Source organism: Paenibacillus wenxiniae, assembly GCF_039822605.1.
GTDB classification, from domain to species: domain Bacteria; phylum Bacillota; class Bacilli; order Paenibacillales; family Paenibacillaceae; genus Saccharibacillus; species Saccharibacillus wenxiniae.
Map to the genome: position 1 here is coordinate 28,670 of NZ_JBCGUH010000019.1, position 43,285 is coordinate 71,954.

Annotated in this window: 34 protein-coding genes, 1 rRNA gene, 1 pseudogene, 1 CRISPR repeat array and 2 other annotated features; of the genes and pseudogenes, 1 reads left to right on the forward strand and 35 read right to left on the reverse strand. The window is 47.1% G+C overall.

Annotation, left to right across the window (positions count from 1 at the left end; translation table 11 throughout):
- The 29 genes and pseudogenes from AAHF22_RS21450 to AAHF22_RS21590 form a co-directional block, all read right to left on the reverse strand.
- Positions 1-123: pseudogene (locus AAHF22_RS21450) on the reverse strand (30S ribosomal protein S12); the annotation flags it as partial.
- 137 nt (positions 124-260) lie between these two features.
- On the reverse strand, positions 261-509 hold the full coding sequence (locus AAHF22_RS21455; RefSeq protein ID WP_347327045.1) for a ribosomal L7Ae/L30e/S12e/Gadd45 family protein: 249 nt from the start codon (positions 507-509) through the stop codon (positions 261-263).
- Positions 510-779: 270 nt separating this feature from the next.
- Entirely contained in the window at positions 780-4,394 is a 3,615-nt protein-coding gene (rpoC, locus tag AAHF22_RS21460; protein ID WP_347327046.1) for a DNA-directed RNA polymerase subunit beta', read from the reverse strand.
- Between the two features lie 147 nt (positions 4,395-4,541).
- Entirely contained in the window at positions 4,542-8,090 is a 3,549-nt protein-coding gene (rpoB, locus tag AAHF22_RS21465) for a DNA-directed RNA polymerase subunit beta (protein WP_347327047.1), read from the reverse strand.
- A 429-nt stretch (positions 8,091-8,519) separates the two neighbouring features.
- Complete coding sequence (locus tag AAHF22_RS21470) at positions 8,520-9,116, reverse strand: class I SAM-dependent methyltransferase (protein WP_347327048.1); 597 nt, start codon at positions 9,114-9,116, stop codon at positions 8,520-8,522.
- A 91-nt stretch (positions 9,117-9,207) separates the two neighbouring features.
- On the reverse strand, positions 9,208-9,567 hold the full coding sequence (gene rplL / locus AAHF22_RS21475) for a 50S ribosomal protein L7/L12 (protein WP_347327049.1): 360 nt from the start codon (positions 9,565-9,567) through the stop codon (positions 9,208-9,210).
- 90 nt (positions 9,568-9,657) lie between these two features.
- Positions 9,658-10,161, reverse strand: a complete 504-nt coding sequence (gene rplJ, locus AAHF22_RS21480; protein ID WP_347327050.1) for a 50S ribosomal protein L10 — start codon at positions 10,159-10,161, stop codon at positions 9,658-9,660.
- Between the two features lie 66 nt (positions 10,162-10,227).
- Positions 10,228-10,394 (reverse strand) — a sequence feature (ribosomal protein L10 leader region).
- Positions 10,395-10,469: 75 nt separating this feature from the next.
- Positions 10,470-11,162 carry a 50S ribosomal protein L1 gene (rplA, locus tag AAHF22_RS21485; RefSeq protein WP_347327051.1) on the reverse strand — a complete coding sequence of 231 codons (693 nt, stop codon included), beginning with the start codon at positions 11,160-11,162 and terminating at the stop codon, positions 10,470-10,472.
- A gap of 103 nt (positions 11,163-11,265) precedes the next feature.
- Positions 11,266-11,691: a 50S ribosomal protein L11 gene (rplK, locus tag AAHF22_RS21490; protein WP_188777932.1), complete on the reverse strand. Its 426-nt coding sequence runs from the start codon at positions 11,689-11,691 to the stop codon at positions 11,266-11,268.
- Positions 11,692-11,858: 167 nt separating this feature from the next.
- Positions 11,859-12,392 (reverse strand): transcription termination/antitermination protein NusG, encoded by a 534-nt coding sequence (nusG, locus tag AAHF22_RS21495; RefSeq protein ID WP_347327052.1) that lies wholly within the window; start codon positions 12,390-12,392, stop codon positions 11,859-11,861.
- A gap of 22 nt (positions 12,393-12,414) precedes the next feature.
- Complete coding sequence (gene secE, locus AAHF22_RS21500; RefSeq protein WP_188777936.1) at positions 12,415-12,606, reverse strand: preprotein translocase subunit SecE; 192 nt, start codon at positions 12,604-12,606, stop codon at positions 12,415-12,417.
- 345 nt (positions 12,607-12,951) lie between these two features.
- Entirely contained in the window at positions 12,952-13,599 is a 648-nt protein-coding gene (gene sigH / locus AAHF22_RS21505; RefSeq protein WP_347327053.1) for an RNA polymerase sporulation sigma factor SigH, read from the reverse strand.
- A gap of 186 nt (positions 13,600-13,785) precedes the next feature.
- Positions 13,786-14,310: an NYN domain-containing protein gene (locus AAHF22_RS21510; protein WP_347327054.1), complete on the reverse strand. Its 525-nt coding sequence runs from the start codon at positions 14,308-14,310 to the stop codon at positions 13,786-13,788.
- A gap of 5 nt (positions 14,311-14,315) precedes the next feature.
- Complete coding sequence (gene rlmB, locus AAHF22_RS21515) at positions 14,316-15,062, reverse strand: 23S rRNA (guanosine(2251)-2'-O)-methyltransferase RlmB (protein ID WP_347327055.1); 747 nt, start codon at positions 15,060-15,062, stop codon at positions 14,316-14,318.
- 142 nt (positions 15,063-15,204) lie between these two features.
- On the reverse strand, positions 15,205-15,648 hold the full coding sequence (locus AAHF22_RS21520) for a Mini-ribonuclease 3 (RefSeq protein ID WP_347327056.1): 444 nt from the start codon (positions 15,646-15,648) through the stop codon (positions 15,205-15,207).
- Between the two features lie 16 nt (positions 15,649-15,664).
- Positions 15,665-17,062 (reverse strand): cysteine--tRNA ligase, encoded by a 1,398-nt coding sequence (cysS, locus tag AAHF22_RS21525; RefSeq protein WP_347327057.1) that lies wholly within the window; start codon positions 17,060-17,062, stop codon positions 15,665-15,667.
- Positions 17,063-17,202: 140 nt separating this feature from the next.
- Positions 17,203-17,883, reverse strand: a complete 681-nt coding sequence (gene cysE / locus AAHF22_RS21530; protein ID WP_347327058.1) for a serine O-acetyltransferase — start codon at positions 17,881-17,883, stop codon at positions 17,203-17,205.
- 486 nt (positions 17,884-18,369) lie between these two features.
- Complete coding sequence (gene gltX, locus AAHF22_RS21535) at positions 18,370-19,833, reverse strand: glutamate--tRNA ligase (RefSeq protein WP_347327059.1); 1,464 nt, start codon at positions 19,831-19,833, stop codon at positions 18,370-18,372.
- Between the two features lie 87 nt (positions 19,834-19,920).
- Positions 19,921-20,403, reverse strand: a complete 483-nt coding sequence (ispF, locus tag AAHF22_RS21540; RefSeq protein WP_347327075.1) for a 2-C-methyl-D-erythritol 2,4-cyclodiphosphate synthase — start codon at positions 20,401-20,403, stop codon at positions 19,921-19,923.
- Positions 20,403-21,098, reverse strand: a complete 696-nt coding sequence (ispD, locus tag AAHF22_RS21545) for a 2-C-methyl-D-erythritol 4-phosphate cytidylyltransferase (RefSeq protein WP_347327060.1) — start codon at positions 21,096-21,098, stop codon at positions 20,403-20,405. Before ispD ends, ispF begins: the two co-directional genes overlap by 1 nt.
- Before the next feature lie 176 nt (positions 21,099-21,274).
- The gene (locus tag AAHF22_RS21550) at positions 21,275-22,327 is read right to left on the reverse strand and encodes a PIN/TRAM domain-containing protein (protein ID WP_347327061.1); all 1,053 of its coding nucleotides are present in this window, start codon (positions 22,325-22,327) and stop codon (positions 21,275-21,277) included.
- Between the two features lie 108 nt (positions 22,328-22,435).
- Positions 22,436-23,167, reverse strand: coding sequence for a CDP-diacylglycerol--serine O-phosphatidyltransferase (gene pssA, locus AAHF22_RS21555; RefSeq protein ID WP_347327062.1), 732 nt, complete (start codon positions 23,165-23,167; stop codon positions 22,436-22,438).
- Positions 23,168-23,222: 55 nt separating this feature from the next.
- Positions 23,223-24,299 carry a DNA integrity scanning diadenylate cyclase DisA gene (gene disA, locus AAHF22_RS21560; protein ID WP_347327063.1) on the reverse strand — a complete coding sequence of 359 codons (1,077 nt, stop codon included), beginning with the start codon at positions 24,297-24,299 and terminating at the stop codon, positions 23,223-23,225.
- A 13-nt stretch (positions 24,300-24,312) separates the two neighbouring features.
- The gene (gene radA / locus AAHF22_RS21565; protein WP_347327064.1) at positions 24,313-25,689 is read right to left on the reverse strand and encodes a DNA repair protein RadA; all 1,377 of its coding nucleotides are present in this window, start codon (positions 25,687-25,689) and stop codon (positions 24,313-24,315) included.
- 212 nt (positions 25,690-25,901) lie between these two features.
- Complete coding sequence (clpC, locus tag AAHF22_RS21570; protein ID WP_347327065.1) at positions 25,902-28,373, reverse strand: ATP-dependent protease ATP-binding subunit ClpC; 2,472 nt, start codon at positions 28,371-28,373, stop codon at positions 25,902-25,904.
- A gap of 19 nt (positions 28,374-28,392) precedes the next feature.
- Complete coding sequence (mcsB, locus tag AAHF22_RS21575; protein ID WP_347327066.1) at positions 28,393-29,466, reverse strand: protein arginine kinase; 1,074 nt, start codon at positions 29,464-29,466, stop codon at positions 28,393-28,395.
- A gap of 13 nt (positions 29,467-29,479) precedes the next feature.
- Entirely contained in the window at positions 29,480-30,007 is a 528-nt protein-coding gene (gene mcsA / locus AAHF22_RS21580; protein WP_347327067.1) for a protein-arginine kinase activator protein McsA, read from the reverse strand.
- A gap of 26 nt (positions 30,008-30,033) precedes the next feature.
- A complete protein-coding gene (locus AAHF22_RS21585) occupies positions 30,034-30,492 on the reverse strand; it encodes a CtsR family transcriptional regulator (RefSeq protein WP_250345602.1) in 459 nt (152 codons plus the stop codon).
- A 340-nt stretch (positions 30,493-30,832) separates the two neighbouring features.
- Positions 30,833-31,210: a hypothetical protein gene (locus AAHF22_RS21590; protein WP_347327068.1), complete on the reverse strand. Its 378-nt coding sequence runs from the start codon at positions 31,208-31,210 to the stop codon at positions 30,833-30,835.
- Between the two features lie 660 nt (positions 31,211-31,870).
- On the opposite strand from AAHF22_RS21590, the gene serS reads away from it, so the two are divergent.
- Complete coding sequence (gene serS / locus AAHF22_RS21595; RefSeq protein ID WP_347327069.1) at positions 31,871-33,286, forward strand: serine--tRNA ligase; 1,416 nt, start codon at positions 31,871-31,873, stop codon at positions 33,284-33,286.
- 122 nt (positions 33,287-33,408) lie between these two features.
- A CRISPR array of direct repeats spans positions 33,409-34,514; the repeat unit is 32 nt; unit sequence CTTTCAATCCACACTCTCGCACGGAGAGTGAC.
- 432 nt (positions 34,515-34,946) lie between these two features.
- Here serS and AAHF22_RS21600 read toward each other — a convergent pair.
- The 6 genes from AAHF22_RS21600 to rrf all read right to left on the reverse strand — a co-directional run bounded on the left by AAHF22_RS21600 (position 34,947) and on the right by rrf (position 43,269).
- Positions 34,947-35,837 carry a carbohydrate ABC transporter permease gene (locus tag AAHF22_RS21600; RefSeq protein WP_347327070.1) on the reverse strand — a complete coding sequence of 297 codons (891 nt, stop codon included), beginning with the start codon at positions 35,835-35,837 and terminating at the stop codon, positions 34,947-34,949.
- 15 nt (positions 35,838-35,852) lie between these two features.
- Positions 35,853-36,731, reverse strand: a complete 879-nt coding sequence (locus tag AAHF22_RS21605) for a carbohydrate ABC transporter permease (RefSeq protein ID WP_347327071.1) — start codon at positions 36,729-36,731, stop codon at positions 35,853-35,855.
- Between the two features lie 43 nt (positions 36,732-36,774).
- Positions 36,775-38,106 (reverse strand): extracellular solute-binding protein, encoded by a 1,332-nt coding sequence (locus AAHF22_RS21610; protein ID WP_347327072.1) that lies wholly within the window; start codon positions 38,104-38,106, stop codon positions 36,775-36,777.
- Positions 38,107-39,064: 958 nt separating this feature from the next.
- Entirely contained in the window at positions 39,065-39,838 is a 774-nt protein-coding gene (locus tag AAHF22_RS21615; RefSeq protein WP_347327073.1) for a response regulator transcription factor, read from the reverse strand.
- 193 nt (positions 39,839-40,031) lie between these two features.
- Positions 40,032-40,275, forward strand: a sequence feature (23S ribosomal RNA rRNA prediction is too short).
- Between the two features lie 591 nt (positions 40,276-40,866).
- Positions 40,867-42,675: a sensor histidine kinase gene (locus AAHF22_RS21620; protein ID WP_347327074.1), complete on the reverse strand. Its 1,809-nt coding sequence runs from the start codon at positions 42,673-42,675 to the stop codon at positions 40,867-40,869.
- Positions 42,676-43,152: 477 nt separating this feature from the next.
- Positions 43,153-43,269, reverse strand: a 5S ribosomal RNA gene (gene rrf, locus AAHF22_RS21625).
- Positions 43,270-43,285 lie beyond the last annotated feature (16 nt).

Consider the following 43,285-nt stretch of genomic DNA (forward strand, 5'->3'; position numbering starts at 1 on the left):
TGGAGCACTCAGGTTTGTCTCTTGACGTTTCAGAGCGTTAAACCCTTTTTGCAGTGCAGGAGACTTCGATTTCTCGATTTTCGCTTGACGTCCTTTACGGACCAATTGATTAATAGTTGGCATTGTATTGCCACCTCCTTCCAATATGTTTGAGCCTTTTGTAAACCGTCTGTTAAGCCCACAGACCCAGGCGGTTCATAAAAGGACAAATGAAAAGTTTTTGCCTGTCCCTCGACCTGCAAAAACGTTCCTGACTTCCTTTATTTAAGGACGACAGCCATCGCACTTCCAACCTCAATCCCGCAAGCTCTGCCTAGCTCCTTCATCGTCTCCACATAGGTGACTTTGACGGTATGCTTCTCACATAGCTGTACGATCTTGGTAATTAGATGCTGTTCTGCATCCTGCGCAATATAGACTTCTTCAGCCTGGCCTTGCTCGACAATCCGCATCGTCTGCTTCGTGCCGATCTTGATCCGGGCATCCTGTAATCCTTTATCATTAGTCATCTTACGATTCCCTCCAAAAGATCAGGGATAACGTTCTATTCACGCACCTTTGCTATAGTAGCATTACCATAGGCCAGGTGTCAATACATAAATCAATATGATTTTAAAAGTAATGACAATATTAAAGGTCATCTTGTAAAAACCACAAAACGGAAACCGGTCCGGAAAAAGGAAATTCCTCTTCCCGGCCGGCTGAGTTTTGCAGCCACGATGCCCAGCATGCCAGGCATCGCCTATTTATTCAACCTGTTGAATCGTTAACGTTGCCGACTACTCGACCGTTACAGTTTCCAGGTTTTCTTCGTTGCCTTCCAGTTGCTCAGGCTCTTCAAATTTAACGCTGCGATAGCGGTTCATACCGGTTCCGGCAGGAATCAGCTTACCGATAATAACGTTCTCTTTGAGACCGAGCAGTTTGTCGACTTTACCTTTGATCGCAGCGTCAGTCAGGACACGAGTTGTCTCCTGGAACGATGCAGCGGACAGGAAGGAGTCTGTTTCCAGGGAAGCCTTCGTAATACCGAGCAATACCGGTTTCGCAACAGCAGGCTCACGGTCTGCAACGATCGCCACTTTGTTAGCATCTTCATACTCATAGATGTCTACAAAGGAGCCTGGCAGCAGTGTCGTTTCGCCATTGTCAACGATACGGATTTTGCGCAGCATTTGACGGATCATAACCTCAACGTGTTTATCGTTGATTTCTACGCCCTGGTTACGGTATACGCGCTGTACTTCTTGCAGAATGTAGTTCTGCACGCCGCGAATACCTTTGATACGAAGCATTTCTTTCGGGTCGATCGAACCTTCTGTCAGCTCGTCCCCTGCTTCGATCTCTGCGCCTTCGCGTACACGTAGACGGGAACCGTAAGGTACAGAGTATACTTTGGTTTCTGCTTCGCCTTCGATTTCGATCTCACGACGGTCTTTCGCTTCGCGAATTTCCTTAACGGAACCGTCGATCTCACTGATTGTCGCCTGACCTTTAGGGTTACGGGCTTCAAACAGCTCCTGAATACGCGGCAAACCTTGTGTGATATCGTCTCCGGCTACACCACCGGTGTGGAATGTACGCATCGTCAACTGTGTTCCTGGCTCACCGATGGATTGGGCAGCGATAATACCAACCGCTTCACCGATCTCCACATGTTTACCTGTTGCCAGGTTGCGACCGTAACATTTTTTACATACGCCATGACGTGTACGGCAACTCAGTACGGAACGAATCTGTACTTTGTTAATACCCGCAGCAACGATCGCTTCCGCTTTGTCGGAGTCGATCAGTTCGTTACGGCCAACGATCAGTTCGCCCGTTTGTGGATGACGAACAGTTTCGAAGCAGTAGCGTCCTTCCAGACGATCGTACAGATCTTCGATCACTTCTTTACCATCTTGAATGCGACCAACGATAAAGCCTTTGTCTGTACCGCAATCGTCTTCGCGCACGATTACGTCCTGTGCTACGTCAACAAGGCGGCGAGTCAGGTAACCGGAGTCAGCCGTACGAAGCGCTGTATCCGCCAGACCTTTACGCGCACCGTGAGTGGACAGGAAGTACTCAAGGACAGTCAGACCTTCACGGAAGTTCGATTTGATTGGCAACTCGATGATCCGACCGGATGGGTTGGCCATCAGACCACGCATACCGCCCAGCTGGGTGATCTGCGATTTGTTACCACGGGCTTTAGAATCAACCATGAGCATGATGGAGTTGTAGCGATCCATCGATTTCATGAGGATATCGGTCAGCTCGTCCTTTGTACGGGACCAGATCTCGATAACACGGTCATAACGCTCTTCATTGGTGATCAGACCACGGCGGTATTGGTTTGTAATAACGGCAACTTTTTTATCGGATTCAGCCAGCAATGCTGTCTTCTCCGGTGGAACGACAACGTCCGACACGGCAACCGTAATACCGGCACGTGTGGAGTATGTGAAACCAAGCTGCTTGATTTTGTCCAAAATGACCGAAGTCAATGTGGTATGGTAAATTTCGAAACAACGCGCAATGATCGTACCGAGATACTCTTTGCCGACAGCGCCGGTTTGTGGAACAGCCTTCATAAACTCCAGTACATCTGTACCTTTTTCGTAGATGAAGTAGTGATCCGGAATACCTTGATACAGGTTCGCACGAGTTGGCTCGTTGATATAAGGGAACGATTCAGGGAAAATCTCGTTAAAGATAATCCGTCCTACCGTCGTGACGAGCAGACCTGTTTGTTGCTTCTCGGTAAAGCTTGTTTTACCGAGCGCTTTAGCAGGAATTGCAACACGAGCATGCAGGGAAGCTGTTCCACGTTGATAAGCGGATACCGCTTCGTTGACAGTACGCAGAATCATACCTGCGCCCTTCGCTTCCATGTTGTCCATCGTCAGGTAGTACGAACCAAGCACCATATCCTGGGATGGCGTAACAACTGGCTTACCGTCCTTAGGGTTAAGGATGTTACCGGATGCCAGCATCAGCAGGCGTGCTTCCGCTTGTGCTTCAGCAGACAATGGTACGTGAACCGCCATCTGGTCACCGTCAAAGTCAGCATTGTATGCTGTACATACGAGTGGATGCAGACGAATCGCGCGGCCTTCAACCAGAATAGGTTCAAATGCCTGGATACCGAGTCTATGCAGCGTCGGTGCACGGTTCAGCAGAACCGGGTGCTCCTTAATTACTTCTTCCAGTACATCCCACACTTCAGGGCTTACGCGTTCAACTTTGCGCTTCGCACTCTTAATGTTGTGTGCCAGACCTTTGTTCACCAGCTCTTTCATTACGAAAGGCTTGAACAGTTCCAGTGCCATTTCTTTTGGCAGACCACACTGGTACATTTTCAGATAAGGACCTACGACGATAACCGAACGACCAGAATAGTCGACACGTTTACCGAGCAAGTTTTGACGGAAACGACCCTGTTTACCTTTCAGCATGTGGCTGAGGGATTTAAGTGGGCGGTTACCTGGACCGGTTACCGGACGTCCACGACGACCGTTATCGATCAAAGCATCGACCGCTTCTTGCAGCATACGTTTCTCGTTTTGTACGATAATGTCAGGCGCGCCCAGATCAAGCAGGCGTTTCAGACGGTTGTTCCGGTTGATGACACGACGATACAGATCATTCAGGTCAGATGTAGCAAAACGTCCGCCATCCAGCTGTACCATTGGACGAATTTCCGGTGGAATAACCGGCAGTACGTCCATGATCATCCAATCTGGAGAGTTGCCGGAGTTACGGAATGCTTCGATCACTTCAAGGCGTTTGATCGCACGGTTACGACGTTGACCTTGAGCGGTACGCAGCTCTTCACGCAGGAATTCCAGTTCTTTGTCCAGATCGAGGTCTTGCAGCAATTTTTTGATTGCTTCTGCACCCATACCTGCTTGGAAGCCGTAGCCGTATTTCTCACGGTAGCTGCGGTATTCTTTTTCGGACAGTAGTTGTTTCTTTTCCAGTGGTGTCTCGCCTGGATCGGTAACAACATAAGATGCAAAGTAGATAACTTCCTCAAGGGAACGTGGGGACATGTCCAGTGCCAGACCCATACGGCTCGGGATACCTTTAAAGTACCAGATATGCGATACAGGTGCTGCCAGTTCGATGTGTCCCATACGCTCACGGCGTACTTTGGCACGAGTTACTTCAACGCCACAACGGTCACAAACGACCCCTTTGTAACGTACACGCTTGTATTTACCGCAATGACACTCCCAGTCTTTTGTCGGTCCAAAAATGCGTTCGCAGAACAGACCATCTTTCTCTGGTTTGAGCGTACGGTAGTTGATTGTCTCCGGTTTTTTAACTTCTCCGCGGGACCAAGAACGAATTTTGTCTGGGGAAGCAAGCCCAATTTTCATAAATTCGAAATTGTTAACGTCTATCAAGAGACACCCCTCCTAAGGCCAAATCCTATTTATTGTAAAGCTCTGTATTCCGCACAAAACCCAATGCTCTGTCCCATGAAGAGGATAAGACCGGAAATGCTCCGGTCTTCCTTCATAGGACAATGCTTGGGAATATGACAAGTGTTATTAATCTACGCCAACTTCGGAGCCTTCAAGGTTGAGGCTCAGTTTATCATTAGTCGTACCTTCGTCTTCGTCATCCAGCTCTCTCATTTCGATCTCGTTTTCTTCTTCGTTCAGGATTTTCACATCCATACCTAAACTTTGAAGCTCTTTGATCAAAACTTTGAATGATTCAGGAACGCCTGGTTCCGGAACATTTTCGCCTTTAACGATCGACTCGTATGTTTTCACACGACCAACGACATCATCGGATTTGACGGTAAGGATCTCTTGCAGAGTGTAGGCGGCGCCGTAAGCTTCCAGTGCCCAAACCTCCATCTCCCCGAAACGCTGACCACCGAACTGAGCTTTACCACCCAGCGGCTGTTGCGTAACGAGCGAGTAAGGACCAGTGGAACGGGCGTGGATTTTATCGTCAACCATGTGCGCCAGTTTGATCATGTGCATGACACCAACAGTGACTTCACGCTCAAACTCATCGCCAGTTCTACCATCGTACAAAATAGTTTTACCGTTGCGCTGCATGCCGGCTTCTTCCATCGTATCGAATACATCGTACTCGTTCGCACCGTCAAATACCGGTGTGGACACGTGGATACCAAGCTTCATTGCAGCCATACCAAGGTGAACTTCCAGAATCTGACCGATGTTCATACGGGAAGGTACGCCCAGTGGATTCAGTACGACCTGTACAGGTGTACCATCCGGCATAAATGGCATATCTTCTTCCGGCAGAATACGGGCCACGACCCCTTTGTTACCGTGACGTCCCGCCATTTTGTCACCTTCGGAGATTTTACGTTTTTGCGCGATGTATACACGTACCAGGTGGTTAACGCCTGGTGGCAATTCATCGCCGTTCTCTCTGGTGAACACTTTAACGTCTACGACGATACCGTCTGTACCGTGAGGTACTCTCAGGCTCGTATCGCGGACTTCACGAGCTTTCTCACCGAAGATCGCATGCAGGAGGCGTTCTTCTGCTGTCAGCTCGGTTACACCTTTAGGCGTAACTTTACCAACGAGAATGTCGCCAGCAGCAATCTCCGCACCGATGCGGATAATACCGCGCTCGTCAAGATTTTTCAGTGCGTCTTCCCCAACGTTCGGGATATCACGCGTAATTTCTTCCGGTCCAAGCTTGGTGTCGCGGGCTTCGGATTCGTATTCCTCGATGTGGATCGAAGTGTATACATCTTCCTTCACCAGTTTCTCGCTCAGCAGGATCGCATCCTCGTAGTTATAACCTTCCCAGGTCATAAAGGCTACGACAACGTTACGTCCCAGTGCAATTTCACCCATCTCAGTGGAAGGACCGTCTGCCAGGATATCGCCTTTTTTGATGATATCGCCAGTTTTCACGATCGGACGCTGATTAATCGATGTCCCTTGGTTCGAACGCATAAATTTGTGTAATTTATATCTAACAAGGTCGCCTTTGACTTCCTTGCCATCTACGTTCTCGATACGGCGCAGTGTAATCTCACTCGCAGTGGAGCGTTCAATCACACCATCAAACTTACTTACGATACATACGCCAGAATCTTTCGCTGCTTTGTGCTCCATCCCTGTACCGACCAGTGGCGCCTTAGGAATAAGCAGTGGCACCGCCTGACGTTGCATGTTAGAACCCATAAGCGCACGGTTGGAGTCATCGTTTTCCAGGAACGGAATGAGCGCTGTCGCTACAGACACAACCTGTTTAGGCGATACGTCCATATAGTCAACACGTTCACTTGGCATAGGCAGGATGTTGTCCGCCTGCTTATTGTAACGAACGATAACCATCTCGTCCGCAAACGAGCCATCTTCCGTCAACTGTGCATTCGCCTGAGCGATAACATAGTTATCTTCCTCATCCGCTGTCATATAGTCGATATGTTCCGTTACACGGTGTGTTTTCGGATCGACGCGACGATATGGCGCTTCGATAAAGCCGTATTCGTTAATACGAGCAAAGGTAGACAGGGAGTTGATCAAACCGATGTTCGGTCCCTCTGGAGTCTCGATCGGACACATACGGCCATAGTGACTCGGATGGACGTCTCGAACTTCAAAGCCTGCGCGCTCACGAGTCAAACCACCCGGTCCGAGTGCAGACAGACGACGTTTGTGCGTCAGTTCGCCCAGTGGGTTCGTTTGATCCATAAACTGCGACAGCTGGGAGCTACCAAAGAACTCCTTGATCGATGCAATCACAGGACGGATGTTGATGAGTGCCTGCGGTGTGATCACGTTAGCGTCCTGAATGGACATTCTTTCGCGAACGACACGTTCCATACGGGATAAACCGATACGGAATTGGTTTTGCAGCAGCTCACCTACGGAACGCAGACGACGGTTACCGAGGTGGTCAATATCGTCCGTGTTACCGATACCTTGAAGCAAGTTCAAGAAGTAACTGATCGACGAAATGATATCTGCTGGTGTAATGTGTTTTGTCACTTTTTCGATGTTGCCGTTCGCAATAATGGAAACGACTTTACCATCTTCATTTGGTGAGAACACTTTAATCGTTTGCAGTGGAATATCGTTAGCATCCAGTACGCCACCTGCAACATGATAAGTTTGGAAGTTCAATTCGCCTTCCAGGTACGGCATGATCTCGTCAAGCAGACGACGATCGACCATTTCCCCTGCTTCAGCCACGATCTCTCCTGTAGTAGAATCGATCAGTGTTTCAGCCAGACGCTGGTTGAACAGACGGTTTTTAATGTGCAGCTTTTTGTTGATTTTGTAGCGACCAACGTTTGCCAGGTCATAGCGTTTTGGATCGAAGAAGCGTGCTACAAGCAAGCTTTTCGCATTATCCAGTGTTGGTGGCTCGCCCGGACGAAGGCGCTCATAGATCTCAATCAGCGCTTTTTCAGTCGAGTCGGTATTGTCCTTATCCAGGGTGTTACGAATGTATTCATCATTGCCAAGCAAGTCCAGAATTTCAGCATCACTGCCGAATCCGAGCGATCTTAACAGCACAGTTACTGGAATTTTGCGGGTGCGGTCAATACGAACATAGACAATATCTTTCGCATCCATTTCCAGTTCCAACCATGCTCCACGGTTAGGAATGACGGTAGCTGTATATGATGTTTTACCATTTTTATCGACTTTAGTGCTGAAATAGACGCTGGGAGAGCGAACCAACTGGCTGACAATAACCCGTTCTGCACCGTTGATAATAAACGTGCCGGTTTCCGTCATCAGCGGGAAATCACCCATGAATACTTCCTGCTCTTTGACTTCACCCGTTTCTTTGTTGATGAGACGGACTTTAACCCGCAGTGGAGCGGAATACGTAACGTCGCGCTCTTTCGCGTCGTCTACTGTATACTTAGGCTCACCCAGGCTGTAGTCGATGAACTCAAGCACCAGATTGCCAGTGAAATCCTGAATTGGCGATATATCTTGGAACATTTCACGCAATCCTTCATCCAAAAACCACTGATAAGATTTTTGTTGGATTTCGATCAGGTTTGGTACTTCAAGAACTTCGTTAATTCGTGCATAACTTCGCCGAGTGCGTCGACCATATTGAACAAGATGTCCTGCCAACTTATACTCACCCCTTAATGTCTACTCACATAAAAATTTCATTGCGAACTGCTGTTTGGATCACGTATAATAAGTCCATAACATAGAAGTTCACACCCACAAATAGAGAAAAGCTCTTATCGAATTGTTTCGAAAAAAGAGCACCATCAGCTATAAACGGATGTGATCCAGTATCTGAAACGCGGATTGCGGTTGAAAATAACCGAAATACCGATTATTATACGTTTATGGGCAATATTAAACACCCTTTAGCATGAATAATTTTCGTAACTTTCAGAAAACTAAAGTCAAAAAGGGCATCTTAATACTGACATTTTGTAATAATATCATATTAAGCAATCAGAGTCAACCTCTATCGCCTATTCTACGTTGTTAACATCATTGTTGTTTCGACAGAAAGCTGCTTACCCTGGCCGGTAAGTGGCTTTTTTATTTGGTTGCTTTGAAAATGCGATAACCCTTATCTTTGGTAACTTCCTCTACCTGCTCAAACAGCTGCTCTAGCTTCGCTTTGGCGGAAGGAGCACCCTGCTTTTTTTGGATAACAATCCATAATGAGCCGCCTGGCTCTAAATGTGCAGCCGCCTTTTCAAAAATCAGGTGTACTGTTTCTTTGCCTGCACGGATCGGTGGATTCGTGATCACAACTGTGAACTTCTCCCCTTCTACCGCTTCAAACAAATCACTCACCCGAATATCGACATTATGAATGTTATTCAGCTTCGCATTCTCACGCGCTAGCTCCACTGCCCGTTCATTCACATCGACCATCGTTACACGTCCCTGCGGTGCGAGCATAGCAGCCGATAACCCCATCGGCCCATAACCACAACCTACATCCAGTACACGTGCATCTGCTGCAATATCCAGCGCTTCGATCAAGACTCGGCTACCATAGTCAATCCCTGTTTTGGAAAAGACACCGGCATCACTTATAAATGTAAATGGACGTCCACGCAGCTCGGTTTCCAGCTTACGGCGTTCATGTGCAGCACCTGGCTGACTGGAATAATAATGATCTCCCATATCATTCCCTCACTTTTTCTTACGAAACCTCTTTATAAAACACAAACCCCTTGAATGAATTCAAGGGGCTTGCAAGAAATAAGAGAGTCTCTTATTTCACTTCTACGGATGCGCCAGCTTCTTCCAATTTTGCTTTAACGGATTCAGCTTCGTCTTTGCCAACGCCTTCTTTGATTGGTTTCGGAGCGTTGTCAACCAGTTCTTTTGCTTCTTTCAGACCCAGACCAGTTACTTCACGAACTGCTTTGATTACGTTGATTTTGGAAGCACCAGCAGATGTCAGTACTACGTCAAACTCAGTTTGCTCAGCTTCTGCTGCGCCGCCTGCCGCTGCTGCTGCTACTGGAGCTGCTGCAGTTACACCGAATTCTTCTTCGATTGCTTTTACCAGATCATTCAGTTCCAGTACAGTCATGCCTTTGATTGCTTCAAGGATTTGTTCCTGACTCATTTATAAACCCTCCATATTGGTTGTATTTTTTGTTTGGCTATCCATAGCCGATTTTACGCCGCAAGGGCGTGAGTTCGATGAACAATGTGCTTACGCGCTTTGCTCTTCTTTCTCGGATACTGCTTTAACTGCCAGTGCGAAGTTACGAACTGGAGCTTGAAGTACGCTAAGCAGCATGGACAACAGACCATCGCGGGATGGCAAGGATGCCAGTGCTTTGATTTCGTCCGCGCTTACTACGCGACCTTCTACTACGCCGCCCTTCAGTTCGAGAGCATTGTGAGTTTTTGCAAAATCGTTCAGAATTTTAGCTCCGATTACTGCATCGTCTTTGCTGAACGCGATTGCGGTAGGACCTACCAGCACTTCGTTCAGTTCAGTCAATTCAGCAGACTCAGTTGCGCGGCGAACCAGTGTATTTTTCAATACCTGGAACTCAACGCCAGCTTCGCGCAGTTGTTTGCGCAATTCTGTAACTTCAGCAACGTTCAGGCCACGATAGTCAGCAACAACTGTCGATACGCTTTCGCGCAGTTTAGCTGCAACGACTTCTACCGCTTCCTGTTTTGTCTGGATCACTTTTGCGTTTGCCAAGTTTGGACACCTCCTGATTGTTTTTTGGCCTTTTGGTCATTCATAGATGAGCAACCAAAAAGTTCTACGGGCATGAAAAAAGCCCCCGTAGAATCACGAAGGCTTGATAAGTTGGAATACGAGGGAAGCTGCCGAAGCAGTAATCCCCGTATCCTTTATTCTATCAGAACACCTCGGTAGGAAATTAAGCCGCAAGCGGCACCTACTGTCTACGGTTAAACATATTCAAGTGTAATTGCAAGAACAAGTTCGTGCATCATCACAACTTTTACAGATTATCAAATGCGTTGACGAATGTCAACACTAAATTATCTGTAGTTCGTAGCGTTTACGCGAGCGCTTGGTCCCATTGTGGAAGATACCGCAATGTTTTTCAGGTAGATACCTTTTGCCGCAGCTGGTTTAGCGCGGTTCAGAGCTTCGATAAGAGCCTTAAGGTTCTCGTTCAGTTGCTCTTCAGTGAAAGATACTTTACCGATTGGCGCGTGAATTTGTCCTGCTTTGTCCAGACGGTATTCGATTTTACCAGCTTTGATTTCTTGAACAGCTTTGGCAACGTCGAATGTAACTGTACCTGCTTTAGGGTTAGGCATCAGACCTTTACCACCAAGCAGACGGCCCAGTTTACCAACTTCACTCATCATGTCCGGCGTAGCTACGCAGACATCGAAGTCGAACCATCCTTGTTGAATTTTGTTGATCATGTCCTGATCGCCAACGAAGTCAGCACCAGCAGCTTCCGCTTCTTTTGCTTTTTCGCCTTTCGCGAATACGAGAACACGTTGAGTTTTACCAGTACCGTGTGGCAGTACAACGACACCACGAACAGCCTGATCTTGTTTACGAGGGTCTACACCCAGACGTACTGCTGCTTCAACAGTTTCGTCGAATTTTGCAGTAGCTGCCTTTTTAACCAGGGCAACTGCCTCGGCTGGCTCGTAACTAGCTTCGCTGTCAATCAGCTTAACAGCTTCCAGATACTTTTTACCATGTTTAGCCATTTATTATTCCTCCTTTGTGGTATTAGCGGATATTCCTCCCACATATACGGAACCAGATGATTCCGCATAGACTGCATTCTTGCGAAAACAGTAAAGACTAATCTTAGTCTTCGATTGTGATACCCATGCTACGTGCTGTACCTTCAACCATCAGCATTGCCGTCTCAACGGACGCTGCATTCAGGTCAGGCATTTTTTGTTCAGCAATTTCACGAACTGCGGAACGTTTAACAACTGCAACTTTCTTCTTGTTCGGTTCGCCAGATCCTTTTTCGATCTTAGCAGCAACTTTCAGAAGAACCGCAGCCGGTGGAGTTTTTGTGATGAATGTGAAAGAACGATCTTCAAACACAGTGATCTCAACCGGAATGATCAAACCTGCTTGATCTGCTGTACGAGCGTTGAACTCTTTACAGAATGCCATGATGTTGACACCTGCTTGACCCAAAGCCGGACCTACTGGAGGAGCCGGATTCGCTTTACCAGCTGGGATTTGCAGTTTTACCATTTTGATTACCTTTTTAGCCATGTAAAACACCTCCTTGCGAATAGTGGTAGACGGACATCGCTGCCCTCCCACGTAAAACGCCGCCGTTATGGGCATACACCACACAACCTGCGGTTAAACCGGAAACACCGGTCAGAATCGTTACAGATTACGCTGTACCAATCCCCTGTGTCATCCTAGAAACCTGCTTATATCTTTTCCACCTGAGTATAATCCAGCTCAAGCGGGGTTTCCCGTCCGAACATGTTAACATGTACTCTGAGCTTGCTTTTGTCTACCAAAATTTCTTCCACGGAGCCAACAAAGTTCGCAAACGGTCCAACTTTGATGCGCACGGATTCTTTAACCTCGAAGTCGATATGCTCCTTCGGTTCAACCATACCCATATGTTTGAGAATTTGTTCTACTTCTTCCGGCAGCAGCGCAGTCGGCTTGGAGCCTGAACCTGTCGAACCGACAAAGCCGGTTACACCAGGCGTATTGCGTACTACATACCAGGAATCGTCAGTCTGGATCATTTCAACAAGCACATAACCTGGGTAAACTTTACGCATAACGGTCTTTTTCTTACCGTCTTTGTTTACCAGCTCTTCTTCCATCGGAACAAGAACTCGGAAAATCTTGTCTTCCATGCCCATCGACTCAACGCGTTTTTCCAAATTGGCCTTGACCTTGTTTTCATACCCGGAATAGGTATGAACGACGTACCATCTTTTTTCCATATCAAGCCACCTGGAACCCTTCTTAAATTATCGCTTCGATCACAGCGGAAATGCCGATGTCCAAAACCCAAAAATAAATGCCGACAAACAGAATCGTACCAATAACGATAAGCGTGTAGTTGGTCAGCTCTTTACGATTAGGCCAGCGAACCTTTTTAAGTTCAGCCCAGCTTTCGGAGAAAAAGGAAAACACAGACTTGAAGCTTCGTGCCACGATTACACCTCCAAAAGACGATCTGGTTAAACGAAGACCTCATCCAGACCCAAGAGTCTGTTTTGCTCTTCATCCCCATGTGGTCAGGGTGGTTACGCAAGTTCTCAGGCACGCCATTCTTCAAAGCATTAAAGATTGGCACACTTAAAAACAGGCGATTTTTGGCCTACCTAAAACACTTTAGCATAGCACCCTTACACTGTCAACGAATATTAACGTTTGTTTTACAAAAATTTTCCGTTTTGCAACATGGTCATTTCCGGCGCAAACGGCCGTATCTTATAGTGGCATCGGCAAAATAAAAAAGACTCCATGATAGAGTCTTCACTTGGTTGCTTGCGGAGTTCAGTTATCGTCCCGTACTTCCAAATATCGCTCCAGCTTACGTTTGACACGCTGTAGCGCATTATCGATCGACTTCACATGACGACATAGATCAACCGCGATTTCCTGATAGGAACGTCCATCCAAATACAGCATCAGCACTTTGCGTTCCAGCTCGCTGAGGATTTCGGACATTTTATCTTCAAGGCCGGTAAACTCTTCCTTGTTGATCACCAGTTCCTCAGGGTCGGACATCGCTGAGCTACAGATGACATCGAGTAAGGTACGGTCGGAATCTTCATCATAGATTGGCTTATCGAGCGATACATACGAATTGAGTGGAATGTGCTTTTGCCGGGTGGCTGTTTTGATCGCCGTAATGATCTGGCGCGTGATGCACAGCTCGGCAAATACCTTAAACGAGGACAGCTTATCGTTTTTAAAATCGCGAATCGATTTGTACAGGCCAATCATACCTTCTTGCACGATATCTTCGCGATCGGCACCGATTAGGAAATAAGAACGGGCTTTTGCGCGCACGAAGTTTTTATACTTGGTAATCAAGTATTCCAGTGCTTCGGAATCGCCATGGCGGACGGCTTCTACAAGATCTTCATCACTCTGGTAATCATATGGTGATACCATGATATCTTTGAGGTCGACACTCACAAACAATCCCTCCGGTTGCAACGCAAGGTCTCCGTTACCCTATAAAATATAGCATCAGTATATATTATGTAACCTCACATCGTCAACCGAATTTACGCCATTTAACACGGGATTGCACACATATGTGTTCGTATTACCCTAAACAAGAACAAGGGTTCGTAGATAAGCTATCATCACAGTGACAGCCTACTCCCCCCTGCGCCATTTTTCAAACATCATTCGTTGTTGCGCATTTAGCTTTCTATCCAGTGTATTCCGGCTGCTATCTTGCTGTTGTTCACGCAGACGCTCTTTAATTTGCTTTTCGCTAATCTGCACGTCAACAAGCAGCTCGCGTGCGGATACACGCAATGCCCCCTGACCGAAAATGACATGCTGCTCAGTCATATCGCTGGTCGCTACATAAATCTCTCTTCGGCGCTGTCGCAATTGGCCAACAAAGCGCTCAATCGCTTCATCGGCTGTCTCTTTTTCCTTTGTAAAATACAGCTCGACCTTGCCCTGCTCATACACCTTGCCCAATCCGGGTACTCGATAGGCATCGAATACGGCAATGACCCGGCGTCCGGAAAACGCCTGATAATTCGCCAATCGTTCCAGCAGGCGATCACGCGCCTCCTGTAGACTAATCTCTGATAGCTTGGCGAGTTCGGGCCAGGCTCCGATCATATTGTAGCCATCTACCAGCAGCACATCACGGAGATCAGCCATCATCTCTACCCTAGCGACTGACGGCGGCGCAGCACTTCATACATAATGACGCCTGCCGCTACAGAGGCATTAAGAGAATTGATCTGACCTTGCATCGGCAGCTTAACGAGCACATCGCATTTCTCGCGAATCAGTCTGCCCATCCCTTTGCCTTCATTACCGATCACAATCGCTACCGGTCCGGTAAACACGTCAGCCTGATACAGATTGCTATCTGTATTCAAATCGGTTCCGACTACCCATACGCCCTGCTCTTTCAGGCGATCGATCGTTTGTCCGAGGTTCGTCACACGTGCAACCGGCACATATTCTACCGCTCCAGCCGACGTTTTCGATACGGTTGCCGTGATCGATGCTGAGCGGCGCTTCGGAATGACGACACCATGCACACCAGTGCAATCCGCTGTTCGCAAAATCGAACCGAGATTATGCGGATCTTCAATCTCATCCAGCAGTACAATAAACGGTGCTTCTCCCTTCGCCTCAGCTGCCGCAAGAATATCTTCTACTTCTGCATACGCATAAGGTGCCGCCTGCGCGATAATACCCTGATGTTGTACGCCAGGCACAAAGCTATCCAGCTTGCGCTTGTCCACATACTGGATCACGATGCCTTTTTCTCTTGCTTCGGTCACTACAGATTGCACGAGATTTTTTTGTGATCCATCGGCAATCCAGATTTTATTAATACTTCTTCCAGCACGCAGCGCTTCCGTAACGGAATGCTTGCCCGCGATATATTCCTCTTCCATATGTGTTCCTCCTGTATTGTCAATCGCATGTCTATTGCTCATTCATTACCCGCTTTCGTAGCAAGTGCACAACGGTTCATCCTGTCGTCTATTCGATGAGGGATGAAGCACTTCTATTCAAAACGGAAGCAGCCGCACCTGCTCAAGGCTTGGACGGCTGCTCCAGATGCTGTATTCCTGTAGTAATCAGCTCCAAAATGCGCGGCTGATTGCCCTTATAGTACAAGTAACCAAGCAGACACTCCCATGCGGTTGCATAGCGATAGTCGAGCACACTGGCATTTTTAGGAACGGTGCCGGATTTGGCATTGCGCCCCTGTCTGACGACGCTTGCTTCTTCTTCGGTCAGCTGTGGCTCCAGATGTTGTAGCATTTTCGCCTGCGCGCCTGCCGATACAAAACTCGTCGACAAACGATGTAGATGATTAGGACGTAGATTTTTGCCGGATAGCAGATACTGGCGAACCGCCACCTCATGGATCGCATCACCGATATACGCCAGTGCCAATGGAGGCATCTGATCCAGTGGGCGAGACAGTTCAAAGGGGAACCACATGAAAGGCTGTTCTTGATCGGAAGATGTCATACGCTGCTCCCTCCGTTCATTTGCGGCGCCATCTCATACCTTGCGGTGTATCTTCAAGCAAAATGCCCTGTGCAGACAGCTGATCACGAATTTCGTCCGAACGTGCCCAGTTTTTGTTACTGCGTGCTTCGATGCGCTCAGCAATGAGTTTCTCTACGTCTTCGTCCAGCAGTTGCTCATCTTCCCAGTACAGACGCAGCACTCCATTCATCTCGTCGAATAGAGACAGCAGCGCTTCCAGCGATGCTTTTTGCACAACTTCACGTTGCAGCAGCTGATTCGCTTCATTTACCCATTCAAATACCGCTGTAATCGCATCCGGTGTATTGAAATCATCCTGCATTTTCTCATGGAACAGGACGCGAATCGCTTGCAGGCGAGTAGCCAGTTCGGCATCTACCGGTGATGATGCATCCGAAGCGGACAGACGATGTTTTACATTACCGACTGCATTGCCAATACGCTCGATGCTATTTTCCGCCTGTGTCATCGTATCATCGGTATAATTCAGCGGATTGCGATAATGCGTCGATAGCATCAGGTAACGAATCGCTGCTGGCTTGTGTGCGGCACGCAGATCTTTGACGAGGATACCGTTTCCGAGTGACTTGGACATTTTCTCGTCATCGATACGGATAAAGCCGTTATGCATCCAGTAGTTGGATAGCGGCTTGCCGGTTACCGACTCGGATTGTGCGCATTCGCATTCATGGTGCGGGAATTGTAGATCCTGACCACCACCGTGAATATCCAGCGTATCGCCGAGATAATGACGCACCATTGCAGAGCACTCGATATGCCAGCCAGGACGACCGTCACCCCAGGGACTTTCCCAGAAAATCTCCCCCGGCTTTGCCGCTTTCCAGAGGACGAAATCTTCTGGATTTTCTTTACGTTTGTCGACTTCGATCCGAATCCCAAATTGCAGCTCATCCAGCTTCTGATGGGACAGCTTGCCATAATCTGCGAATTTACGGGTACGGAAGTACACATCGCCTTCCTTCGCATACGCGACACCTTTATCGATCAATGCGCTAATAAAATCAAGAATAACGTCCATATTTTCCGTTACACGTGGGTGGATCGTTGCACGGCGAATACCGAGTCCTTCCAGATCAGCAAAGTAAGCATCGATAAAACGTTCAGCCACTTCGATGACGGTTGTATTCAGTTCCTCTGCCTTGCGGATCAGCTTATCATCGACATCGGTAAAGTTTACCGCATAGTCTACTTTGTAGTGCTGATTTTCCAAATAGCTACGCACGACGTCAAAAAAGATCATCGGACGCGCATTGCCGATATGAATGTAATCATAGACGGTCGGTCCGCACACATACATTTTCACTTCGCCAGGCACCTGGCTAACGAAATCTTCTTTTTTGCGACTCATTGTATTATAAATTTGCAATGCCATACGTTTATCCCTCTCTCTGTTCAAGGTCGAATCGGTTAGATTCGGCTGGATGGTGCTGCTCCTATTGGTGTTATAACTGCGGCAGGTTGATGTGTATTGAATTGTGATCTCAACTGAAACTCAATCCAGATCGCATCGTCTTAGCAGGAATGACGGTTATGCTCCCGTGTCGACATCATCCGATGATCGAGCTGGCGCTGTTGCTGCTCCAGCTCCTGTTTGAGCCGATCGATCTCAGCTTGCAGCTCTGCTAATCGGGATGCTACCGGATCGGGCATCTGGTGGCTGAGTCGGTCTGCGCGCTTACCATCTTGAATGACGATTTTACCGGGAATACCGACTACGGTACTGTTAGCAGGCACTTCGCGTAACACGACCGAATTGGAGCCGATGTTGGAGTTGGAACCGACGGAAAATGAACCGAGAATTTTCGCACCGGAACCGACAACGACATTATTGCCGATCGTCGGATGACGCTTGCCTTTCTCCTTGCCAGTACCGCCCAGTGTGACCCCCTGATAGATCACCACATCGTCACCGATCTCACATGTCTCTCCGATCACGACACCCATTCCATGATCGATAAACAGACGTTTACCAATCGTAGCGCCGGGATGAATCTCGATACCGGTCATAAAGCGACTCATCTGCGACACCACACGCGCAACCGTAAAAAATTGTCTGTTGTAAAACCAGTGCGCAAGCCGGTGCGCCCAGATTGCATGCAATCCTGAATAGGTAAAGATGACTTCAAACCAGCCCCGCGCGGCCGGATCATTATCGAACACGGCGCGGACATCGGATTTTAAATTGGTCAGCATTGGATTACCTCTCTTTGCTTGCGCTCATTAAAAAACGCCCCCGCAGCCAGTTACGGCTGCAGAGGCGTCGGTTTACGCGGTTCCACTCTGCTTGGACAAATGAGCGATATCGAATCGCCTGACTGTACATCCGTAGATGAAAGTCGTTGTCCAACTTGTACAGTCCGTAACGAAGGACCAGCCGGCAAAACCTACTTGCTCACTCTGCTTTCACTCAAAATGGGTGAAAGCAGGCGGGAACGTTCGGCTCCGCAGCTCACAGGTGCATTTTCCATCTGGATGAAGTGGATGATTCGCAGCGATCCGCTATCCTGTAGCGGAGTCATCCTCTCTGAGACTTCATACACAGATGTACTTTTCCTGATCATTGCCATTATATATGCAAGTTATGACTGCTTATTGTACGGTTTAACGTATAGAAAAAATGAATCACTGTTCAGGTGATCATTATAACGGACTATACGCTAATAAACAATATCCTTTTCGTTAAGAGCCTTTGATCTGCGATTCCAGACGGGCAATGACGCGATCGCGGCCGAGCAAGTAGATCGTATGGTTCAAGTCACGTCCATGCATTTCACCAGTCAGTGCAACGCGGATCGGCATAAACAATTGTTTGCCTTTGTAGCCTGTTTCCTTTTGCACTTCCTTGATTAGTGTTGCCGCTACAGTTGGACTGAACTCGTCCGATGCTTTGATTTTGTCCAGCAAGGCTTGCAGAACGGTCTTCACATGCTCTTCACCGAGCACTTGCTGTGCTTCGGTATCCAGCTCTACATGTGAACGGAAGAACATCGCCGACAGATCGACGATATCGGATGCCGATACCATTTGCTCCTGATACAGAGCGACCAGATCATGCGCCCATGCTTGCTGTTCTTCGCTCAGTTCCGCTGGCAGACGACCTGCTTTTTGCAGATGCGGAATCGCCATTGCCGTGATACGCTCAGTATCGGCTTTTTTGATATAGGTGTTGTTCAGGTGAGCCAGCTTGTTCGTATCAAATACAGCCGGGCTACGGGACAGACGTTTTGCATCGAAGATGTTGATCAGTTCTTCACGGGAGAAAATTTCTTCTTCCCCTTCTGGCGACCAGCCGAGCAAGACGATAAAGTTGAATAGCGCTTCTGGCAAATAACCAAGCTGATCATACTGCTCGATAAACTGAATGATCGATTCGTCGCGTTTGCTCAGCTTTTTGTGATTTTCGTTCACGATCAGCGTCATATGACCAAATTGCGGCGGTTCCCAGCCCAGCGCTTCATAGATCATCAGCTGACGTGGTGTATTGGACACGTGATCTTCCCCGCGCAGTACATGGGAAATTTTCATCAGATGGTCATCAAGTGCAACGGCAAAGTTGTACGTTGGAATGCCGTCCTTTTTCACAATAACGAAGTCACCTGTATCTTCAGTTGTAAACGAAATCTCGCCTTTGACGATATCGTTGAATGTGTACGTTTTGTTTTCTGGTACACGGAAACGAATGCTCGGTACGCGACCTTCCGCTTCATATGCCGCACATTGCTCTGCGGTCAGATCGCGGTGCTTACCAGAATAACGCGGTGTTTCACCACGAGCGATCTGTTCTTCGCGCTCTTGTTCCAGCTCTGCTTCAGTGCAATAGCATTTATAAGCCAGTCCGCGATCAAGCAGATCCTGCCAGTACTGACGGTAGATGTCCAGACGTTCGGTCTGACGATATGGTCCATAGTCGCCGCCTACGTCGATGCTTTCATCCCACTCGATACCGAGCCATTTCAAATAAGACAGCTGATTTTCTTCGCCGCCTTCCACATTACGCTTCACGTCTGTATCCTCGATACGAATAATAAATTTACCGCCCTGACTGCGGGCAAACAGATAGTTAAACAATGCAGTACGCGCATTGCCGATATGCAGGTGTCCGGTTGGACTTGGTGCATAACGTACACGAATTTCAGTAGACATATTAATTTCCTCCGATTCAACAAAATTATGGTGTATCGTTGAGCAGCATTTCATCTGTGCTACACCCTGTGAGGCATAGACGTGATGTTAAACTTCTTTGACCAGACAGATCACTGCCTGTGCTGCAATACCTTCACCCCGTCCGGTAAAGCCAAGCCACTCGGTCGTCGTTGCTTTCACATTAACCTGATCGGCTGCTTCTGCTTTCAGTATGGATGCGATCACTTCCACCATTTGTGGAATATACGGTGCCATTTTAGGCTTTTGCGCAATAATCGTTGCGTCCACATTACCAAGACGATAACCACGTTCACGAATTAGTCCCCATACGTGCTGAAGCAATTTGACGCTATCCGCATCTTTAAATGCCGGGTCTGTATCCGGAAAATGCTTGCCGATATCGCCAAGTCCGAGCGCGCCAAGTGCAGCATCCGCAATCGTATGCAGCAGCACATCCGCATCGGAATGACCGAGCAGTCCTTTTTCATATGGAATAGTGACTCCGCCAATAATACATGGACGGCCCTCAACCAGCTGATGCACATCAAAACCCTGTCCTACACGAATCATCATCTATTCTCTCCCTTGCGAGCAAGTAAATATGCAGCATAATCCAGATCGTCCGGTGTGGTCAGCTTGATATTCGTGTAGCTGCCCTCGACGACCGTAATCGGTGTACCTAATCGTTCTACGAGCATCGCATCATCCGTACCGCGAAAATCCGCTGCTTCTGCCTGCTGATGTGCAGACAGCAGATCGTTATAACGGAATGTCTGCGGTGTCTGAATGGCCCATAATGTACTGCGATCCGGTGTACCCGCAATATGCAGGCTGCGATCTACCTGCTTGATCGTGTCCTTTACCGGTACAGCCAGTACGGAAGCACCTACCTGCTGTGCTGCTTCCAGGCAGTGATGAAGCTGCTGCTCGGTAACAAATGGACGCACACCATCATGCACCATGACCCAATCCGACTTCAGCTGCTGAAGTCCACGGTACACGGACTCCTGACGATCATAACCACCAGCGACCACATGCGTCACCTTATGCAATCCGTATTCCTTGATCCAGTCCTCACAGCGCTCCAGATCATCTGCTCCCGTGACGACAACGATCTCGTCGACAAGCTCTGAACGTTCAAACACTTCCAGTGTATGTATAATGATCGGCTTGTTTTGGAGCCTGAGATATTGCTTGCTTTCCACCGTGCCCATGCGCGAGCCTTTGCCGGCTGCGACTACGATGATTCCGGCTTTTTGTGCCATAATCCCCATCCTTAACGATACAGCGTGTGAATTCCATTCCTTAATAATATACCCGTCTGCACCTACAGCACAACAGCGAATAGGCGTACACAGCGTGTCCGTCGCCGCACAACCATTGATTTGCCCGTAGTTTTACCGCTCGGTCGCCGTTTCGCTTACCGTTACTGCTCGATCTGTCAATCATGCGGACGAGCGAAGATCATTTTCCCATTCGCTGTCTGTAATACACTCGTGATCACGACCTCCACATTACTTCCTATATACTCGCGCCCCTGTTCCACTACAATCATCGTTCCATCTTCCAGATGAGCGATACCCTGCCCTGCTTCTTTACCTGCTCTTGTGATCTGTATGTGTAATAGCTCTCCTGCAAGTAACTGTGGCTTGATCAGAGCAGCAAGACGATTGATCGATAGCACACGAATACCGTGCAATCCGGCAATCTGTTCCAGATTACGATCATGGGTAATGAGCACTGCCTTACGCGCCGCTGCGAGTTGGACTAGCCGCTCGTCAGCACTGAGCGTATCCGAGTAGTGAGTCGCCGCTACTTCCAGTTCAATCCCTGGTAATGTATGCAAACAGGTTAACGTATCCAGTCCCTTTTTCCCGCGTTGACGACGCAATGTATCGGCAGAGTCGGCAATCCATTGTAGCTCCTGCACGATAAAATCCGGTACGATCACAATCCCACTCATAAATCCGCATTCGATCACACCTTCGATGCGCCCATCAATCGCAACATTCGCGTCCAGTATACTGATCATTGGCAATGCTGTTGGCAATGCTTCTGCTGTAGTTTTAGACGGTGTTTGTGATATCTCCGCCTCTGTAGGTGTATCGATTGCCCCTCCCTTTGTTACCATCTGTCTGTGAATCTGCAACTCTTCTGCACGCTCATAGCCTATGCGCATACCTAGATAGCCAAGTGTGAGCATAAGAAACGTGCGAACGACTGCATAGACATGATCCCACCAGTCAATAATCGAAGCGCCCAGCCAGCCAAGCACTAATCCTAGTAGCAATCCGCATGCGGCAGCAAGTACCTTATCGATTGGCATCGCGAGTAGTTGTAAACGGCGCTTTTCCAATATGACTAACAGACGCCGGATGATTAGTGATAACAACAACGCAGCTATTAAAATAAGCGCAATCTCAACAACTGTACGCAGCGGACTTCCCTCGCCTTGTGCCAGTATGTTATTCCATTGCAATAGTTGATCGAGCATCGATCTATCCCCTTTATGATCATTTTGCCAATAAAAAAAGCATTCATTCCCCAAGTGACGTCGAGAAATAAATGCTTTTTATGTTATGCACCGATACGTTCGCTTCGTTTAACGAAGGGACTCTTTGGATGGATTATCATCGTCCTGACGAGTTTGCCGTTGGCGGCGCATCAATTTACGAATATTCTGTTTAAAGCCGTACAGAGCATAAAGGGCAAGCGGTACGAAAATCAGCTTGGACACTTGATCAGGAAACATAATAGCGATCACAACCGCAGCTACAATGACAACGGGTGCGAGCCATAACGCTTTTTTCGGAATGCCGACTTTTTTGAAATTCGGATATTTTACCTGACTGACCATCAGATACGATACGATAAACGTACTGATAACCATATAGGGTGTAGATACTTCATTATGGAAAAGCGACAACGTTGCCAGTACGCCTCCGGCTGCCGGGATCGGCAATCCGGTAAAATAGCCAGGTACTCCGGCTTTGACATTAAATCTGGCCAAACGCATCGCTCCGCACATCGGAAAAATCAATGACGCAGTAATCGCAAGCACAGGGTTAATGTCTCTGAATACCATATCGTACATAATGACAATCGGTGCCACACCAAATGAAACAAGGTCAGACAGGGAATCCAGCTCTTTCCCCAGCTCGCTCTGCGCATTGAGCGCACGCGCCATACGTCCGTCCAGACCATCCATTAACATTGCCACAATGACCATAATAGCCGCCAGACTATAATTATCATTGAGCGCCAGTAAAATAGCCAACATTCCAAGTCCCAGGTTAAACAGCGTACACAGGTTTGGAATTGATTTTGTTATCATTTTGTCACCTCAAAGATGGATATATTAACCAATTAACTTTACGATTCTAACGCTTTTAGATTTGTCTGTCAATAAATACTTGCTCTTGAATCCGCTCCAGACCGGAGCGAATCGTGCGTGCGCGAACCTCGCCAATGCCGTCAACTTCGTCTAATTCATCAATGGTCGCGTTGATCACATGATGTAATGCACCAAAGCGCTCTACCAGATTGTGAATGATCACATTCGGCAAGCGTGGAATCTTATTCAGTACGCGATAGCCGCGTGTCGGTACAACTTCCTCCGATTGCGCTGCTGCCATCGGATAGCCGAGCATTTTCACAATTTGATTCGCATCCATAAGTTCATTATCGGTAATCCGCTTCAATCCGTTAATGATCTCGTTCAGACGCTCCTCGCTAATGTCGCGTCCATAATCTTTGAGCAGCAGACGGAACTCTTCCTCAATCGTACCGATCAGCTCTTCCATCTGCATCGAGATCAGACGACCTTCCGCCCCAAGCTCGGTAATATAACGGTCAATCTCCGTTTGAATACGCAGTACCATCTCGACGCGCTGAATAACACCAGCTACTTCGGCAATCGTTACCATTTGCTCAAATTCAGAAGCCGTCAAGTTGGTCAGTGCCTGACCGAGTACAACTTGATAACGCTCCAGCGTTTGAATCGCCTGATTGGCTTTCGTTAAAATAACACCGATCTCTTTGAGCGCATACCGCAGATTGCCTTTGTACAGCGTAATGATGTTACGGCGCTGCGAGATGGAGATGACCAGTTCGCCTGTCTGCTTGGCAACACGCTCTGCCGTACGGTGACGAATCCCGGTCTCGATCGACGAGATCGATGAATCCGGAATTAACTGCGTATTAGCATACAGTATCCGCTTCAGATCATCACTCAAAATAATCGCACCATCCATCTTCGCCAGCTCATACAAATAGTTGGGCGAAAATTCGCAATCGATCGAAAAGCCGCCATCTACGACATCCATCACCTGAGGGGTGGAGCCGACGACGATCAGTCCGCCCGTTTTGGCGCGCAGTACATTTTCCAGTCCATCGCGAAATGCAGTGCCTGGCGCTACCATTTTTAATAAACGATTGATTTTCTCAGCCTGGCTGAGCTCCTTCATTTCCAGTTCCCCCCTAGTCCAACGCAGCCTTTAATGCTTCCGCTATCGTATTGACACCTATTAATTGAATATCCTTTGGATGCTTCCAGCCCTTCATACTTTTCTCCGGCATAATGACCCGTTTAAAACCAAGCTTAGCCGCTTCCTTTACCCGTTGTTCTGCCCTAGAGACTGCACGCACTTCACCGGTCAGACCAATTTCACCAAATACGACATCATCCGGCTTAGTTGGTGCATCCCGGAAGCTGGAAGCGAGACTGACCGCAATTGCCAGATCGACTGCCGGTTCATCCAGCCGCACGCCGCCAGCTACGTTCAGGTAGGCATCCTGATTTTGGAGGAACATGCCCATCCGCTTTTCCAGCACCGCGATAATGAGGGCAAGGCGATTGTTATCAATCCCTGTTCCCATCCGTCTTGGCGATGGAAAATGGGTTGCTGCAACGAGTGCCTGTAGTTCTACCAGCATCGGACGCGTCCCTTCCATACTGGCAATAACGGTCGAACCTGCCGCTCCCATCGCACGTTCAGATAGGAACAGCTCGGATGGATTGGACACTTCGGTCAAGCCTTCTTCATGCATCTCGAAAATACCCATCTCATTCGTTGAACCAAAACGGTTTTTGACGGCACGCAGCAATCGGTACGTATGGTGACGCTCCCCTTCAAAATACAGCACGCAGTCAACCATATGCTCCAACATACGTGGTCCAGCAATCGCACCTTCTTTGGTCACATGACCAACGAGCACAGTCGCAATGCCGCGAATTTTGGCCACACGCATAAAGCGTGATGTACATTCACGCACCTGCGATACACTACCCGGTGCACTGGTCACTTCGGGCTGATAGACCGTCTGTATCGAGTCGATGACGAGAAAACCTGGATTAATACTATCAATCGCTTCCTCGATCAGATCCATATTACTTTCACACAATACAAATAACTCATTGGACAATGCACCCAGACGCTCCGCACGCAGCTTCGTCTGACGTACCGATTCCTCACCTGAAATGTACAGCACACGCAAACCTGCCTGTGTGAGCGCATGAGAAGTTTGCAGCAATAATGTCGATTTCCCGATCCCTGGATCACCGCCGACAAGCACGAGCGAGCCTGGCACTACGCCGCCACCAAGCACACGATTTAGCTCCTGAATACCGGTTTGAATGCGCGGCTCCTGACCGGCTTCGACATCGGTAATCGCCTGTGCTTTTTGCGTCGTTTGTGTCTGGAACAGACTGGAGTTCATCCCCTGTGTCTTGACCGCAGTCGTTTCTTTCTCCTCGATCATCGTGTTCCATGCCTGACAGCCCGGACATTTGCCATACCACTTCGGTGACTCATATCCACAATCGGTACAGAAAAATTTCGTTTTTACTTTTGCCATGGACGTCCCTTTCTATTTATACGTTAACTTGATGTTAACATTTCATTTATTTTAGTGCTACTTACGGACATCATCCGGCAATAGCAGACAATATTTTGCAGTCTATTTTATTATAACATTAAAAAGGTTGGTTCCGCGGGCAGAATTGCCTTTGGAACCAACCTTTATTTTTACGATGCTTTCGTGAAAGACGAGCTGTTCTAATCGATCGATTAGGACTTCGTCTGGTTAGCCGATATTTCGTCTGTCTGCTCGGAAGGTTCAACCTTCTCCACAGTCAGTGCACCATCTTTCTCATTAATGATCAGATGATCGCCTTTCGTAACATTTCCGGTCAGCAACTCTTCGGACAGACGGTCCTCAATATGCTTCTGGATCGCACGACGCAGTGGACGTGCACCGTATGCAGGATCGAAGCCTTCCTTCGCGAGGAATGCTTTCGCGGTATCGGTCAGTGTAAAGTCAACCGAGTATTCACGCAGACGCTTGCGCAGCTCTTCCGACATGAGTGTAACGATCTGAGCGATATGCTTTTCTTCCAATGAGTGAAATACGATCACATCGTCGATCCGATTCAGGAACTCTGGACGGAAGTGGCGTTTCAGCTCATCCGTTACTTTACCCTTCATGTTGTTGTATTCTGCACCGGAATCAATCGTAGCAGTGAAGCCCAGTGTTGTATTCCGGCGAATCGCTTCTGCACCTACGTTAGAGGTCAGAATGATCAGCGTATTGCGGAAGTCAACGACACGACCTTTGGAATCAGTCAAACGACCATCTTCCAGCACTTGCAGCAGAATGTTGAATACTTCCGGGTGAGCTTTCTCGATCTCATCCAGCAGTACAACGGAATATGGCTTACGGCGTACTTTCTCGGTCAGCTGTCCGCCTTCTTCATACCCTACATATCCTGGAGGCGCCCCGACGAGACGGGAAGTCGAATGTTTCTCCATGTACTCGGACATATCGATGCGGATAATCGCATTTTCGTCACCGAACATCGATTCGGCCAGCGCACGAGCCAGCTCAGTTTTACCAACACCAGTAGGACCGAGGAAGATAAACGAACCCATTGGACGCTTCGGATCTTTCAAACCAGCACGAGCACGACGGATCGCACGGCTGACAGCGACAACAGCTTCTTCCTGGCCGATGACACGCTCATGCAGCAAGCTTTCCATGTTGAGCAAACGATCCGTTTCCTCTTCTTTCAGCTTCGTTACCGGAATACCGGTCCAGTTCGCTACGATATCTGCGATGTCCTCAGGTGTTACTTCGGAGTCGGTACGACCTTGTTTTTCTTTCCATTGATTGCGAGTCGTATCCAGCTCTTCACGGATTTTCTGCTCGGTATCACGCAGAGCTGCCGCTTTTTCAAACTCCTGGCTTTGTACAGCCGCGTCTTTTTCCTTGCGGATATCTTCGAGACGGCTTTCCAGTTGTTTGAGGTTAGGCGGTACCGTGTAGGAGTTCAATCTTACTTTGGAACCGGCTTCGTCAATCAGGTCAATCGCTTTATCCGGCAGGAAACGATCGGTGATATAACGATCCGACAGTTTTACAGCCTGCTCAATCGCTTCATCCGTAATTTTCACACGGTGATGGGCTTCGTAACGATCGCGCAGTCCCATCAGAATCTGAACCGCTTCTTCCGGTGATGGCTGATCGACTGTAATCGGTTGGAAGCGACGTTCCAGAGCGGCATCTTTTTCAATATATTTGCGATATTCATCCAGCGTAGTCGCACCGATACATTGCAGCTCACCACGTGCCAGTGCAGGCTTCAAAATGTTGGATGCGTCAATCGCACCTTCCGCTCCACCTGCGCCAATCAGTGTATGCAGCTCATCAATGAACAGTACGATATTGCCAGCCTGGCGAATCTCGTCCATGATTTTTTTGAGGCGGTCTTCAAACTCACCGCGATATTTCGTACCGGCCACAACCGAACCCATATCCAGCGTCATGACGCGTTTGTCACGCAGCGTTTCTGGAATTTCGTTGTTGATGATCTTTTGTGCAAGACCTTCGGCGATGGCAGTTTTACCAACGCCCGGCTCACCAATCAGTACCGGGTTGTTTTTCGTCCGGCGGCTCAGAACTTGAATTACGCGTTCAATTTCTTTGCTACGTCCGATCACAGGGTCAAGATTGCTGTCTTTCGCAATCGCTGTTAAGTCGCGTGCCAAACTATCCAGCGTTGGCGTGCTCACATTAGCAGGCGTACCATGATGGCTCGATACCGCCTCGTTGCTGCCCAGCAGCTGCAACACTTGCTGACGCGCTTTGTTCAGGCTAATGCCCAAATTGTTCAGTACACGGGCTGCTACGCCTTCACCTTCGCGGATCAGACCGAGCAGGATATGCTCTGTGCCCACATACGTATGACCAAGTTTACGCGCTTCGTCCATCGAAAGCTCGATGACCTTTTTCGCACGCGGAGTATAAGCAATGTTGGTAGGTTGCTCCTGGCCGCGGCCAATCAGCGATTCTACCTCGTCCTGAATTTTTTCAAGTCCAAGACCGAGACCAATCAGCGCTTTGGCAGCAATGCCTTCGCCTTCACGAATTAATCCAAGCAAAATATGCTCTGTACCGATGTTATTATGACCGAGACGAACCGCTTCTTCCTGTGCCAGGGCAAGGACTTTTTGCGCCCGCTCCGTAAATCTGCCAAACATCATATTCAAGCACCTCCACGGTTTAGTCTGCTACGTGTACATCACTTAGTGTATCGCGGATCATCTGCGCCCTGTACATATCGCGTTCTCCTGATCCCATTTTAACACCGAACGTTTTCTGAAGGAAACCCGGTTGTGTCATAATCAGCAATTCATTCATTTGACCTGCTGATGCCCGATCAATCAGACCGAGATCCACACCGAGCCTTACGTCCGATATACGTTGAAATGCTTCCTTCGCATCCATCATCGTCGCATAGGATAAAATTCCATACGAGCGCATAATACGGTCAGTAATACGCAGGCGAGATTCGCCCAGCAGCCGACTACGCGCATGCTGTTCATATTCGATAATCTGCATCACCACACTGCGCAGATTATCAATAATCTCCTGTTCAGATAATCCTAATGTGATCTGATTGGAAATTTGAAAAATATTCCCGAGTGCTTCGCTACCTTCACCGTACAATCCACGTACCGCCAGACCAACCTGCGATACCGCTGATAAAATACGACCGATCTGATTCATAATCGCCAGTGCAGGCAAATGCAGCATAACCGAAGCACGCAGCCCTGTACCGAGGTTAGTCGGGCAACTGGTCAAATAACCACGCCGATCATCAAACGCATAATCGACCACACGCTCAAATGCATCATCAATTGCGGTAGCGCGTTGCCATGCTTCCTCCAATTGAAAGCCCGGATATAGACACTGAATACGCAGATGATCTTCCTCATTGATCATAATGCTCACCGATTCGTTCTCCGCCAGCAATACCGCGCCAGCGCGTGATTCATTGATCAAATTCGGACTGATCAGATGCTTTTCCATTAGAACTTCCTTGTCTACATCATCCAGCTCATCCAGCACAAGCGGCTCAAATGGTCCCTGCGCCTGCACGCCTTCATCTTGCAGCGCAGCGGTCAATCGTTCGCGTACCTGCTGAGCTTGCTCGGTGGAAGCGATAATCGGGAATGGCTGATGCACCAGATTGCGGGCAATACGCACCCTGCTGCTGATTACAACATCCGAGTAATCTCCGCCCTTTTGCATCCATTCACTCAAAGGCTTTTCGGTAAAACGGAGATTCGGCATACGTCATTCCTCCTTACAACTCCTGTGAAATTTGCTTATCCAGCTCGCGAATCTGATCTCTGAGCTGCGCTGCCTGTTCAAATTCCTCTTCGGCAATACGCTGCTTCATCTGCTGGCGTAGATCATTAACCTGCCGTCTCACTTTAATCTGTTTACCTGCACGCGCTGGCAACTTACCTGCATGGGCGGTACTGCCATGTACACGCTTGAGCATCGGATCAAGCTGGCCGTCAAACGTCTGGTAACAGGAGCTGCAACCAAATCGTCCGAGCTTACGGAATTGTGCATAGGTCATTCCGCATTCCGGACATTGCAGTTGCTGTGCTGGCGGCATTCCAGCGATCTTCGCTTTATTTCCTGCATCAAAATCCATTAATCCAGACAACAGATTGTGGATGGAAAAGCCTCCGGAAGTGCCCGGAATCAGCTCGCCCTTTTCACGCGCACAATGTTCGCAAATGTGAAATTCAGTCTTTTCGCCATTTACGATTTTGGTGAAATGCAGGGTAGCCGGCCGTTGCTGGCATTCCTGACAAATCATTCAAATAACCCCCTTCTCCCGAGTGATTAAGAGCCGAGCAAAGCGATCAACATCGCTTTCATCATTCTTGCACGGACTTCATCTCTATAGGGAAGATTGATTGAAATGACATCTCTACATACAACCGCACGCATCAGTTCAGACTCACGTTTGGAGATCAACCGTGCCTCCAGCAGCTGATAAATCAGCCCCTCCGCAGCACTCTGGCTCATACTCTGACCGATACTTTCATGGATATGAGTATGAATTGTCGATTGCGCCGGTAGCTCAATCCGCCGAATACGGATATAACCGCCACCACCACGCTTACTTTCTACCAGATAGCCCTTTTCCAATGTGAATCTCGTGCTGATCACATAATTGATCTGTGACGGTACACAGGAAAATTGATCAGCTAGATCATTACGCTGAATCTCCAGCGCGCCTTCGCCTTCTTGAAGCATGCGTTTTAAATATTGTTCGATAATGTCGGAGATATTACGCATCGTATCCTCCTCCATGTATAGTCAAAACATGAATTCGTCAATGATAATATCAAAGTCTACATAAATAACAATTAACCATATCGTTCATGGTCAGAAACGAATGCATAACACAGTTATTGTGACATTTAGGTCGCCATTTCCAGGCATTACCACATCCATTTCCAGTATTTATGATTTTCAAATACGACGTGCAACGAAAAGGATGAGTTCTAGTACAAAATCGTTCCTTTTCATCAGGGTAAATGAACACCATTGCTCGCTGACTTTGACTTTCTTTGACTTTATAATATTATACCATAAAATCCCGTTTTGCCAAGACTGCATCTATAACGTAACTTTCTTATAACGTACCTTCGATAATAATCGTATCCGTATGCGCCAGCTTGGATCGAATCCAGGCTGTAAACTGATCTACAAATGTACGCTGGTCTGCATTTTCTGGAATACAATGATCCAGTTCCTCAAGTATATTCGTCCATGTCGCAGCTGAAATCGGATTATCCCAGCAAGGATCAAATGCGTCATATTGTTCTCCGGTACGCGGATCGATCAATGGATATTGCGCTTTAACGATCGGTAAAATACATTCAAAATCATCGCTGTATATGAAAAGCATCGACTCACTTTTCTGCTTAGCGTCATCTTCTTCAGAGCTAAAAATATAGCCAGGGTTATTTCTAGGACCACGGTATTGATAAATGAGCTTCGGTATAGTCATAGCAATGGCTCCTTCGGTATGGACGATGTAAACGGCTAGATTGATTATGTAAGCGGTTAGCAACTCCAATGTATTTTTAAAAATGATCATGCTAAATATGTGCTTAAACGTCTGATTTTTTGTAACTTTCCAGCTTCTATACCGAGCATTGTAACCATTTATCCATCGTCCCGCAAATTTGATAATTCAGGCTTCCGTTTATAGCTATATTATGGTGCCGCCCATACGGTCGGTACACCTACATCAGCAGTATATCGACATGTCGCTTACACTTTGACCTTCTTTATATGAGCCTGTATTAAGAAATGGTTTATGGGTTTATGCTGCGCTTGCTCCCCCTTGACGCTTCCTCTGTGATCCTGTACACTGTGACAAAATCCATATTCGGCAAATCGCCTGTGAAGGGAATCCAACCCGGAGGCGTTCTCGTCAAGGTGTTACTGCTATTTTAGCGTTACGATCGGTTGCAGTAATCTCCCTAAGTTAAACGGTATTCGCCCGTTATCGCGGAACCTGAGTGGATCGGAGACATCGTCTCTGATTAAATTGGGTGGCACCGCGAGCAGAGCGCTCCTCGTCCCAAGTTGATGAGGAGCGCTCTTTGTGTTTTATAAAATAAGTGGCAGTCACCTACTGCCCATCCACAAGGGAGCGAATACGATGTTAGACATTCAGTACATTCAACAGCAAGCAGCACGACTACAGGATATTGCCAACCGAAAGCATATTCAGCTTTCGATTGACGAGCTGTTACAGACGTATGCGGCGCGGAATCGGTTGATGCAACAAATTGAGCAGTTACGACAGCAGCGCAATCGGCTCACTCGTCAGATTGGCACACAGATGAAAAAGCCGCAAACTAATGCCACAACAGCAAACACAGCGATGACTGAGGCGACTAGTACGAATACACCTGCTGAAGTTCAGCAACAAGTAGCCAATGCCGAGCGAGGTCAAGTCGATCATTCGGCTGAACAAGCTACTACGGTCGAGACTGCAAACGATCCTGAACAACTCCGTCTGCTAGTCAAAGACATCAACGAGCAATTGCAGCGTTTAGAACCTGAAGCGGAACAGCTTCAACAGCAGTATCACACCTGGATGAATCTCGTACCGAATATCGTTTCGCCCGATACACCGGATGGACAATCAGATGCAGACAATGTGGTACTGAAGCAATGTGGCGCCGTGCCTGATTTTACTTTTCCGATTCGAGATCATGTGGAGCTGGGTGAAATGCATAGTTTATTTGATACGACGAGAGGGGTTAAAGTCAGCGGTAGCCGCCAGTATTATTTAACAGGGGTAGGTGTGTTGCTGCATCGTGCGGTACAGCAACTAGCCTTCGATCTGCTACTGGATAAAGGGTATACGCCGCTGGAAGTACCGATGATGGTTAGAAGCGCCGCACTGCAAAATACCGGCTTCTTCCCACTCGGTATCGACCAGACGTTCAAAATTGAAGGCGAAGACCACTGGCTAACCGGCACGTCGGAGGTCGCCCTCGTCTCGTATTATCAAAATGAGATCGTTGATCTGAGCGAGGGAGCAATCAAACTAGCAGCCGCTTCGCAAAGCTTCCGTAGTGAAGTCGGCTCGGCAGGTAAAGATGTGCGCGGACTGTACCGTGTGCACCAATTTGCCAAAGTCGAACAGGTTATTGTCTGCGAAGCCGATCCCGAGCACTCGGAGCAGATTCATCAGGAAATTACCAACAATGCTGAACAACTGCTGCAATTGCTAGAACTGCCTTACCAGGTTGTAGCTGTCTGTATCGGAGACATGTCGCAAAAAACGTACAAACAATACGATATCGAAACATGGATGCCGGGTCGTCAGGCATACGGCGAAACCCATTCGTCGTCGAATTTGCATGACTTTCAAGCACGGCGCGCAAATATTCGTTATCGGACAGGGGATGGCGAGCTTCGCTATTGCCATACGCTGAATAATACCGCTGTTGCATCGCCGCGTATTCTGATCCCATTGCTGGAAAATCATCAGCAGGAAGATGGAAGCATTTATATTCCAGTGGCATTGCGTCCGTATTTGAATGGGTTGGAGCAGATTGAATAGAAGCCAGAATTTGCGGAATAAAGTTGGATCTTCTGTTATAAGCTAAAAAGCCCGCATCGATGCGGGCTTTTTGTATGCAAGTAGGTTAGGGCAGATTGAGGAAATATTCTGTTTTGTTTAGTCTTTTAATCGGTACTCTTGCACGGAAAGTGACACATAATCTCTTTACGAGAGTGATTATGCTGGGGCCTTTCAATCCACACTCTCGCACGGAGAGTGACTGTATTTGGTTTCTGCACTTTGAGTACAGTAGGTCTTTCAATCCACACTCTCGCGCGGAGAGTGACTAAGGGATACAAAGCAGGTTACGATTTTACAATACTTTCAATCCACACTCTCGCACGGAGAGTGACTTATTAAAACTGCAAAAAGATCGAGATTACGCTATTCTTTCAATCCACACTCTCGCAAGGAGAGTGACTAGTGCGAATACATCACCAGATTGCAACATGGACAACTTTCAATCCACACTCTCGCAAGGAGAGTGACGTTGAAGAAATGTCTGCTAAAAACCTCAATCAATTTCTTTCAATCCACACTCTCGCACGGAGAGTGACAGCTTTTGACTGGTCTACTTTTTCTTGCTCATTACTTTCAATCCACACTCTCGCACGGAGAGTGACAAATTTAGCTTGTCCCAGTCACGCTGACCCTCTAGTCTTTCAATCCACACTCTCGCACGGAGAGTGACGTCGCCAGATCACTAGCGTACTTCTCAGCAACGTCTTTCAATCCACACTCTCGCGCGGAGAGTGACGCTCGTACTTTTAATGTCCCGGTCGAGACGATCACAAAACTTTCAATCCACACTCTCGCGCGGAGAGTGACTCTACCGTAAAGGTGAGCGGCTCTCCATCCTCATCCCTTTCAATCCACACTCTCGCGCGGAGAGTGACAATCCTGTTAATCCAAACATGTTATCACTCCTTTCTTTCAATCCACACTCTCGCACGGAGAGTGACTTGCAGAAACTAGAAGTGATGTGATTCAAAAATACCTTTCAATCCACACTCTCGCACGGAGAGTGACCTGGCGCAAAGCGCGCCGTGTGGTGTTCTCTAACTTTCAATCCACACTCTCGCACGGAGAGTGACGACCGCCTGTTTGATATTGTATTCCTGATATACTGCTTTCAATCCACACTCTCGCACGGAGAGTGACGTCTCGCAGGCGGTCGTATCTCTGAGCTGTTCGGTCTTTCAATCCACACTCTCGCACGGAGAGTGACTGTACCTACTCTCACCCCTTATATAACAAGGGGAAAATGCCATAAAATCGCGAACCTCTTTTTTAGACTACTGAAAATGGTGACAAAAAACAACTAAAATCCTGAAATCCCTTGTGTAGCAAGGAGTGCGAACCTCCCAGGGATTTCATGTGCGCTTAGGGTTCGCGCTTTTTCAAATCTCCTATCATATCACTTCAATACATACCTCTTCATTTCCACAATACTCAGTCATTCTACTATCAACTCACTCCAAAACGATTCTCCTACACAACCACATACATAATACTTACAACAGAAAAAACCGAGCCGCTTCTTACATCGAAGCAACTCAGTTTCATCATGATACAATATACAATCCTTCTAAATTCCCAACTAATTTTCAACCAATTCCCAAACTACATACCGCACATCTGGTAATCTATATGCTGTCTCTTACCCTTTCACCGATCCAGCCGCCAACCCTTCCACAATCCGATTACTCAGCAGCAAAAATGCTACCAGAATCGGAATAATACTAATCATCAGCGTTGCGCCAATCGCGCCCCAATCCGTCAAATACTGCCCGACAAAGTTGTTCACCCCAACCGTCAGCGTTTTCCAACGATCCGAGCTAATAAATGTATTCACAAACACAAACTCATTCCAGTTGTAGATCATATTAATGATCGCCGTCGTCGCAATGACCGGTGTTGTAAGCGGCAGTACGATGCGGAAAAAGATCCGATGCACCGAACAGCCATCGATCACACCTGCTTCCTCAATCTCACGCGGAATCGCCTGATAAAAGCCGAGCAGGATCATAATCGTCACCGGCAAATTAAACGCTGTATACGATAAAATGACCGAGAGCGGATTATCAATCAGATTCACATGTTTAAAAAAGTTAAACAACGGAATTAATGTCGAATGCAGCGGAATCATCAAACCGATAATAAACAACCCCAGTACTAGCTTGCTCAGCTTCCAGTGCATGCGCGTAATCGCAAACGTCACAAAGCTTGCCAGCACAATCGTCAACACAACGGCCGCCACCGTATACCAGACGCTATTTAGAAAATACAGATTAATATGTCCCTGACTCCATACCTTCGGATAATTGCTCCATTGCGGATGTTGCGGCAGTGCAAAGGGCGACATGCCGAACACTTCCTGATTGGTCTTGAGCGAGAACAGAAACAACCACAGCAGCGGATAGATCTGAATCACTGCCAAAATTCCCAACACCAGATACAATATGCCAAAGCCGAGTCGTCCTGCCCATCTTGTTTTCACCCCTGCGCCCGAGTCTGCATCGGATCGCTTACGTGCAGCAATTTCACTCATCTGTCCATTCCCTCCTCAGTATTGGACATCTTCGCTCGATGCCGTCAGTTTACGAATGAGCCAGGTCATCAGCAGACAGATCACCAGTAAAGCAAAACCAATCGCGCTTCCGTACCCGAAATTATATTTACTGAATGCTTCACCATACATATACGAAGCCATCACCTCACTCGCATGGTTCGGCCCACCGCCGGTCATGACGAAGATCAGGTCAAAATATTTTAACGATCCGACCAGTGCCAGAATGATCGTCACCTTGAATACCGGAGCGATGAGCGGTAGCTTTACACGTGTTGCCACCTGCCATGCCGTCGCCCCATCAATCGTCGCTGCCTCGACCACTTCTTCTGACACATTTTTCAGTGCTGCATAATAAATAATGATGTAAAATCCTGCATACTGCCACACAATCGGCACGAAGATCGAATAGAGCACGATATTCGGATCAGACAGCCATAATGGCGGATTTTCTACGCCAAATGCCATCAACAGATTGTTTAGCATCCCGTTGGCGGGATCATAAATTTTCGACCATAGCTGTGCAATCGCGACCGAAGACAGCAGCATCGGAATCAGATAAATTTTACGAAACAGATTAGCGCCTTTGATCTGGCTTGCCAGCACCATCGATACCGCCAGATAGATGAACAGGCTAAGCGTGGAGAAGATGCCGAGCAGTACCGAATGATACGTGCTTTTCCAAAACATTGAGTCATGGATCAGCTTGTTGTAATTGCCCAATCCGATAAATTTCATCGGCGCAAAGCCTTTCCAATCCATCATCCCATAATAGCCGGTAAGCACAAGCGGGACATAGATAATGACCATAATTAGTAACAGTGCTGGTAGCACGTACATCGCAATCGCAGCTCTGTTGGACATAACAGCCTTCATAATCGATTGCCTCCCTTTGATCCCATTCCACAGTGCAACGGCATTATTGCTGCTTTTCCTCTTCCAGCGCAGCTGCCGTCTGATCGACAAATTGCTGTGGTGTAATCTGCTTGCCGAACAGCGCTGCGATCAGATCATGATGCAGTTCCGCCACATTCGGACTTGCCTGAGTATCAAAGTACGTCGTTACGTTGGAAGCCTCACTCAAATCTTTCAAAATCGCCACGTACATCGGGTCCAGCTTTTTATCCGCTGTATCGACCTTCGTCGCCGGAATCACACCTGCATCAGTCACCGATTTATTGCCCCACTCTTTTACCAAAAAGGCAGCAAAATCTTTCGCCTGTTCCTTCACCTGAGAGTGATCCGCTACGAACAGACCTACACCTGGTCCGCCCACATAGCTGTTCATATCTGTTCCTTTTCCACCTTCATACAGTGGGAATTTGAAATAACCGATCTTGTCCTTAAATTCCTGTGGTACATCCTTGCTTGTCGTATAGTTTGGTAGCTCCCATGTTGCCGTCAGGAACATCGCTGCTTGCTCGTTCATAAAATAGCCTTTCGCTTCATCATTGGACAGGCCGCTATTCCCTTTTTCAAATGTGTTCATGTCGACCAGATTTTGTACCTCAGTCGCTGCTTTCAAAATATCTGGATCAGTAAAGCTACGTTTCCCTTGAATCACATCCGTTAGAATCGTCGGGCCACCGATGCGATCTGCCAGATACATAAACCAGAATGAACCTGGCCAGCCTTCCTTGTTCCCTACCGCGGCTGGAATGACTTTATTTTGATTTAACGTATTCACGATGTTTTTGAATTCTGTGTATGTTTTAGGTACCTGGAGATTATATTTCTTAAAGATTTCCTTGTTGTAGAAAATGTAAGAAATGTTCAGCTCCAGCGGCATGCCGTATGTTTTGCCATCAATTGCGTACGATTCCTTCACACCCGGGATAAAGGCATCCTTGAGGTTCGCATCAATCACATCATCCAGCGGTGTGAACAGTTGGCCTTCCACATAAGGCTTCAAAAAACCATCTGACCACGTCATCCCTACGTCTGGAAGCTCATTGGAAGAAGCAAGGACTTTTAGCTTTTCGCGATACTGATCGTTACCGAGAATTTCCGTCTGAATTTTCACGTCCGGATGCTGCTTTTCATAATCTGCAATAATATCATTCACGATCGTATACTGTGCTTTCGAGCTACCTTCCGGCCACAGATGCATAAATTTGATCACCGTCTGTCCACCATTGCCAGCAGCATTACTTCCATCCGTACTATTGGCAGAAGAACCACAGCCTGCAAGGATAAAAGACATTATAAACAATACAGCCAATATAAGGGGAAGCGCTTTCTTTTTAAACAATGAAACTACCTCCTTTGTGGGTTCATAGCCGTTTGACTATAACTCAAGTCTAGCAGTTGGCCCGAGTCCACATAAGGCAACAACGATTGGTAAAAATTCTCTTTTGTTTGGACATTTGGTAGTTTAAGCGGAATGATCCCCATTACATCATGAACAGAGTCGATGATGTGAATCGTGTATGCGCGAACGGGTTTCTTAGAGCATCTATCACTATAAGCAAAAATACGAGGCGAACACCGGTCTTGCATACGAATCTATAAATAAGGATGACAGAGTAGATTGCCGTACTCAAAAGAAGTGAATATTATTCTGCGGTAAAATTACCTGCTCATTCCACCTCGTGTTAGGAGATCACTAACACTGGAAGCAGTATAATATTTTGCTTTGCAAAAATCCCTTTTCGTTCAACCTCGTGTTAGAAAATCACTAACACTGGAAACAGTACGATATTTTGCTTTGCAAAAATCCTTTTCGTTCAACCTCGTGTTAGAAAATCGCTAACACTGGAAACAGTACGATATTTTGCTTTGCAAAAATCCTTTTCGTTCAACCTCGTGTTAGAAAATCGCTAACACTGGAAACAGTACGATATTTTGCTTTGCAAAAATCCTTTTCGTTCAACCTCGTGTTAGAAAATCGCTAACACTGGAAACAGTACGATATTTTGCTTTGCAAAAATCCTTTTCGTTCAACCTCGTGTTAGAAAATCGCTAACACTGGAAGCTATCCTTTTCCGGTATCCACTTCTCTCTATTCCAGGCATCTTACAAACTCCTGCGGGCTTAATTACACTTCCTCATTTCGTAAATAGAAGCTCATACTAATCCATTTTAATAGGTGATCATCTCTATACGTAGATAAACTCGCCGTTTATAGTCTCCACTAGAGCAGCATTCAAAAATACATAGATACAAATAGAAATAACACCAACTTTAATCCTATCTGTTCTACCTATCTCTCAACGCACAGATTTACGATACGTACTCGGCGTCACACCTTCCAGCTCTTTGAAAATTTTAATAAAATATTTCGCCGTTCGATATCCCGATTGCTCCGCGATATCACCTATTGGCAAACCTGTGGAAATGAGCAACTCTTTTGCACGCTGCATCCGCTGACGGGTCACATATTCACTGAAGGTCAAATCCACCTGCTCTTTAAACAGCACGCTCAAATAACTCGGATTCAAATGAATATAGTCCGCCAGTTCTTTTAACGTCAGTTCCTCCTGCAAATGGGTATCGATATAATGCATTGCCTCCCGAATACGTTCGCCTGCGGTCTGACTTTTCTCATTCACCTGTACAAGTCGATCATCGACAACTTTCTCAATGATGGTCGCACGCGATTGTTTGGCTTCCACACCGAGTGCAGCTTCGACTGCATCGATCAAATCTGATTTGCTAATCGGCTTGAGCATATAATTTACAACACCTAGCCGAATCGCCTCCTGCGCATAGGCAAATTCCGAGTACGCTGAGATCAAAATCACAACCGGCGACTGTCCCTGTGCCCGAATCTGCTGTAGCATCGATAGCCCGGTCATTTCCGGCATCCGAATATCCGTTAACAACACATGCACCTGTTGCCGACTCACAATACCGATCGCTTCCTCGCCATTTTCAGCCATGATCACCTGATACCGACCTTCACACCACTGATCCAGCACTTTTTTTAACCCCTGCCGTGTACGTGGCTCATCATCTACAATCAAAATCGTTTTGCTGTACATGCGTTTCCTCCTTTGATCACATAAGTCGATTGAGTCGATTGAGTCCATTAAGTCGATTAAGTCCATTAAATATCATGTTAGACTCTTTAGTTTGAAGCACTTACGTACATGCGGTAACTGTACTTCCGATGAAAGAACGGTACACTTTTCATCCTAAATCACACTTATAGCGAAGCAACAGTAGATCGCTCACTGACCTTACTCAGCTACACACACTAGTACAAGAGGATCGGGATGACGCACCGCTGGTATACTAGTTGTTCCGTCAGGAGTATCGCTGGGTAGCCACGTGCAGAAGAGATAAGCGCTGAAAGTATCTAAGCGTGAAGCCCCCTCAAGATAAGATTTCCCAATTCGTAAGTCCCCTTGAAGACGACGAGGTAGATAAGTTCGAGGTGGAAGCATAGCAATACATAGAACTGACCAATTTGCAGCGAAATAACACTACAGCCGCTGCAACTCAAGCGTATTTCCAACAGAACAGCGATACACTATCATGTCTCCTCTGTAATCCAATAAAGCAACAATATGCTCTCTTATCTCATCTGCAATTCCAATCAAGCAACAATATGCTCCCTTATCTCATCTGCAATTCTAACAAAGCAACAATATGCTCTCTTATCTCACCTGCAATTCTAACAAAGCAACAATATACTCCCTTATCTCACCTGCAATTCTAATAAAGCAACAATATGCTCTCTTATCTCACCTGCAATTCTAATAAAGCAACAATATGCTCTCTTATCTCACCTGCAATTCCAATCAAGCAACAATATGCTCTCTTATCTCATCTGCAATTCCAATCAAGCAAAGATGCAGTTCTATATTTAATCTGCACTTCTAACGAAACAGCAACACAACTGCTATGCCTACACGTAATTCAGTGAAATATCGTTCCACTTTCATACCACTATCCCATTCTTCTTTCGCTAAAAACACCCTCTTTTCACTCTGCTATGCCAGAACAGATAAACAATAAACGATGACCCTCCTTCTCTAACCGTCTCGTCCCCAATCCATCTCGTCTTCTATCCATGTCGCAATTCAACCCCATGAAATGGAATCTCCAACATAATCCGTGTACCCGTGCCAGGCTGACTTTCAATATGAATGCGTGATCCCTCGTGTTCTGGAAAATAGAGCTGTAGCCGCTGGTACACATTAGATAGCGCAATACCATTCCCTTTCGCATCGCCGGATTCACTCTTTACTGCCTGTCCCTCTGCTGTATTCGTATAAGCGGAAAACCCGCCATTTTCCATCGAACGCTGCACTCGTTCCAGCAGCTCGCACGACATGCCTGGCCCATCATCCTGTACAATAATCTGTAATTGTCCATGCTCGTAATGAGGTCCAGTCGATATCGTAATCGTACTGTCCCCTTTCTTATTACCAGCTCCATGCAAAACTGCATTTTCCACTAATGGCTGAATGAGCAGACGTGGAATGCGTACATATAATGCTTCATCCTGTACCTGAACATGATAATGCAATCGCTCACCAAAACGCATCTTCATAATTTCCATATAGTTATCGATATGCCGTAACTCATCTCGCAGCATCACCCATTCATCATCATTCTGCCGGGTAATCGTATAGCGGAATAAGTTAGACATCGCTACAACCTGCTCTGCCAGTCCCTCCTGATCCTTATCCTCCAATGACCAGCGAAGTGCATCCAATGCGTTAAATAAAAAATGCGGATTGATCTGTGCCTGCAAAGCTTTAAGTTCACTACGATTGCGCGTAATTTCTTTTTCATATACCATTTTGATCAAATGATTCGTTTCTTTGACCAGCTGGTTATAGGTACTGTTCAATTCGTTGATCTCATTTACTGTATTAATCTTTGGATTCAGCGTCATCGGCCCTGCAATCGCCTGCTGCATCGTATGCGTTAAGCGTACAATCGGCTTCGTAATTAGCGTCGATAGAAAATACGAACAGACAAAATAAATAGCGATCCCAATTACCCCTGCATATACAATCCCGTTGCGTAATACATGAATACTTTCATATAAAGCGCTTACAGGAGTCAGTATTAAAACGGTCCAACCGGTAATAGCCGACAACTGCCTTGCCATAATATATTGCTGTTCATCCAGTTCCACGATCGGCATCTGCTGTGGATGATCAACAATCTCGGTCAGCGGCCCGTTATAATTGGAATTAATCGTCTCCATATTCTGTCCTAGCAAAATCGAATACTGATCCGCCGCACTGGCCAGCTGCTGATTAGCAAATTGGAAATAATAACGATACATGCTCACGAGCAAATAGCCACCTGTCGTATAATGCTGTTCCATCAAATTCACCCGTCGAATCGCCAGAAAATAGTTCTTATCCGTTGGATCATCGCCAATCCATACTAATCGCCCGCCTGCCTGATCTGCTCTGGCAATCCACTCTTCTGTTAGACGCCCGGTTGGACTCACCCCATCAAGCGGTAAAATACGCTCCGACTGCTTCGTATACAGTTCAAATGAAGAGATGCCATCGGAATTAGCCTGGATCGTGTTCACAATTCCTTTAAGCTGCTGTCGATCTTTAAACGATACATCATTGTTATGGTATCGACGCAGCAGTACATTTTGTACATTCTCATTCGTCGTGACTAGTTTGGATACCATATTCACCTGTTCATATAACGACTCAAACCGTCCATTCGCCTCTACCGCTACCTGCTGAATCTGATGCTCCGTATTCGCCTGTAACATCGACGAGATCGGCCGAAACGTCATCACACTGACAATCAACAACACAATCACCATCACAAACAAAAATACAAACAGTACCTGATTACGAAGCGTATTCCATTTCCTCAATACATGCAGCATATTCATCGCCTTTCTTTTTGCTTTAAGTGCCAGAAATGTTCTTTAGTATTATTTTGTATTTTTTAGTGCTCTTTAGTGCTCTTTAATTCTCTTTAATGCTCTTTAGTGCTCTTTAGTGATTTTCAAGGCTCTTTAAGACTCTTTATTACTGCTGCCTTAATTCTATCCTCTAGCATAACGCAGAGTACTCTATTATGTAATATACAATTAAAGGTAAGAATAGCAGAAAGTCTTATAATAGAACATATCGATCGAACAATAAAGCCGTACTATAAACCTCATTCCCCTACTATCTTATTCTTCTTCAACAAACCGTCTCATTCTAAAGACGTCTCTACAGATCTACAGACAACTAGACTAAAAACAGCCCTACCCAGACAGCGGTGCCAACAAATCCAATAACTATACCAACAAATTATACCAAAAATCCATAACAAAAAAGACACGATCTGTATAGATCGTGTCTCTCTTTCTGTTGCTTGGCGACGTCCTACTCTCCCAGGACCCTGCGGTCCAAGTACCATTGGCGCTGGAGGGCTTAACGGTCGTGTTCGGGATGGGTACGTGTGGAACCCCTCCGCCATCATCACCAAACGTTGGTTTTCGAAGC

What these genes read in the sequence shown, in the direction of transcription:
- disA (WP_347327063.1), bottom strand. Translation starts at nt 24,299, where the DNA reads ATGAAGGAGCTCAGCCAGGCTGAGAAAATCAATCGTTTATTAAAAATG.
- clpC (WP_347327065.1), bottom strand. Translation starts at nt 28,373, where the DNA reads ATGATGTTTGGCAGATTTACGGAGCGGGCGCAAAAAGTCCTTGCCCTG.
- AAHF22_RS21550 (WP_347327061.1), bottom strand. Translation starts at nt 22,327, where the DNA reads ATGCTCGATCAACTATTGCAATGGAATAACATACTGGCACAAGGCGAG.
- serS (WP_347327069.1), top strand. Translation starts at nt 31,871, where the DNA reads ATGTTAGACATTCAGTACATTCAACAGCAAGCAGCACGACTACAGGAT.
- AAHF22_RS21470 (WP_347327048.1), bottom strand. Translation starts at nt 9,116, where the DNA reads ATGGGAGATCATTATTATTCCAGTCAGCCAGGTGCTGCACATGAACGC.
- mcsA (WP_347327067.1), bottom strand. Translation starts at nt 30,007, where the DNA reads ATGATTTGTCAGGAATGCCAGCAACGGCCGGCTACCCTGCATTTCACC.
- rlmB (WP_347327055.1), bottom strand. Translation starts at nt 15,062, where the DNA reads ATGGAAGAGGAATATATCGCGGGCAAGCATTCCGTTACGGAAGCGCTG.
- AAHF22_RS21600 (WP_347327070.1), bottom strand. Translation starts at nt 35,837, where the DNA reads ATGAGTGAAATTGCTGCACGTAAGCGATCCGATGCAGACTCGGGCGCA.
- radA (WP_347327064.1), bottom strand. Translation starts at nt 25,689, where the DNA reads ATGGCAAAAGTAAAAACGAAATTTTTCTGTACCGATTGTGGATATGAG.
- ispD (WP_347327060.1), bottom strand. Translation starts at nt 21,098, where the DNA reads ATGGCACAAAAAGCCGGAATCATCGTAGTCGCAGCCGGCAAAGGCTCG.
- pssA (WP_347327062.1), bottom strand. Translation starts at nt 23,167, where the DNA reads ATGATAACAAAATCAATTCCAAACCTGTGTACGCTGTTTAACCTGGGA.
- AAHF22_RS21590 (WP_347327068.1), bottom strand. Translation starts at nt 31,210, where the DNA reads ATGACTATACCGAAGCTCATTTATCAATACCGTGGTCCTAGAAATAAC.
- rplK (WP_188777932.1), bottom strand. Translation starts at nt 11,691, where the DNA reads ATGGCTAAAAAGGTAATCAAAATGGTAAAACTGCAAATCCCAGCTGGT.
- cysE (WP_347327058.1), bottom strand. Translation starts at nt 17,883, where the DNA reads ATGCTGACCAATTTAAAATCCGATGTCCGCGCCGTGTTCGATAATGAT.
- cysS (WP_347327057.1), bottom strand. Translation starts at nt 17,062, where the DNA reads ATGGCATTGCAAATTTATAATACAATGAGTCGCAAAAAAGAAGATTTC.
- AAHF22_RS21510 (WP_347327054.1), bottom strand. Translation starts at nt 14,310, where the DNA reads ATGGCTGATCTCCGTGATGTGCTGCTGGTAGATGGCTACAATATGATC.
- AAHF22_RS21605 (WP_347327071.1), bottom strand. Translation starts at nt 36,731, where the DNA reads ATGAAGGCTGTTATGTCCAACAGAGCTGCGATTGCGATGTACGTGCTA.
- AAHF22_RS21615 (WP_347327073.1), bottom strand. Translation starts at nt 39,838, where the DNA reads ATGTACAGCAAAACGATTTTGATTGTAGATGATGAGCCACGTACACGG.
- ispF (WP_347327075.1), bottom strand. Translation starts at nt 20,403, where the DNA reads ATGATTCGTGTAGGACAGGGTTTTGATGTGCATCAGCTGGTTGAGGGC.
- AAHF22_RS21455 (WP_347327045.1), bottom strand. Translation starts at nt 509, where the DNA reads ATGACTAATGATAAAGGATTACAGGATGCCCGGATCAAGATCGGCACG.
- AAHF22_RS21620 (WP_347327074.1), bottom strand. Translation starts at nt 42,675, where the DNA reads ATGCTGCATGTATTGAGGAAATGGAATACGCTTCGTAATCAGGTACTG.
- rplL (WP_347327049.1), bottom strand. Translation starts at nt 9,567, where the DNA reads ATGAGTCAGGAACAAATCCTTGAAGCAATCAAAGGCATGACTGTACTG.
- mcsB (WP_347327066.1), bottom strand. Translation starts at nt 29,466, where the DNA reads ATGCCGAATCTCCGTTTTACCGAAAAGCCTTTGAGTGAATGGATGCAA.
- AAHF22_RS21585 (WP_250345602.1), bottom strand. Translation starts at nt 30,492, where the DNA reads ATGCGTAATATCTCCGACATTATCGAACAATATTTAAAACGCATGCTT.
- rplA (WP_347327051.1), bottom strand. Translation starts at nt 11,162, where the DNA reads ATGGCTAAACATGGTAAAAAGTATCTGGAAGCTGTTAAGCTGATTGAC.
- AAHF22_RS21520 (WP_347327056.1), bottom strand. Translation starts at nt 15,648, where the DNA reads ATGACATCTTCCGATCAAGAACAGCCTTTCATGTGGTTCCCCTTTGAA.
- gltX (WP_347327059.1), bottom strand. Translation starts at nt 19,833, where the DNA reads ATGTCTACTGAAATTCGTGTACGTTATGCACCAAGTCCAACCGGACAC.
- nusG (WP_347327052.1), bottom strand. Translation starts at nt 12,392, where the DNA reads ATGGAAAAAAGATGGTACGTCGTTCATACCTATTCCGGGTATGAAAAC.